This window comes from Micromonospora sp. NPDC047644 (assembly GCF_040704315.1).
In the GTDB taxonomy this organism is placed as follows: domain Bacteria; phylum Actinomycetota; class Actinomycetes; order Mycobacteriales; family Micromonosporaceae; genus Micromonospora.
On sequence record NZ_JBEYSY010000003.1, the window covers coordinates 160,934 to 218,187 of the forward strand.

General features: G+C 69.3%; 51 protein-coding genes and 1 tRNA gene (1 of these 52 cut by a window edge). 24 read left to right on the forward strand and 28 right to left on the reverse strand.

The window, feature by feature from the left end; all coding sequences use genetic code 11:
- Positions 1-884: 884 nt before the first annotated feature.
- The 6 genes from AB0877_RS06805 to AB0877_RS06830 form a co-directional block, all read right to left on the reverse strand.
- On the reverse strand, positions 885-2,195 hold the full coding sequence (locus AB0877_RS06805) for a sigma-70 family RNA polymerase sigma factor (protein WP_366607683.1): 1,311 nt from the start codon (positions 2,193-2,195) through the stop codon (positions 885-887).
- A 21-nt stretch (positions 2,196-2,216) separates the two neighbouring features.
- On the reverse strand, positions 2,217-2,618 hold the full coding sequence (locus AB0877_RS06810; RefSeq protein ID WP_210786655.1) for a YciI family protein: 402 nt from the start codon (positions 2,616-2,618) through the stop codon (positions 2,217-2,219).
- 93 nt (positions 2,619-2,711) lie between these two features.
- Entirely contained in the window at positions 2,712-4,847 is a 2,136-nt protein-coding gene (locus AB0877_RS06815; protein ID WP_366607345.1) for an alpha-galactosidase, read from the reverse strand.
- On the reverse strand, positions 4,844-5,758 hold the full coding sequence (locus tag AB0877_RS06820) for a carbohydrate ABC transporter permease (RefSeq protein WP_366607347.1): 915 nt from the start codon (positions 5,756-5,758) through the stop codon (positions 4,844-4,846). Before AB0877_RS06820 ends, AB0877_RS06815 begins: the two co-directional genes overlap by 4 nt.
- Positions 5,755-6,711: a sugar ABC transporter permease gene (locus AB0877_RS06825; protein ID WP_366607349.1), complete on the reverse strand. Its 957-nt coding sequence runs from the start codon at positions 6,709-6,711 to the stop codon at positions 5,755-5,757. Before AB0877_RS06825 ends, AB0877_RS06820 begins: the two co-directional genes overlap by 4 nt.
- A gap of 21 nt (positions 6,712-6,732) precedes the next feature.
- Positions 6,733-8,061: an ABC transporter substrate-binding protein gene (locus tag AB0877_RS06830; RefSeq protein ID WP_366607351.1), complete on the reverse strand. Its 1,329-nt coding sequence runs from the start codon at positions 8,059-8,061 to the stop codon at positions 6,733-6,735.
- A gap of 282 nt (positions 8,062-8,343) precedes the next feature.
- Here AB0877_RS06830 and AB0877_RS06835 point away from each other — a divergent pair, with 282 nt between their 5' ends.
- The 3 genes from AB0877_RS06835 to AB0877_RS06845 all read left to right on the forward strand — a co-directional run bounded on the left by AB0877_RS06835 (position 8,344) and on the right by AB0877_RS06845 (position 12,312).
- The gene (locus AB0877_RS06835) at positions 8,344-10,362 is read left to right on the forward strand and encodes a beta-galactosidase (RefSeq protein ID WP_366607353.1); all 2,019 of its coding nucleotides are present in this window, start codon (positions 8,344-8,346) and stop codon (positions 10,360-10,362) included.
- Between the two features lies 1 nt (position 10,363).
- Positions 10,364-11,140: a DeoR/GlpR family DNA-binding transcription regulator gene (locus AB0877_RS06840; RefSeq protein ID WP_366607355.1), complete on the forward strand. Its 777-nt coding sequence runs from the start codon at positions 10,364-10,366 to the stop codon at positions 11,138-11,140.
- A 221-nt stretch (positions 11,141-11,361) separates the two neighbouring features.
- Complete coding sequence (locus AB0877_RS06845) at positions 11,362-12,312, forward strand: sporulation protein (protein WP_366607357.1); 951 nt, start codon at positions 11,362-11,364, stop codon at positions 12,310-12,312.
- A gap of 67 nt (positions 12,313-12,379) precedes the next feature.
- On the opposite strand, the gene AB0877_RS06850 is transcribed toward AB0877_RS06845, so the two are convergent.
- Entirely contained in the window at positions 12,380-12,757 is a 378-nt protein-coding gene (locus AB0877_RS06850; RefSeq protein ID WP_357231521.1) for a hypothetical protein, read from the reverse strand.
- A 177-nt stretch (positions 12,758-12,934) separates the two neighbouring features.
- Positions 12,935-14,977: a glycerophosphodiester phosphodiesterase family protein gene (locus tag AB0877_RS06855; RefSeq protein ID WP_366607359.1), complete on the reverse strand. Its 2,043-nt coding sequence runs from the start codon at positions 14,975-14,977 to the stop codon at positions 12,935-12,937.
- A gap of 191 nt (positions 14,978-15,168) precedes the next feature.
- On the opposite strand from AB0877_RS06855, the gene AB0877_RS06860 reads away from it, so the two are divergent.
- Positions 15,169-15,588 carry a hypothetical protein gene (locus tag AB0877_RS06860; RefSeq protein WP_366607361.1) on the forward strand — a complete coding sequence of 140 codons (420 nt, stop codon included), beginning with the start codon at positions 15,169-15,171 and terminating at the stop codon, positions 15,586-15,588.
- Positions 15,589-15,643: 55 nt separating this feature from the next.
- On the opposite strand, the gene AB0877_RS06865 is transcribed toward AB0877_RS06860, so the two are convergent.
- Positions 15,644-17,938, reverse strand: a complete 2,295-nt coding sequence (locus AB0877_RS06865; RefSeq protein ID WP_366607363.1) for an ATP-binding domain-containing protein — start codon at positions 17,936-17,938, stop codon at positions 15,644-15,646.
- Between the two features lie 213 nt (positions 17,939-18,151).
- Positions 18,152-19,279, reverse strand: a complete 1,128-nt coding sequence (locus tag AB0877_RS06870) for a hypothetical protein (RefSeq protein WP_366607365.1) — start codon at positions 19,277-19,279, stop codon at positions 18,152-18,154.
- A gap of 95 nt (positions 19,280-19,374) precedes the next feature.
- Here AB0877_RS06870 and AB0877_RS06875 point away from each other — a divergent pair, with 95 nt between their 5' ends.
- Both AB0877_RS06875 and AB0877_RS06880 read left to right on the forward strand, forming a co-directional pair.
- The gene (locus AB0877_RS06875) at positions 19,375-20,031 is read left to right on the forward strand and encodes a response regulator transcription factor (RefSeq protein WP_366607366.1); all 657 of its coding nucleotides are present in this window, start codon (positions 19,375-19,377) and stop codon (positions 20,029-20,031) included.
- A gap of 74 nt (positions 20,032-20,105) precedes the next feature.
- Complete coding sequence (locus AB0877_RS06880; protein ID WP_366607685.1) at positions 20,106-21,530, forward strand: ATP-binding protein; 1,425 nt, start codon at positions 20,106-20,108, stop codon at positions 21,528-21,530.
- 336 nt (positions 21,531-21,866) lie between these two features.
- On the opposite strand, the gene AB0877_RS06885 is transcribed toward AB0877_RS06880, so the two are convergent.
- Both AB0877_RS06885 and AB0877_RS06890 read right to left on the reverse strand, forming a co-directional pair.
- On the reverse strand, positions 21,867-23,495 hold the full coding sequence (locus tag AB0877_RS06885) for a tetratricopeptide repeat protein (protein WP_366607368.1): 1,629 nt from the start codon (positions 23,493-23,495) through the stop codon (positions 21,867-21,869).
- Between the two features lie 57 nt (positions 23,496-23,552).
- Positions 23,553-24,014 carry a MarR family transcriptional regulator gene (locus tag AB0877_RS06890; protein WP_366607370.1) on the reverse strand — a complete coding sequence of 154 codons (462 nt, stop codon included), beginning with the start codon at positions 24,012-24,014 and terminating at the stop codon, positions 23,553-23,555.
- A 49-nt stretch (positions 24,015-24,063) separates the two neighbouring features.
- Here AB0877_RS06890 and AB0877_RS06895 point away from each other — a divergent pair, with 49 nt between their 5' ends.
- Together AB0877_RS06895 and AB0877_RS06900 are read left to right on the forward strand one after the other, a co-directional pair.
- Positions 24,064-24,585, forward strand: a complete 522-nt coding sequence (locus AB0877_RS06895) for a VOC family protein (RefSeq protein ID WP_357201482.1) — start codon at positions 24,064-24,066, stop codon at positions 24,583-24,585.
- A 24-nt stretch (positions 24,586-24,609) separates the two neighbouring features.
- A complete protein-coding gene (locus AB0877_RS06900) occupies positions 24,610-25,494 on the forward strand; it encodes a hypothetical protein (RefSeq protein ID WP_366607372.1) in 885 nt (294 codons plus the stop codon).
- Between the two features lie 226 nt (positions 25,495-25,720).
- On the opposite strand, the gene AB0877_RS06905 is transcribed toward AB0877_RS06900, so the two are convergent.
- The gene (locus AB0877_RS06905; RefSeq protein ID WP_030333600.1) at positions 25,721-25,900 is read right to left on the reverse strand and encodes a DUF4236 domain-containing protein; all 180 of its coding nucleotides are present in this window, start codon (positions 25,898-25,900) and stop codon (positions 25,721-25,723) included.
- A 248-nt stretch (positions 25,901-26,148) separates the two neighbouring features.
- Between AB0877_RS06905 and AB0877_RS06910 the strand changes: the two genes are divergently transcribed.
- From AB0877_RS06910 to AB0877_RS06940, 7 genes are all read left to right on the forward strand, one after another.
- Entirely contained in the window at positions 26,149-26,226 is a 78-nt protein-coding gene (locus AB0877_RS06910) for a putative leader peptide (RefSeq protein ID WP_349881247.1), read from the forward strand.
- Positions 26,227-26,357: 131 nt separating this feature from the next.
- Complete coding sequence (locus AB0877_RS06915; RefSeq protein ID WP_366607374.1) at positions 26,358-27,389, forward strand: ABC transporter substrate-binding protein; 1,032 nt, start codon at positions 26,358-26,360, stop codon at positions 27,387-27,389.
- Positions 27,386-28,315, forward strand: a complete 930-nt coding sequence (locus AB0877_RS06920; protein WP_366607376.1) for an ABC transporter ATP-binding protein — start codon at positions 27,386-27,388, stop codon at positions 28,313-28,315. Before AB0877_RS06915 ends, AB0877_RS06920 begins: the two co-directional genes overlap by 4 nt.
- Complete coding sequence (locus tag AB0877_RS06925; RefSeq protein WP_366607378.1) at positions 28,308-29,180, forward strand: ABC transporter permease; 873 nt, start codon at positions 28,308-28,310, stop codon at positions 29,178-29,180. The genes AB0877_RS06920 and AB0877_RS06925 overlap by 8 nt, the downstream gene beginning before the upstream one ends.
- Positions 29,181-29,191: 11 nt before the next feature.
- The gene (locus AB0877_RS06930) at positions 29,192-30,526 is read left to right on the forward strand and encodes an LLM class flavin-dependent oxidoreductase (protein WP_366607379.1); all 1,335 of its coding nucleotides are present in this window, start codon (positions 29,192-29,194) and stop codon (positions 30,524-30,526) included.
- Positions 30,523-31,083, forward strand: coding sequence for a flavin reductase family protein (locus AB0877_RS06935; protein WP_366607381.1), 561 nt, complete (start codon positions 30,523-30,525; stop codon positions 31,081-31,083). Before AB0877_RS06930 ends, AB0877_RS06935 begins: the two co-directional genes overlap by 4 nt.
- Positions 31,080-31,694, forward strand: coding sequence for a malonic semialdehyde reductase (locus tag AB0877_RS06940; protein WP_366607383.1), 615 nt, complete (start codon positions 31,080-31,082; stop codon positions 31,692-31,694). The genes AB0877_RS06935 and AB0877_RS06940 overlap by 4 nt, the downstream gene beginning before the upstream one ends.
- A 12-nt stretch (positions 31,695-31,706) precedes the next feature.
- On the opposite strand, the gene AB0877_RS06945 is transcribed toward AB0877_RS06940, so the two are convergent.
- Complete coding sequence (locus AB0877_RS06945) at positions 31,707-32,162, reverse strand: Rrf2 family transcriptional regulator (protein WP_357357457.1); 456 nt, start codon at positions 32,160-32,162, stop codon at positions 31,707-31,709.
- Positions 32,163-32,169: 7 nt separating this feature from the next.
- Positions 32,170-33,162 (reverse strand): AraC family transcriptional regulator, encoded by a 993-nt coding sequence (locus tag AB0877_RS06950; RefSeq protein ID WP_366607384.1) that lies wholly within the window; start codon positions 33,160-33,162, stop codon positions 32,170-32,172.
- A 202-nt stretch (positions 33,163-33,364) separates the two neighbouring features.
- Here AB0877_RS06950 and AB0877_RS06955 point away from each other — a divergent pair, with 202 nt between their 5' ends.
- Entirely contained in the window at positions 33,365-34,141 is a 777-nt protein-coding gene (locus AB0877_RS06955) for a glucose 1-dehydrogenase (protein WP_355495072.1), read from the forward strand.
- Positions 34,142-34,328: 187 nt separating this feature from the next.
- On the opposite strand, the gene AB0877_RS06960 is transcribed toward AB0877_RS06955, so the two are convergent.
- Complete coding sequence (locus AB0877_RS06960; protein ID WP_007457244.1) at positions 34,329-34,760, reverse strand: SsgA family sporulation/cell division regulator; 432 nt, start codon at positions 34,758-34,760, stop codon at positions 34,329-34,331.
- Between the two features lie 273 nt (positions 34,761-35,033).
- Between AB0877_RS06960 and AB0877_RS06965 the strand changes: the two genes are divergently transcribed.
- The gene (locus AB0877_RS06965) at positions 35,034-35,681 is read left to right on the forward strand and encodes a PGPGW domain-containing protein (RefSeq protein WP_366607386.1); all 648 of its coding nucleotides are present in this window, start codon (positions 35,034-35,036) and stop codon (positions 35,679-35,681) included.
- Positions 35,682-35,731: 50 nt separating this feature from the next.
- Positions 35,732-35,803: transfer RNA gene (locus tag AB0877_RS06970), tRNA-Val, on the forward strand.
- 233 nt (positions 35,804-36,036) lie between these two features.
- Here AB0877_RS06970 and AB0877_RS06975 read toward each other — a convergent pair.
- From AB0877_RS06975 to AB0877_RS06995, 5 genes are all read right to left on the reverse strand, one after another.
- Positions 36,037-36,834 carry an aminoglycoside phosphotransferase gene (locus AB0877_RS06975; protein WP_366607387.1) on the reverse strand — a complete coding sequence of 266 codons (798 nt, stop codon included), beginning with the start codon at positions 36,832-36,834 and terminating at the stop codon, positions 36,037-36,039.
- A gap of 127 nt (positions 36,835-36,961) precedes the next feature.
- Positions 36,962-37,615 carry a GNAT family N-acetyltransferase gene (locus AB0877_RS06980; protein ID WP_366607389.1) on the reverse strand — a complete coding sequence of 218 codons (654 nt, stop codon included), beginning with the start codon at positions 37,613-37,615 and terminating at the stop codon, positions 36,962-36,964.
- Positions 37,616-37,722: 107 nt separating this feature from the next.
- The gene (locus tag AB0877_RS06985) at positions 37,723-38,400 is read right to left on the reverse strand and encodes a GPP34 family phosphoprotein (protein ID WP_366607391.1); all 678 of its coding nucleotides are present in this window, start codon (positions 38,398-38,400) and stop codon (positions 37,723-37,725) included.
- An 11-nt stretch (positions 38,401-38,411) separates the two neighbouring features.
- Entirely contained in the window at positions 38,412-39,422 is a 1,011-nt protein-coding gene (locus AB0877_RS06990; protein WP_366607392.1) for an acetamidase/formamidase family protein, read from the reverse strand.
- A complete protein-coding gene (locus AB0877_RS06995) occupies positions 39,419-40,822 on the reverse strand; it encodes an APC family permease (protein WP_366607393.1) in 1,404 nt (467 codons plus the stop codon). The genes AB0877_RS06990 and AB0877_RS06995 overlap by 4 nt, the downstream gene beginning before the upstream one ends.
- Positions 40,823-41,390: 568 nt before the next feature.
- Between AB0877_RS06995 and AB0877_RS07000 the strand changes: the two genes are divergently transcribed.
- The gene (locus tag AB0877_RS07000; RefSeq protein WP_366607395.1) at positions 41,391-41,981 is read left to right on the forward strand and encodes a hypothetical protein; all 591 of its coding nucleotides are present in this window, start codon (positions 41,391-41,393) and stop codon (positions 41,979-41,981) included.
- Here the strand turns inward: AB0877_RS07000 and AB0877_RS07005 are convergent.
- Positions 41,971-42,240, reverse strand: a complete 270-nt coding sequence (locus tag AB0877_RS07005; RefSeq protein WP_355424820.1) for a hypothetical protein — start codon at positions 42,238-42,240, stop codon at positions 41,971-41,973. The two genes, AB0877_RS07000 and AB0877_RS07005, sit on opposite strands and share 11 nt — an antisense overlap.
- Before the next feature lie 213 nt (positions 42,241-42,453).
- On the opposite strand from AB0877_RS07005, the gene AB0877_RS07010 reads away from it, so the two are divergent.
- Positions 42,454-43,041: an HD domain-containing protein gene (locus tag AB0877_RS07010; RefSeq protein WP_366607397.1), complete on the forward strand. Its 588-nt coding sequence runs from the start codon at positions 42,454-42,456 to the stop codon at positions 43,039-43,041.
- Entirely contained in the window at positions 43,038-44,018 is a 981-nt protein-coding gene (locus AB0877_RS07015; RefSeq protein WP_366607399.1) for an aminoglycoside phosphotransferase, read from the forward strand. Before AB0877_RS07010 ends, AB0877_RS07015 begins: the two co-directional genes overlap by 4 nt.
- 208 nt (positions 44,019-44,226) lie before the next feature.
- Here AB0877_RS07015 and AB0877_RS07020 read toward each other — a convergent pair whose 3' ends face one another.
- Together AB0877_RS07020 and AB0877_RS07025 are read right to left on the reverse strand one after the other, a co-directional pair.
- Positions 44,227-44,892 carry a 2'-5' RNA ligase family protein gene (locus AB0877_RS07020; RefSeq protein WP_366607400.1) on the reverse strand — a complete coding sequence of 222 codons (666 nt, stop codon included), beginning with the start codon at positions 44,890-44,892 and terminating at the stop codon, positions 44,227-44,229.
- Positions 44,889-46,244, reverse strand: coding sequence for a helix-turn-helix transcriptional regulator (locus AB0877_RS07025; protein ID WP_366607402.1), 1,356 nt, complete (start codon positions 46,242-46,244; stop codon positions 44,889-44,891). Before AB0877_RS07025 ends, AB0877_RS07020 begins: the two co-directional genes overlap by 4 nt.
- A gap of 568 nt (positions 46,245-46,812) precedes the next feature.
- On the opposite strand from AB0877_RS07025, the gene AB0877_RS07030 reads away from it, so the two are divergent.
- The gene (locus AB0877_RS07030; RefSeq protein ID WP_366607404.1) at positions 46,813-47,526 is read left to right on the forward strand and encodes an Eco29kI family restriction endonuclease; all 714 of its coding nucleotides are present in this window, start codon (positions 46,813-46,815) and stop codon (positions 47,524-47,526) included.
- A gap of 255 nt (positions 47,527-47,781) precedes the next feature.
- Here the strand turns inward: AB0877_RS07030 and AB0877_RS07035 are convergent, their stop codons facing one another.
- The 4 genes from AB0877_RS07035 to AB0877_RS07050 are packed head-to-tail and all read right to left on the reverse strand — an operon-like array spanning position 47,782 to position 54,702.
- On the reverse strand, positions 47,782-48,714 hold the full coding sequence (locus AB0877_RS07035) for a restriction endonuclease (RefSeq protein ID WP_366607405.1): 933 nt from the start codon (positions 48,712-48,714) through the stop codon (positions 47,782-47,784).
- A 35-nt stretch (positions 48,715-48,749) separates the two neighbouring features.
- Complete coding sequence (locus AB0877_RS07040; protein WP_366607407.1) at positions 48,750-50,495, reverse strand: hypothetical protein; 1,746 nt, start codon at positions 50,493-50,495, stop codon at positions 48,750-48,752.
- A gap of 14 nt (positions 50,496-50,509) precedes the next feature.
- Entirely contained in the window at positions 50,510-53,578 is a 3,069-nt protein-coding gene (locus tag AB0877_RS07045; RefSeq protein WP_366607409.1) for a DEAD/DEAH box helicase family protein, read from the reverse strand.
- On the reverse strand, positions 53,575-54,702 hold the full coding sequence (locus tag AB0877_RS07050; protein WP_366607411.1) for a sigma-70 family RNA polymerase sigma factor: 1,128 nt from the start codon (positions 54,700-54,702) through the stop codon (positions 53,575-53,577). Before AB0877_RS07050 ends, AB0877_RS07045 begins: the two co-directional genes overlap by 4 nt.
- Before the next feature lie 468 nt (positions 54,703-55,170).
- Between AB0877_RS07050 and AB0877_RS07055 the strand changes: the two genes are divergently transcribed.
- The gene (locus AB0877_RS07055; protein ID WP_366607413.1) at positions 55,171-56,340 is read left to right on the forward strand and encodes a GIY-YIG nuclease family protein; all 1,170 of its coding nucleotides are present in this window, start codon (positions 55,171-55,173) and stop codon (positions 56,338-56,340) included.
- 25 nt (positions 56,341-56,365) lie between these two features.
- Positions 56,366-57,254 carry the 5' portion of an HNH endonuclease gene (locus tag AB0877_RS07060; protein ID WP_366607414.1) on the forward strand. It continues 239 nt past the right edge of the window, so the window shows 889 of its 1,128 coding nt (coding positions 1-889); it begins with the start codon at positions 56,366-56,368; its stop codon lies off the right edge, out of view.

Below are 57,254 nucleotides of genomic sequence, written 5' to 3' on the forward strand. Positions count from 1 at the left end.
CCTGCGCGGCCCCGCCGTCCCGGCCTGCGCGGCCCCGCCGTCCCGGCCTGCGCGGCCCCGCCGTCCCGGCCTGCGCGGCCCCGCCGTCCCGGCCTGCGCGGCCCCGCCGTCCCGGCCTCCGCCGCCCCGGAGGCCGACCCCGGCCTTCGCCGCCCCACCACCCGGTGTCCGCCGCCCCGGAAGCCGGCCCCGGCCTGCGCGGCCCCGCCGCCCCCGACGCTCCGGTCCGCTCCGGTCCGCGTCGGCCCGCGCCGCTCCGGCCGTGGATGATTCATTTACGGCATCAGCTCTAGAGGCGGTCCGGCACACGTCCGCCTGCTGATGCGCGTCGAGTGACGGGCGCTGGCCCGCCCTGTGGTTCCGACCGTCGCCCCCGTCGCACTCCGCCGCTCCGGCCTCCGCCGCTCCGGCCTCCGCCGCTCCGGCCTCCGCCGCTCCGGCCTCCGCCGCTCCGGCCTCTGCCGCTCCGGCCTCTGCCGCTCCGGCCTCTGCCGCTCCGGCCTCTGCCGCTCCGGCCTCTGCCGCTCCGGCCTCCGCCGCTCCGGCCTCCGCCGCTCCGGCCCGCGCCACGCCGGCGCTCTGCCGCTACGGCCGTGGATGATTCGTTTACGGCATCAGCTCCAAAGGTGGTCCGGCACGCGGACGCCTGCTGATGCGCGTCGAGTGAGGGGGTGCCGGCCCGCCCGGTGGTCCCGAGCGTGACGGCGACGGCGACGGCGGTGGTGGTGGTGGTGGTGCGAAGGCGCCGGCACGGAAGATCTTGGACACTTTCCGTTTCGCGATGACGGAAACTGTCCAAGATTGCCAGCCTTGGCGGGTGAGGCTGCTGCCGTACCTCAGATGGGGCGCTTTCGGAGCGGGGCCCCGGGGTCGCGACACGTCGCCTACTGCGATCGTTCGACGGGCAGAACCGCTGAGGCAGACAGGTCGTTCACGGCTGTGAGCGTTGGAGGCGGGCCGTCCCCGGGCTGGGCGGCCAGTCGGGCTGCTCGCATGGTCAGGTAGAGCTGCTCGGGGCGGCTGCTCGTGCGGGCGGCGGCGATCCGATAGCCGGCGATCGCCCGGGCCTGGTCACCGGCCATCTCGTGCAGGTGGGCTCGGGCGGCGGCCAGCCGGTGGTGTCCGGCCAACTGCGGGTCGTCTGTCAGCCCGTCGAGGGCAGCCAGGCCGGCGGCCGGTCCGTGCACCATGGCCGTCGCGACGGCCCGGTTGAGGGCCACCACCGGGCTGGCGGCCAAGCGTTCCAGCACTTCGTACAGCGCCAGGATCTGCGGCCAGTCGGTCTGCTCGGCGCTCGGCGCCTCGTCGTGCAGGGCGGCGATGGCGGCCTGCACCTGGTACGGACCGACCGGCCCGCGCGGTAGGGCCCGGGTGACCAGTGCGACGCCTTCGGCGATCGCCGCCGAGTCCCATCGGCTGCGGTCCTGATCGGCCAGTGAGATCAGCTCGCCGGACGGCCCGGTCCGCGCCGGACCGCGGGCCTCGGTGAGCAGCATCAACGCCAGTAGCCCGGCTGATTCGCTGTCGTTGGGCAGCAGCGTGTGCAGCGCGCGGGTCAGCCGGGTCGCCTCCACCGCGAGGTCGACGCGACGCAGGTCCGGCCCGGTGGTGCTGGTGTGGCCCTCGGTGAAGACCAGGTAGAGCACCTGCCGTACGGCGACCAACCGGTCCGCCCGCTCCGCCGGCTCGGGCATCCGGAACGGCAGCCCGGATGCCCGGATGCGCTGCTTGGCCCGGCTGATCCGCTGCGCCATCGTCGCCTCGGGCACCAGGAACGCGCGGGCGATCTCGGCGGTGCTCAACCCACCGACGGCGCGCAGGGTCAGTGCCACCGCCGACGTCGGCGCGAGCGCCGGGTGACAGCAGAGGAAGAGCAGCACCAGCGTGTCGTCCCGCTCGGCGGTCAACTCCTCGTCCGGGGCTGGCGCGTACCGCTGGTCGTCCGGATCCCGGCGGGCGACCAGGTCCTCCCGGCGGCGTCTGGCCTGCTCACCGCGGACCAGCTCGATCATTCGCCGGTAGCCGACCTGGATCAGCCAGCCACGGGGGTTCGCCGGCAGTCCCTCGGTCGGCCACTGGGTGGCGGCGGCCAGCAGCGCCTCCTGGACCGCGTCCTCAGCGGTGGCGAAGTCACCGAAGCGGCGGCTGAGCACGCCGAGGACCTGCGGCGCCAACTCGCGCAGCAGGTCCTCGATGCGGAGATCGCTGTTCAGTCCTCACAGCTCCTGTGCCGGGGCGGACATCACCGGGTGCACCTCGATCGGCATGTTCAGCGGACGGCCACCGGGGCCGGGTGCCGTGGAGATGTGCGCGGCCAACTCCACGGCCCGCTGCGGGCTCTCGCAGTCGACGATCCAGAAGCCGGCCAGGAACTCCTTCGTCTCGGCGAACGGCCCCTCGGTGACCACCGGTGCCCCGCCCTCGCCGGCGCGGACGATCCGGGCCTGCTGCGGGCCGCCGAGCCCCTGCCCGTCGACCCACTCACCGGCGGCGGTGAGCTTGGCGTTGACCTCGCCCATGAACGCGATGTGCGCCCGGACCTCGTCCTGGGTCCAGGTGTCGATGCTCGGGAAGTCGGTCCCGGCGGCGCTGAACTGCATCAGCAGCATGTACTTCATCTTGGCTCCTCACGCCTGGGCACCGTCGTCGGTGCTCTCACCCTGAGGTAGAAGCCGGCCCCGCCGTTCTCGACACCCCGAGCAAAAGAATTTCTAGCCGACGGCGTCGACCTCCAGCACCAGGCTCTGCTCCGGGTGCAGGGCGGGCAGTTGCACACCCACCCGGGCCAGCGCCGCCCCGCTGAGGGTGAGACCACCCGCCAGCCAGGTGGGCGGGGACAGTTCGATGCTCGCCGGGCCCGGTACGCCCGACACCTGTCGCACCCGGTACCGCCGGCCGGGGTCGAGGCCGGGCAGCCGCACCGCGCCGGGGACCTGCGTCACCGATGTGGTCAGCCGGGCCACCGCGTACACCGCTCGGGTGTTGTCGTGGGCGACCACGCCGTGCGCCCAGACGGCCGGGTCCGGGTGGTCGACCCGGACCACCCGACCAGCGTGCAGCAGCGGACGCAGCCGTTTGTGCAGCGCCACCCAGGCGGCCAGTTCGGTCTGCTCGGCTGCGCTGATCGAGGCGATGTCCCACTCGATGCCGTGGTGGCCGAAGAGCGCGGTCGCCGCCCGGAAACCCAGGTCGTGTACGCGGTGGGTGGTGTGTGAGCGTTCCGGGCCGATGTGGGTGCCGATCAGCTCCGGTGGCAGCAGCAGCCCCGTCCAGCGTTGGATGCTGAGCCGCTCCAGGGCGTCGTTGCAGTCGCTGGCCCAGACCCGGTCGGTACGCGCCAGGATGGCGAGGTCCACCCGGGCCCCGCCGGACGAGCAGCTCTCGATCTCGACGCCGGGGTGCCGATCGCGTAACTCGTCGAAGAGCCGGTAGACCGCGAGGGTCTGCCCGTGCACCCCGGGGTGGCCGTGGTGCCCGGCCTCGGTGAGGTCCCGGTTCTGGTCCCACTTGAGGTACCGGATGCCGGGGTGGTCGGTGAGCAGCGTGTCGAGACGTTCCAGCACGTAGGCGTACGCCTCGGGGCGGCCCAGGTCGAGCACCTGCTGGTGACGCCAGGCCGGCGGCAGCCGCCCCGGCGCGGCGAGCACCCAGTCGGGGTGCGCGCGGAACAGGTCCGAGTCGGGGTTGACCATCTCCGGCTCGACCCAGAGGCCGAACTGGAGACCCTGGCCGGTGACGTGCTCGATCAGCGGGTGCAGGCCGTCGGGCCAGACGCCCTCGTCCACGTACCAGTCGCCGAGCCCGGCGGTGTCGTCGCGCCGGCCGCGGAACCAACCGTCGTCGAGCACGAACCGCTCCACGCCGATCTGCGCGGCCCGGTCGGCGAGCGCCCGCAGCCGGTCCAGGTCGTGGTCGAAGTAGACCGCCTCCCACACGTTGAGGGTCACCGGGCGGGGGGAGCGCGGGTGCCCGGGGCGGGCCCGGAGGTGGGTGTGCAGCACGTCGCTGAGCCCGTCCAGCCCGGCGTCGGACCAGACGGCGTAGAGCAGGGGAGACTCGTAGGACTCGCCAGGGCCGAGCCGGACCTCGCCGGGAGCCAGCAGCTCTCCACCACCCACCGTGGACTCACCGGTGGGCCGGCGTTCGGCGAACGTGACGTGGTCGCCGCTCCAGGCGGTGTGCACCGCCCAGACCTCCCCGTGGCCGAAGCCGAACCCGGCGGTCCCGGCCACCAGCAGCAGAGTGGCGTCGTGCCCGGTGCGGCCGCGCCGGCCCTCGCGAACCCAGGTGCCGTGCTGCCACGGGTGCCGCTGCGGGGACCGTTCCCGACACCATCGGCCGGTCAGGTCGAGCAGCTCGGTGGCGACCGCCGGCACCGGCAGCGCCGATGTCAGCTCCCGCAGCTCGTACGCGCTGTCGCCGTCGTTGCGCAGCCGGTGCCGAACGGTCAGCAGACCGTACGGGTCGAGCGTGATCTCGATGGTCAGGGTCAGCCCGGCGGCTGGGTCCGACGCCCGCACGGTCAGCAGCGCCCCGCCCGACCCGGTGTCGTGCCCGTCCAACCCGTCCAGCCGGAACGCGGTGGACCAGTCTCGTCCGTCGCGGTGCCCGGCCAGACCTGGTCGGCCGCTCCAGCCGGCGCTCGCCTCCGGCAGCAGGGACAGAACTGTCGGCTCGTCGAAGCTGCTCGGCACCACCGGCGGCACCGACGCGTCGCTGAGCTGGCGCAGGCCGTCGTCGTCGAGGGCGCCGACGTCGCCGCCCCAGTGCACGACCCGGGGCAGCCCCGGGCCGCGCGCGTCGAGCACCAGGCTGGTCCGCGCGCGGCGCAGGTGCAGGATCGTCATCCTTTGGATGCTCCCAAGGTCAGGCCCCGAACGAAGTGCCGCTGGAGCATAAAGAAGATCACCAGGGTGGGGATCGCGACGAGCACGCTGCCCGCAGAGACCAGGTTGTTGTCGGTGAAGAACTCACCGCGCAGGTTGTTGAGCGAGCTGGTCACCGGGAACTTGTCGCCGGTGCGCATGAGGACGGTGGCCCAGAAGAACTCGTTGTAGATCCAGGTCACCTCCAGCGTCGCCAGCGCGGCCAGGGCCGGCCGGCACAGCGGCATGGTGACCTGCCAGTACTGTCGCCAGATGCTCGCCCCGTCGACCATCGCCGCCTCGTACAGGTCACGGGGCAGCGCCTTCATGTAGTTGCTGAGCACGAAGACACAGAAACCGCACTGGAAGGCCACGTTGATCAGGATCAGGCCCCAGTAGCTGTCGTACAGCAGCTCCGAGTCGCTCATGAACTCCGGCAGCGGCACCTCGGTGAACAGCCGGAACAGCGGGATGAGCAGCGCCTGCTGGGGCAGCAGGTTGGCCGCGGTGAAGACCCCGAGCAGGACGAGGTTGAGCTTCCAACTGAACCGGGCGATGACGAACGCCACGCAGGACGCGAGGAAGAGGGTCAGCAGCACCGCCGGCACGGTGATGTAGATCGAGTTGAGGAAGTGCTGCCCGAACTCCGCCGTCCGCCAGGCGGTGACGTAGTTGTCGAACGTCCAGCCGCCGAAGGAGACGTAGCCGTTCGCGGCGGTGTAGTCGTAGGAGCGCAGCGAGGTCAGCACCGCCCAGGCGATCGGGAAGAGCCAGGCCAGCGAGACGACGATGAGGAAGCCGTGCAGCAGGATCCGTAACGGGGTCAGCTTGCGGCGGAGCGGCGGCGTGTCGGCCCCGCCCTCGGTACGCCGGGTGGCGGTCGCGGTGCTCATTGCCGGTTCTCCCTCATCACGGTCGCCAGGTAGATGGTGATGAAGACCAGCGAGACGACCAGCATGATCGTTGCCAGTGCCGAGCCGAAACCGATCCGGCTCGCCTCACCCACCACGTTCTGGGTGACCAGAGCGGAGATCAGCTCCAACCCGTTGCGGCCCTTGTTGACCACCCAGACCAGGTCGAACGCGCGCAGCGACTCGATCACGGTCACCACCAGCACGATGATGTTGATGGGCCGCATGACCGGGAACACGACGCGGAAGAACGTCCTGCGCTCCGAGGCGCCGTCGACCGCCGCGGCCTCGCGCAACGACGGGTCGACCCCCTTCAGTCCGGCCAGGTAGAGCAGCATGATGTACCCGACGTGCCGCCACCCGGAGGCGACCATCACCGCCCAGATGTTGACGTTCGAGTCGCCGTACCAGTCGATGCTGCTGCCGAAGACGGCGTTGATCAGCCCCTGGTCGCGGGAGTAGAGCAGCTGCCAGACGAAGCCGATCAGCGCCAGCGAGAGCACCACCGGCAGGTAGAGCGCGGTCTGGTAGAAGCGGCTGCCGCGCAGTTCCTTGTCCAACAACACGGCGAGGAACATGCCGAACGGGGTGGCGACCACGAACAGCGACGCGAGCCAGAGCAGGTTGTGCTGGATCGCCGGCACGAACGGCGGGTAGATGTTCACCACGTCGCTGTAGTTGCGGGCGCCGACGAACTCGATCTCGTTGAGGGGGCCGATGCCGTCCCAGTTGGTGCCGGAGAGCAGCACGGTGGCCGCCGCCGGCAACCAGACGAGCCCGGTGACGAGCAGCAGCGGGACGAGCACCATCAGCGTGATGACCACGCGGTCGGTGCGGGACATGAGCCGTAGCCGCCGACGACGACCACCCGTGGAGGTGGTCGCGGCCGGCGGCGGCACGGCGCGATCCGCTTGGATCAGGGGCAGGTCGGACACGATGTCCTCCCCCTTCCGCCGTCAGTCGGTGAAGATCGACTTCTTCTGGTTCTCGATGGACGAGGTCAGGCCGTCGATGTCCTTGGGGTTCTTGATGAACTGCTGGATCGCCGGGATCATCACGGTGGAGGCGAAGTCCGGCCGGGTGTCGCGGTCGAGGAACTGGGCGATCTCGGTGGCCGACCCGACCAGTTCGGCCGCCTTCTTCTGCAGCGCGGTGTAGCCGCTGACCTCCGCGCCGCTGTTGGCGACGAGCACGGCCGGGTCGTTCTTGAGGTTGATGTCCGCGGCCGCCTTGCCGCCGAGGTACTCCAGCAGCTTGCGCGCGTTGTCCTCGCTCTTGGGCTTGCGGGCCATCATGTAGCCGTCGATCGGCGCGTCGAGGGCCTTCGCGCCGATGGCCGGGTCGATCTCGGGGAAGGTGAAGAAGTCGAGGTCGTCCTGCTCGTCATTGCTGAACTGCTGGCCGACGAAGAGGCCGAGCAGGTACATGCCGCTCTTCTTCTGCTGCAAGGACTGCGCGGCCTCCTGCCAGGTGCGACCGAGGCTGTCCGGCTGGTGCAGGGGGAGCAGGCCGGCCCAGGTGTCGAAGACCTTCTTGACCTTGTCGGAGGTCCAGGCCTCCTTACCGGCCATCAGGTCGACGTGGAACTGGTAGCCGTTGACGCGGAGGTTGAGGATGTCGAAGGTGCCCATCGCCGGCCAGCCGTCCTTGTCGGCGAAGGCGATCGGGATGAGCCCGTCCTTCTTCATCTGCGCGCCGAGGTCGGTGAACTCGGTGATGGTCTTCGGCACCTGGTAGCCGTACTGCTGCCAGACCGACTTGCGGTAGAAGACCGCCCACGGGTAGTACGTCGCCGGGACGAAGTACTGCTTGCCGTCGTCGCCGGTCGATGCCTTCTTGAAGGCGTCGGAGAAGCCGGAGAGCTTGCTCCACACGTCGCTGACGTCGCTGGCCAGGCCCTTCTGTGCGAAGAAGCGCATCCGGTAGCCGGCGAACCAGGTGAACACGTCGTCCGGCTTGCCCTGTAGGTAATTGTTGATGTTCTCCTGGAACGTGTTGTGGTCGACCGTATTGATCGCGACCTGCACGCCGGACGAGGTCTTGAATCCGTCGGTGACCTTGACCAGGACGTCCTTCGGCTTCGGGTCGGACTGGTTCGAGCCGAGCGACACGTCCTTGCTGGACCCGCCGGAGCCGGAGTCGTCGCCACAGCCGGCGAGCAGGCCGGTGCCGAGCAGCGCGCCCGTGCCGGCCGCTCCGGCCAGCAAGGATCGTCGGTTGATGCCGGCGACTGAGGGCGGTACGAGCCGAGCCAGGTACTCGGCTTGGGATTGGGGACGGGACATCTGTGCCTCCTGCGGATGAGAAGGAGCTACGCCCAAGGGCCTCAGGGTGGTGAAGGCAGGTCCAGCGTCGTGATCACACATTGAGATCCACCGAGAATCCACATTGGCGAACACGAACGGCCATTGGGGCCTCAAGCTACCCTGCGGTCGGGCCCTGTCAAGAGGGCTGTTCGCCTCCGCTAACCCAGTCGTGATCCGGCTGTTACCTGGTAAACGTTGGAAAGAACCTCGATGTTGGAACCTGTTGACTTCGACGGGCCGGCGGGTGCACCCTCGGCTGTCATGCGGCGATGGCAGGGTGACGGCATCTATTTCGGCGGCGACTACAACCCCGAGCAGTGGCCCGAGGAAACCTGGTCCGAGGACGTCGACCTGATGCGCCAGGCCGGGGTCAACCTGGTCTCCGTCGGCATCTTCTCCTGGGCGTTGCTGGAGCCCACCCCGGGGCGGTTCGAGTTCGGCTGGCTGGACCGGGTGCTGGATCTGCTGCACGACGGTGGCGTCCAGGTCGACCTGGCCACCGCCACGGCCAGCCCGCCGCCGTGGTTGGCCCGCGCGCACCCGCAGACGCTGCCCCGCCGGGCCGGCGGCGCGATCCTCTGGCCGGGCGGACGACAGGCGTACTGCCCCAGCTCCCCGGTGTTCCGCGAGCGGTCGCTGGAGTTGGTACGCGCGGTGGCCGGCCGGTACGCCGAGCACCCCGCCGTGGTCATGTGGCACGTCTCCAACGAACTGGGCTGCCACAACGTGCACTGCTACTGCGACGTCAGCGCCGAGGCGTTCCGCGGCTGGTTGCGCGAGCGCTACGGTGACCTGGACCGGCTCAACGACGCCTGGGGCACGGCGTTCTGGAGCCAGCGCTACGGCGACTGGGCCGAGATCAACCCGCCTCGCGACGCGCCGACCTTCGCCAATCCGACGCAGCAGCTGGACTTCCTGCGGTTCTCCTCCGACGAGCAGCGCGCCCAGCTGCGCGCCGAGCGGGAGGTGTTGCAGACGCTGGTCCGGCAGCCGATCACCACCAACTTCATGATCGGCCTGGGCGTCAAATACATGGACTACCACTCCTGGGCGTCCGACGTGGACCTCGTCTCCAACGACCACTACCTGACCGCCGCCGACCCGCAGGCGCACCTCGGGTTGGCGCTCGCCGCCGATCACACCCGGGGCGTCGCCGGCGGCGACCCGTGGCTGCTGATGGAGCACTCCACCAGCGCGGTCAACTGGCAGCCCCGCAACGTCGCCAAGCTGCCCGGGCAGATGCGCCGCAACAGCCTCGCGCACGTCGCCCGCGGCGCCGACGGGGTGCTCTTCTTCCAGTGGCGTGCCTCCCGGGCCGGGGCGGAGAAGTTCCACTCCGCGCTGGTCCCGCACGCCGGGCCGGACACCAAGGTGTTCCGCGAGGTCTGCCAGCTCGGCGCGGACCTCAGGGCCCTCGCGGAGGTACGCGGCAGCCGGGTGGACGCCGACGTGGCGATCCTGTTCGACTGGGAGGCGTGGTGGGGTGTCGAGCTGGATTCGCACCCCAGCGCCGACGTCACCTACGCCGACCGGCTGAACGCCCTCTACGGCTCGCTCTGGCGTGCCGGTGTGACGGCCGACATCGTCCACCCGTCGACCGACCTCAACGGCTACCGACTGGTCCTGGTGCCGACCCTCTACCTGGTCCGGGACGCCGACGTCGCCGCGCTGCACCGCTATGTCGAGGCCGGTGGCACGGCGGCGGTCACCTACTTCAGCGGCATCGTCGACGCCGACGACCACATCCGGCTGGGCGGCTACCCGGGCGCGTTCCGGGAGTTGCTCGGCGTCCGGACCGAGGAGTTCTTCCCGCTGCGCGAGGGCGAGCAGGTCCACTTGGACGACGGCAGCACCGCCGACGTGTGGACCGAGTGGGTGCACCCGGACGCCGCCGAGGTGCTCGCCTCGTACACCGATGGGCCCCTGCCGGGCGTGCCGGCGCTGACCCGGCACCGGGTGGGCGACGGCGCAGCCTGGTATGTCGGCACCCGGCTGGACGAGCCGGCCACCGACCGGTTGGTGGCCCGGCTGCTCGCGGAGGCCGACGTCCGCCCGGCGGCGCCGGCACCCTCGGGCGTCGAGGTGGTCCGCCGCCGCGACGCCGACCGGACCTGGCTGTTCGCGATCAACCACACCGACACCGAGGTACGCCTACCGGCGCACGGCGTCGAGTTGTTGACCGGAGGATACTGCGTCGGTGAGCTGGCACTGCCGGCCGGTGAGGTGGCGGTCGTCCGTGAGGACCGGCCCGATGCCGTCGCTGTGAAGGAGGTTCCCTGAGTTGCTCGCCCAGCAGCGGCAGACCGCGATCCTCGATCTGATCCGCCAACGTGGCGGGGTACGGGTGAGTCAGCTGGTCAGTCGGTTCGGCGTCTCGGACATGACGATCCGGCGCGACCTGGAGGTGTTGGCCGACCGGGGCCTGGTGGACAAGGTGCACGGCGGCGCGACCCTCGCCGGGCCCGGTTCGGCCGAGGAACCCGGCTTCGCCGCGAAGTCGATCCGCCAGCAGGCAGAGAAGCGGGCCATCGCCGAGCGGGCGGCGACGATGGTGGAGCCGGGGATGGCCATCGCGCTCTCCGCGGGCACCACCACCGCCGCGCTGGCCACTCTCCTCTCCGACGTACGCGGGTTGACAGTGGTGACGAACTCGATCCCGGTGGCCGACGCGCTCTACCAGAACCCGCGCGCCGACCAGACCGTCGTGTTGACCGGTGGCATCCGCACCCCGTCGGATGCGCTGACCGGGCCGGTGGCCGAGGCGGCGATCAGCGCGCTCAACGTCGACCTGCTCTTTCTCGGTGTGCACGGCCTCAGCCCACGGACCGGCTTCACCACACCCAACCTGCTGGAGGCCGGCGTCAACAGGTGCCTCATCGGCGCGGCCCGCCGGCTCGTGGTGCTCGCCGACCACACCAAGTGGGAGACGATCGGTATCGCCACCATCGCCCCACTGGAAGCCGCCGACGTGCTGATCACCGACCGTGGACTGCCCGCGGAGGCCCGCCCCACGATCGGTGAGCAGGTAGGCGAGTTGGTGATCGTCGAACCAGGCTGACGACCGCCTGATTCGTTTGCGACATCAGCTCCAAAGGCTCAGCACCTGACGTCCGCCCTCCGCCGACGCTGATCGGCAGGCGGACATCGATCAAGCGCCGCCGGCGGGACGCGCCCGTCGCGTGGCGCTTCACAGCCACCTCACAGGGGTGCCGGATAGGGTGCCGTTCGAGTCAACGTCCGACTCCAACCTGGAGCGGTCGGCGTCGCACAGGAGTTCCGATGGTCTTCAAGAAGATGTTGAGCGCGTTCGGCGTGGGCGGTCCCAGCGTGGACACCGTGCTGACCAACCCCAACACCCGGCCCGGCCTGACCCTCGACGGGCAGGTCAACCTCGTCGGCGGCGACGCTGAGGCAGCCATCGAGCAGGTGGTGATCGGCCTGGTCACCCGGGTCGAGGTCGAGGGACACGACACCGAGTACGCGGGCACCATGGAGTTCCACCGCATGGCGGTCAGCGGTGCGCTCCAGCTCGCCCCGAAGCAGCAGCTCTCGATCCCCTTCCAGATGCCGGTGCCGTGGGAGACCCCGATCACCGACGTGTACGGCCAGCGCCTGCACGGCATGACGATGGGTCTGCGCACCGAGCTGGCGATCGCCCGCGCCGTGGACAAGAGCGACCTGGACCAGGTGGCGGTGCACCCGCTGCCGGTGCACGAGCGGATCCTGGAGGCGTTCCAGCGGCTCGGCTTCCGGTTCAAGCACGCCGACCTGGAGCGGGGCCACATCCGGGGCGTGCAGCAGACGCTGCCGTTCTACCAGGAGATCGAGTTCTACGCCTCCCCGCAGTACGCGAGCACCATCAACGAGGTCGAGCTGACCTTCGTGACCAACCAGCGCGGCGTGGAGATCATCCTGGAGTGCGACAAGCGCGGTGGGTTCCTCAGCGCCGGGCACGACGTGTTCGGCCGCTACCAGGTGGCGCACACCGACGCTGACCGGGTGGACTGGGCGCAGGTCGTCGACGGTTGGCTGCGCGAGACCACCTCCCGCTACGGCAGCCTGCGCTCCCAGTACGGCCCGAGCCACGGCCACGGCCACGGCCGGGGCGGCATGGGCATGGGCGGCATGGTGGCCGGTGCGGCGCTCGGCGTCGCCGGCGGCATGATCGCCGGTGAGATGATCGAGGACGCGTTCGAGGGCGACTTCGGCGACTTCGGCGGCGACGAGTAACGAATCCACACACGACGACAGTGGCCTCCGGGAGAGTCTCCCGGAGGCCACTGTGCGCTACGGCCGGTCAGTGCCGGGCCTTGCGCTCCTCGCTGCTGCGGTGATTGCTGCCGGCCTTGGCCAGGCCTCGGCTACCGAGGTAGCCAAGCGTCAGCAGGGTGATCAGGAACCAGGCGTTGTCGGCCCGGAAGATGTCCACCCCGGCGGAGTTCTGCCCGACGACCTGCGACGCGCCCAGTACGGCGGCCACCGCGATCAGGTAGATCCAGAACTCGGTGGTCTTGAACGCCTGCTTGGTCTCCGTACCGGGTGCCTGCATGTCGTTCCGGTGCCCGTCCCGCATGACCGGCATCTGCTGGGTCTGCATGTCCCGCATCTGAGCGGGGTTCTGCGGGTCGTTCATGGGCCGGTTCATCGGCCGGGTGGAAGCAGCCTGCGTGCTCATCTGGTCCTCCTCAGGATGCGATGAGTCGTACCTGCATCTCCTCGCCCCGCTACCGCGTTTCGGCCACGGCACGGTTCGCTTTCGTGGCGGGGACAACCCCCGACTACCCGAGGCCCCCGAGCAGGTAACACCGATCGCCGGCCGGAAAAATCCGGCCGGCGATCGGAGGTCGGCAGGTCAGCGCAGGCCGTTGCGCATCGCCACGCTCACCAGAAGGCCCGGGTCGTCGGTGATGATGCCGTCGACGCCGAGGTCGATGACCCGCTGCATCACAGTGGCGTCATCGACGGTGTAGGGAATCACCTTCAGCTTGTCGCGCGTCTGAAGGGTCCGGACGTCCGGTCCGTGGAAGTATGCCGGGTTCTCCCGCAGGTACCAGTCGGCCGAGGCGACAGTGCCCTGCTTCGGGTCGTGCACCTGCCAGTTGGCGGAGACCGTGCCGGCGCCCGCGGCCCGGGTCAGCTTGCCGAGGTCCTGGTACTTCCACCAGTCCAGTCCACCGGTCCAGGGGCTCTTCACCGACGGGTTGCCGTAGACCGCCTCCAGCGAGCACTCGTCGGCGAGGGTCGCGCACTCGGCCGGGCCGTACTGCCAGACCAGGCCGACGGTGCCGATCCGCCGGTCGAGCTGCCGGGCGTACGTGATGGTGCGCCAGTCGAACGACTGGATGGTGGCCCGGCTGGTGAAGCCGGCCCGCTGGATCGCGTCGACGAGCTTGCGGGTGAAGCTGCGGTACGGCTCGGTGTCGTTCACCACCGGGCTGATCTTCGTCTCGATGTTCATGCCGACGTCGGTGCGGCCACTCGCCTTCATCAGGGCGAAGACCTCGTCCAGGGTCGGGATCCGGGCACCGGGCGCGGGCACCTGGGCGGGCAGTTCGGGCAGCGTCTTCGTGCCGCAGTCCACGGTCTTGAGCTGCGCCAGGGTCAACTCGTGCACCGGTTTGCCCACGTACGGGAACTTCGGGTCACCGCGGCGCACCGGCTTGGTGTCGACGCAGTGCGACCCGTTGACGGTGCGGTCGTGCAGCACCACGAGCTTGCCGTCGGCCGTCACGTTGGTGTCCAGCTCCAGCGTGGAGATCGCCCGGTTGGACAGCGCGTTCGCGAACGCCGGCAGGGTGTTCTCCGGCCGGGTGGCCCGACCGCCCCGGTGCGCCTGGATGTCGAACGGCGCGGCGTACGCCTTCGGCAGCCGGTAACCGCGCTGCGCCAGTACGCCCCGCAACCGGTCCGGGTAGTCGGTGATCATGCCGTCCACGCCGTCGTCGATCAGCTTGCTCATGGTCGGCACGTCGTCGACCGTCCACGGGATCACCTTGATCCCGTACCGGTGCGCCTGGGCGACCATCTCCTTCGTGACGTACGGCTTGTAGCCGGGGTCGGTGACGGTGCCGTTCTGCGGCATCCCGTGCACCGGCGAGAAGGCGCTGGCGCCGAAGCTGCGGATCGCCGTGATCGGATCGCCGCCGAAGTCGTCGATGTCCAGCCCACCCAGCCACGGCGACGCGCCCGGCTGACCGGTCTGGAGGAAGTCGTAGTTGGTCAGGGCGACCAGCGGCAGCTTCGGCTCGACCTGGCGCATGCGCATCAGCGCGCCCCAGTCGAAGCTCTGGATGGTGACCTGCTTGAGTAGCCCGGCGGCGCGGATCTCGCCCGCGGTGACCCGGACGAACTGTTCGCGCGGGGCGGTCTCGGTGGGCGCGCCGGCCTCGACCTTGGTCTCGACGTTGAGCTTCACGTCCTTGGCCTGGTAGCGGTTGACCAGGGCGAAGACCTCACGCAGCAGCGGCATCCGGGCACCGGGGACGGCGACCTGACCGGGCTTGTCCGGAAGTGTCTTCGACCCGCAGTCGAGCGAACGCACCTGGGCCAGGCTGAGCGTGTTGATGTACTTCCCGACGTACGGGAACTCCGGGTCGCCGGGCGTCACCGCAGCGGTGTCGACGCACTTGGTGCCGGCGACCTTCCGGTCGTGGGTGACGACGGCCTGACCGTCCTCGGTGATCTGCACGTCCAGTTCGAGGGTGCTCACCCCGAGCTGGAGGGCGTTGCCGAAGGAGGCGAGGGTGTTCTCCACCCGCAGCCCGAGGCCGCCCCGGTGGGCCTGCACGTCGAATGTCCGGTCCGGTCGTGGCTTCGCCTGAGCGGGCACCGCGAGCCCGGTCGTCACCGACGCGGCCACCAGCGCCGCGACGGCGGTACGGCGTACTCTGCGCACGCTGTCATCCCCTCCTGCCGGCGGGCATCTCCCACCGGTCGCGGGACAGCATGGACATCTCGGGCTGCGGGCAGGCGGCCAGCGGGCGGCGTGCCGGTGAACCGCCGTGGACGACCTCCCGGTCACGCCGGGTTTGGTCGGCCGATGGTCGGGCACGCAGTCGGTTCCACAGCTTCTGCGAGGTGATGGACGTGCGTGAGGACGACATGCGGCAGGACGCCGCCCGCGAGGCCGAGGATCGGATCGCCGGCGGTGTGTACGGCAAGGGTGCCCTCGACGAGGTGACGCTGCCCCGCACCGATGTGGAGAGTCAGATCCAGCGCGACGACCCGTTCGACCCGGCGAAGGAACGGATCGACCCACAGGTGCTGCGCGACGGTGGCCCCGTCGGCGGGCAGGGCGCGGTGACCACCACCGGTGGCACCGCCGGGCCGGCGAGCGTACGCCGGGTGGCCCGGCAGCCGGAGCGACACCCGGGCACTGTCGCACCGACCACCACCGGTGATGCCACGACCGGCGGCCTGAGCACCCCGATGGGCGGCGGCACCAGCGACCAGTCCACGTCGGCGACCGCCCCGGCAAAGTCCATCAGGGACAAATCCACCGACTAACCCCACCCACCGCCCCGACCGAGTGAGAGCTCGGTCGGGGCGGGTCGCCTCGTGGTCAGCTCGCGGGGCGCAGGACGCCCAGGCGTTGGGTGGCGCGGGTCAGGGCCACGTAGAGGTCGCTGCGTCCTCGAGGGGACTCGGCCACCATCCGGTCCGGGTCGACCACCAGCACCGAGTCGAACTCCAGCCCCTTGGCCTGGGCGACCGTCAACACCACCACCCGGCTCTCCAGCTCCGGATGCTCGCCGACGGCAGCCTCGGGCAGGGCGGCGAGCACCGCCGCGCCCAGCTCACCCACCAGGCCGGCCGGCACGAGCACCCCGAGCCGCCCCTCGCTCAACCCGGCCGCCTCCCGGGTGGCCTCGGCGACCAGCTCCGCCGCCAACCGGCCATCGGGGACCGCCCGGTCCCACGGCGGTACGCCGCTCTCCCGCACCGAGCGCGGCGGCCGCAGTGCCGGGTCGATCTCGGCCAGCACGTCGGCGGCGACCGCCATGATCTCGGCGGGAGTGCGGTAGCTGACCGTCAGCTCGGTGAGCCGCCACCGCTGCTCCACGTACGGGGCGAGGGCGTCCGCCCACGACGGGGTGCCGCTCAGCGCGCCGGTCTGCGCCACATCGCCGACGATCGTCATCGACCGGCTCGGGCAGCGGCGCATCAGCAGCCGCCAGGCCATCGGGGAGAGCTCCTGCGCCTCGTCCACGATCACGTGGCCGAACGCCCAGGTGCGGTCGGCGGCGGCCCGCTGCGCGGTGGTCAGCCGGTCGGCCTCCTCCTGCCGCTCCAACAGTCGATCCGCGTCGATCAGGTCGGTCACGCCGAGGATCTCACCGCCCTCGGCCTCGTCCTCGACGTCGATCGAGCGGGAGCCCCGGGCGATCTCCAGCACGCCCTCGGCGTACTCCCGTTCCATCATCCGGATGCGGTCCCGCCGGGCGGCTGCGGCGCGTTCGTCCTCGCCGAGCAGTTCGGCGGCCTCGTCCAGCAGCGGGACGTCGGCCGGCGTCCAGCCACCGCGCTCGCGGCGCAGCAGCGCCCGCTCGTCCTCGTCGAGCATCGGCGCGGCGGTGGCGATCCGGTCCGGGTCGGCGTACAGGTCGGCCAGCAGCCGCTGCGGGGTGAGCACCGGCCACAGCCGGTCCAGGGCGGCCTGGATCTCGGTCTCCTCGCGCAGCTCGCGCCGGATCTCGGCGCGGTCCGCCTCGTCGAGGAGGTTGTCCCCGCCGAGCGGGTCGGCGCCGATCCGCTCGGCCACCTGGTCGGCGAGCGCGTGCACGATCTCCACGTCGAACAGCGCGCGGGCCAGATTGTGCGGTCGGTCGGCGCGGCGGACCCGGTCCCGGGCCGCGCGCACGATCTCCGGGTCGAGGGTCAGCGTCTCCCGCTCGACCTCGATCTCCAGCGGCTCGTCCGGCACCCACTGCCGATCCCGTACGGCCAGCGCCAACACCTCGGCCAGCACCGCCCGGCCCTTGAGCGCCGCGGTCTCGGCCGGCTCGGTCCGTTGGGCGCTCACCCCGGGAAAAAGATCACCCTGGGTACGCAGCAGCACGCCGGTCTCGGCCAGCGTCGGCAGCACCTGGGAGATGTAGCGCAGGAAGGTCGCGTTCGGGCCGACCAGCAGGACGCCACGGCTGGAGAGTTCCCGCCGGTGCGTGTAGAGCAGGTACGCCGCCCGGTGCAGCGCGACAGCGGTCTTGCCGGTGCCGGGGCCGCCCTGGACCACCATCACGCCCGGAAGTTCCGCTCGGATGACCTCGTCCTGCTCGGCCTGGATGGTCTCGACGATGTCGCGCATCCGGCCGGTACGGCCCGCGTTGAGCGCGGCGAGCAGCGACGCTTCCCCGGTCAGCTCCTCGTGGGCGCCGGGGGAGGCGGTGTCGATGTCGAGCACCTCGTCGTTGAGCCCGGTCACCTTGCGCTGCCGGGTACGCAGGTGCCGGCGACGGCGTACGCCCTGCGGGTTCGCGGCCGTGGCGAGGTAGAACGGGCGGGCGGCGGGTGCCCGCCAGTCCATCAGCAGCGGATCGTAGTCACCACTGGTGTCGAAGATGCCGATCCGACCGATGTAGCGGCGGGAGTCGTCGTCGCCGTCGAGACGGCCGAAGCAGAGCCCGTTCTCCACGGCGGAGAACTGTTCGACCTGATCGGCGTACATCGCTACCGAGCTGTCGCGCTGCGAGCGGTCCTGGAGGGTGCCGCCGGTGTTGTGCAGTTCGGCGGTGAGCCGGTGGGCGGCCTGCTCGCGCAGTTGATCCAGCCGGTTGTAGAGCATCGAGACGTACTCCTGCTCGCGACCGATCTCGTCGTCGAGCGGCAATTCGCCGGAACCGCCGGAGTGCCTTGACAAGCCGTCTCCCTAAAGATTAGAATCCTTTGCAGGAACGGCTTTTAAGCCGTTCTTTTTTGTGCCTTCGAACTGTTGAAGATAGCGCGTTGCGCCGGTTCTCACCAAGCCGGGCGGTCCGGCGCGCCGGGTGACGTCGCCGCGCCTGACCCCGGGCCGGCCACAGCGAAGCGCCGGGCCGACCGTCAGGTCGACCCGGCGCGAACACCGCGGAGATCAGCCGCGCGCGGCCTCGTAGAGCCGCTCCGGCGTCACCGCTCCGGCGAGCACCCGGCCGTCGTCGGTGAGCAGCACGCTGAACAGCTTGCTGGTGAGGAGCCGACCGCTGCCCCAGTCACCACTGACCGCCGGCAGCCCGCCGAGCAGCTTCGACATGTCCAGGTCCGGTCCGGTCCCGGCCGGGGCAGCTGGCTGCTTCGGGGCGGGCTTCCGATTGGCGTCGGCCCCGTCGAGGCGGCCGACCAGCACTGTCGTCCAGCCGTCGCCGAACGCGCGGACCTGCGGGTCATCCGCCGGCTCGACGTGACCGGGCTTGCCCGTCGGGCGCTCGGCCTTCTCCTCGTCGACGGTCACGCCGGGCGGCGGGTTGAAACGGAACTGGTCGGCGTCGGGGCGGCGGTAGTCGACCTGGGTGAAGGCCACCTCGAACGCCGGCCGGTCGCTGCCCTTCGCCAGCACCTCGAAGCGCAGCGGCACGTGCTGCTTGGCGTCGATGGCGATCCGCAGCTGGTGCACCAGGGAGGCCTGGTCGCGCGGCTGGAGCACCAGCTCGTACGCGTCCTGTCCGGCGACGGTCGCCGACCGGCCCACGCTGACCTCGGTGCTCGGGTCGATCGCGTTCAACGCCAGGTCGGCGGCCTGCTGCGGGGTGGCCGGCAGGCTCGCTGCCGGTTCCGGGGCCGGCTTCCAGGCTCCGGCGTCGCCGCCCAGCGTGCGGTGGGTGGCGGTGTTGCTGCGGCTCTGCCACGTCCACAGGTCCTGGCCGTTGCGAATGATGTCCTGCTCGCCCAGCGTGTCCATCAGCGCGACCCGCTGCTTGTCCGGCCCGGAATACCAGACGCGCAGGGTGTGGGTGCCGGTCAGCAGGGTGGTCAACTCGTTGCCGGGGACCAGTCCGACGAGGGACGGCAGGCCGAGGTCGGCGCGTTGCACGACGGTCCCGGACAACCCCTCCAGCCGGGATGTCTGCAGGTCGACGAGGAGCTGAGCGGCGGTTCGGGGCGGCAGGCTCGGCTCGGCCTCGGCGGCGAACGTGCCGATCGCCGCGCCACCGCCGATGACGGCGACGGCTGCGGTGGCCGGAACCAGCCAGCGAAGGACGGGACGGCTTCTCAGGACGGACATGGTGGCACCTCCTGCGGCCATCTTGCCTCGTCCGTGCTGTGAACGCGCTGAGGACACCGAACCGCCCCGATTGACCCGGGTGGCACCCTTGAGCTGTGCGGGTGCTGGTGGTGGAGGACGAGGCCCGGTTGGCGGCTGCCCTGCAACGGGGTCTCCAGGCGGAGGGGTTCGCGGTGGACGTGGCGACGACCGGCCCCGCGGGCCTGGACGCGGCCCGGCACGGCGGGTACGACGCCATGATCCTCGACGTGATGCTGCCCGGCCTCTCCGGGTACGAGCTGGTCCGGCGGCTGCGCGCGGAACAGCACTGGCTGCCGGTGTTGATGCTCTCCGCCAAGGACGGCGAGTACGACCAGGCCGACGGCCTCGACTGTGGCGCCGACGACTACCTGACCAAACCCTTCTCGTACGTGGTGCTGCTGGCCCGGCTCCGGGCCCTGCTGCGTCGGGGCGCGCCGGAGCGCCCGACCGTCCTCGCCGTCGGTGACCTGCGGTTGGATCCGGCCCGCCGACGGGTGACCCGGGCGGACACCGAGGTGACGTTGACCGCGCGGGAGTTCGCACTGCTGGACTACCTGATGCGCCGGCCGGGCCAGGTCGTCTCCAAGGTCGAGTTGTTGGACCACGTCTGGGACGCCAGCCTGGAGACCGCGCCGAACGCCGTCGAGGTGTACGTCGGCTACCTGCGCCGCAAGCTCGGCCGGGACCGGCTGGAGACGGTCCGGGGCGCCGGCTACCGGCTGGCGACGTGAGCGCCGACGGCCCGGCCACCACCCGTCGGGCCAGGCCCGGTTGGATACCGGTCCTCGGGCTGCGCGGGCGACTCATGGCGATCGGTGTCTTCGGTCTCACCATCGGGCTGGCCGTGGGCGGGGTGGTGTTGCTCGGCGCGCTCGGCTTCGTACTCCAGCGCACCGTCGACACCGAGGCGTTCCGCACCGCCGACGCGGTCGCCCTGCTCGCCGCCGAGGACGCGCTGCCCGACCCGCTGCCGGTGGCCGGCGGGCAGGTCCGCGTGCAGGTCGTCGACGAGCAGGGACGAATCCGGGCGGCCTCGATCGACGCCGACCGGCTGGTGCCGATGGTCCGCCCGGAGCGGCTGGACCGCGGCGGTCGGCAGCGGCTGGAGGTGCCGGCCGAGCGGGTCGGGCTCGTCGGCCCGGTCCGGGTGGTCGCCGTACCCGCCGGCACCGCCGCCGACCCGCTCACCGTGCTGGTCGCCCGCTCGATGGCCGACGTGCGGCACAGCACCCACGTGGTCCGGGCCATCCTGCTGGTGGCGTTCCCGCTGCTGGTGGCCGTGCTGGCCGGGGTGGCGTGGCGGGTGGTGGGGGCCACCCTGCGGCCGGTCGAGGCGCTACGTCGAGGTGCCGAGGAGATCACCGGGAGGGCCGGCGCCGGCCGGCTGCCGGTGCCGGCGTCGGCCGACGAGATCCACCGTCTGGCGGTCACCCTCAACGGGATGCTGGGTCGGCTGGAGTCCGCCCGCGTCCGGCAGCGGGCCTTCGTCTCCGACGCCGCGCACGAGCTGCGCAGCCCGTTGACCAACATCCGGACGGAGCTGGAGGTGGCCCAGCGTCTCGCCGACCGGACGGACTGGACGGCGGTGACGGCCAACCTGCTGGCCGACACCGAGCGGTTGAGCCGACTGGTCGACGATCTTCTGCTGCTGGCCCGCCTGGACGAGACTCCGCCGGCGCGGGGGACCGGCCCGGTGGAACTGGGCGCGTTGCTGACCGAGGTTGCCGCCCGCTACCCGTCGCCGCCGGTGCGGGTGACACTGCCGACGGGCCCGCTCTGGACGATCGGCACCGTCGAGGAGTTGCGTCGCGTGCTGGCCAACCTGGTCGACAACGCGGTACGACACGCGCACGGCAGCGTCGTGCTCGCGGCCGAGGCGGTGCCGCTGGGCGAGGCGGTGTCGCTGGCCGGCGCGATGTCGGCGACCGGAGCGATGGTGGCGACCGGCGCGGGGCTCCGGCCCGGCGTCGGGGCGTACCACCTGGTGACGGTGACCGACGACGGCCCGGGGATCGCGGTGGTGGACCGGGAGCGGGTCTTCGACCGGTTCACGCGGCTGGATGACGGGCGGGCCCGCGACGACGGGGGCGCCGGCCTGGGGCTGGCCATCGTCCGGGAGCTGGTCCGACGGGCGGGCGGCGGCATCACCCTGACCGACGCGCCGGAGCAGCCGGGCCTGCGGGTGTGCCTGCTCCTGCCAGCGTTGCCGCCCGAGGACGGCCACAGGTAGACAATCTGTGACGACGGCCTCCGCCCACCGCCCGCCGATCCCCCCTTTGCTCTGCACCCGCGGGTGCGACAGCTACGCAACGTGATGGCTGTCGACGCGTGTCAAAACGGTGGCCGCGACGTTTCAGCTGGTCATCCGAGGTGGTGCAGATAGGTAAGCAGAGCAAAGGCTGGGTCGGCGTGGTGTGGGGTACGTCTGCCGTGACGGGTTGTCAGGACGGGCGCCGCGACGGTCAATGCCACGCTCAGTGAAGTCGGCGAGGTGAGGCGGGGCCACGAGGCGGGGCCACGAGGCGGGGCCACGAGGCGGGACACGAGGCGGGGCTGTGCTGGCGGGTCAGCGGCGGCGGGTGCAGACCTGCTTGGAACGGGCCACGACGTCGGTGGACCAGGCGACCGCGACGGTGAAGCAGAAGTCGTTCGTGCGGTTGAGCGCGTAGATGACGAAGCTGGTGGTGCCGGCGGGCAGCGTCGCGAAGATGTTGTGGGCCTGGCCGGTGCGGCCGCCCGCGATGACCACCGGGCCCTCGCCGCCCGCCGGGTAGGTCCAGTTCAGCGCGATGCTGTCCCGGGCGTCGCGCAGGGTCACCGCACTGGGTGGGGTGCCGGGTGGGGCCGCGGCGGCAGCCGACGTGGGTGCCGTGCCGCCCGGGGCGGGGGCGGTGCTGGCCGGCGCGCCGGCGGTGGGGGAGGCGCTGGCCGGCGGCGGGGTCGGTTCGTCGTCGCCGTCGACCCGGGCCACGCCGGCGATCACCGCTGCCGCGCCGAGGAGCACCACGACCACACCGGCCACCAGCACCGGTACCAGCCGATTGCGCTGCTCCGGCGGCGCGCGGTGCACGGGCACCGGCAACAGCCGCGACGGCGTGTACGGCTCGACCTGCGCGTACGGGTCGGGCCGCGCGTACGGGTCGGACGGCTGGTGCTGCTCGAGCGGTGGGTTCGGGTCGTGCGACCCGTACGGGTCGGCGGTGCGGTGCAGGCGGTACACGCCGGGCTGCTCCTCCGCGCCGCCGGCCAACCCGACCACCGACGGGGGGACCGGAGGGTCGGCGGGGTGGGGCGAGGGGTCGTCCGCCGGTTCGGGCGACCATCTGCTGCCCGTCGACCCGACCGCCTCGTCGGAGGGCAGCCGGGGGTTCGGCACCGCCCCGGCGTGGTGGGGAGCGGCTGCCTGCGGGTGGTAGCCGGATTCGGCCGGCCCGTCGTCGTGCGGTGGGACGCGGGCGGCCGGCACGACCGGAGTGTCCCGAGCTGTGGGCGGGTTGTCGGCGCAGGCGTGGTCGGGGTTGGCCGCCGCCCGGGCCAGGGCCGCCACCTGGGTGGCCAGCGGGTCGTCGGCGGGCAGGTGCTGCCGGCACAGCTCGCGGGCGAGCGCCAGGTTGTCGTGTGCCTCGGCGAACTGCCCGCAGTCGCGCTGCATGGCTCCGAGCCGCGCCAGCATCTTGATGCCGCTGGGGTGCCCGTCGCCGTACACCTCGCGGTGCAGCTCCCAGGCGTCCTGGAGGCGGTCGCGGGCAACAGTGCACTGGCCGCGCGCGTATTCGACGGTGGCCAGGTCGGCGTGCGCGGCGAGCACCCGCAGTGACTCCGGGCCGTCCTGCGCGGTCAGCTCGATGATGACTTCCTGGTAGAGCCGCGCCGCCCGGGAGTGGCTGCCGACCCGGTGCAGCACCGCGGCCAGAGTCGCCGCCGCGGCCACCGTGCGCGGGTCGGCGCGGCCGTGCAGGCGCGTGGTGGCCGCGTACGCGAACGCGGCCCACCCTCGGGCCGAGTGCGGCTCGCCGAGGGCGATCAGCACCCGCGCCTGAAGGCTGGCCGCCTCGGCCAGCTCGGGCGTGGCGTTGGCCGGGCGGGGGTCGGCGTCGGTGAGCGCGTCGGACAGCAGTTGCTGCGCGCCGGCAAGATCGCCGGAGGACACGAGGTGGTGCGCCTGATCAGTCAGTTCACCGAAGCCGGAAGACACGCCCCATCGTGCTCATTCGACGACGGTAAGTACAAGACCCGCGCCGGTGTCGATTGGTCAGGATCCGGTCAGGTGCTCGGCCAGGGTCTCGCTGATCCGGCGTAGCTGATCGACCTGAGCGGGGCTCAACGCGTCGAACAGGTGTCGGCGTACCCCCTCGACGTGGCCGGGTGCGGCGGCCGCGAGGGTGGCGAAGCCCTCATGGGTGAGCAGCGCGATCTGCCCGCGCCGGTCGGTGGGGCAGTCCTCGCGGCGCACCCAGCCGGCGGCCTCCAGGCGGGCCACGGCGTGCGAGAGCCGACTGCGGGATGACCCCGCGGCCTGCGCCAACTGGCTCATCCGCAGCTGACGACCGGGGGCCTCGGAGAGCTGGACCAGGATCTCGTAGTACGCGTGTGGCATGCCCGCGTCACGTTGCAGCTCACGGTCGAGAGTGTCCATCAGCGCCCGGGAGGCGGCGAGGTACGCGCGCCAGGTGCGCTGCTCGTCAGGGTCCAACCAGCGGGTCATGACCGCCATCATACCCCCGATAGTTGAGAGCTCAACTAAATCGCGCTAGTCTCGGGTCATGGGTATCCACCGGCTCAACCACGCGGTCCTCTACGTCAGTGACCTCGCCCGCAGCGTCGCGTTCTACAGCGATGTGCTGGGCTTCCGCCCGGTGGCGATGACCCCGGACGGCTTCCGGGGCGCCACCTTCCTCCAGGCCCCCGACTCCACCAACGACCACGACCTCGGCCTCTTCGAGATCGGCGCGGGCGCCGGTCGGTCCACCGCCGGCCGGTCCACCGTCGGCCTCTACCACCTCGCCTGGGAGGTGGACACGCTCGACGAGCTGGCCGCCACCGCCGAGCGGCTCGCCGCGGCCGGCGCACTGGCCGGCACCTCCGACCACGGCACGACGAAGAGCCTCTACGGCAAGGACCCGGACGGCCTGGAGTTCGAGGTGGTCTGGCTGATCCCGGCCGACCTGCTCGACGACACCGCTCTGGCCGCCCGCAAGCAGATCGGTCGGCTCGACCTGAACGCCGAGCGGCAGCGTTACGGCGGGCAGACCCGCGGTGGGGTGGGGATCTCCGTCCCGGTCTGACCGTTCGTACGGTAGAACGGACCGATGCCGACCGACCGGACCACTGATTTCCTCCGCGAGCTGCTGGTCCGCCAGTTGACGACCTGGCTGCCCGCGGCCCTGCACCGCTCCCGGCGGGCCACCGTCGCGCTCGCCGGGGTCGACGCGGCAGCCGCCGAGGCCGCGCTCCGGTTGGTCGGCGGGCACGGCGACCAGGTGCGCGGCCGGCAGGTGACGGTGCTGGTGCTGGCCGACGGCGCGCCGGAGCTGCCGACCCGGCTCGGCCCGATCGAGGCGGACCTACCCGCCGAGGTCACCGTGCACCTGCTGCCCGGCGACGCCTACCGGCTGCCGGTCGCGGTGAAGGCCGCCGGGGCGGCCGGCGCGCCGCTGTTCTCCTTCGTGGACCTGCCCGGCGCGGTGACGCCGAAGGTGCTCACCGCGACGGCCAACGGCCGGACCGGTGAGCTGCTGCTGCACACCGGCGACAGTGCTCGGGACGTGCTCGTCTCCGCCGGCTTTCCCCTGGTCGCCGAGGTGGTGCCAGTGCTGCCCGGGGGCGAGACTGCCGGTGTTGTCGCGTTCGGCAGCCGCTCCGATCGGAGTCTGGAGGCGGTACGCGACGCGCTCTGGGCGGTCGGCGCGCAGTTCGCCGTACGCTTGCGCGACCCACTCGACCCGACCGGCACGACCGTCGACGTGGTGAACGACCCCGACCTGGAACCGCTGGCCCACGAGTTGCTGGCCGAGCTGCGGGCGGGCGGGCCACGGCAGGTCACCGAGCTGCGCCGGCACACCCTCGTCGCGACCGTCTACCGCGCGGCCGACGCCAACCGCGCCCTCACCAGCCTGCTCGACGCGGGCGTCCTGAGCCGCGACCGCGAAACGGGCCGCCTGGCCGGCGACGAAACCATCAAAGCAACCCCCTAACCACCCCACCCCGCCTCGCCCCGCCCCGGCCACGCCCCGCGATCTTGCACTTTCTGCGGTTACACAAGGGGCATCCCTCACGAATCAACAACCGAAACTGCAAGATCGCGGGGGACGGGCGGGGCGCGCGGGGGCGCGCGGGGACGCGGGGGGCGTGGGGGTGGGTGGGGAGACGCCGAGCGGGGTGCCGGTGAATCACCGGCACCCCGCTCGACTCCCGGGATGATTACGACCGGGACTTGTCCTGCTTCCAGGAGAGCGGACCCGGCAGGTCGACCCGGTGCGCACGGGCCTTGGAGTTCCAGGACCAGCGACCGATCTTGATGCTCCACGAGGAGAAGCCGTTCTCGGTGAAGTTCAGGATGATCGGACCGTACTTCTTGCGCTTGCGAAACATGAGGCCCATCGGAGGTCTCCCCTCGTCACCGTTCCCTGCCGTGTCGAGATCGAACATTCCCGAACCGGCAACTTTTGAAACCCTCTCGCCGTCCGTCCTGGACGGTCGCCCGGCAGGCATCGCAATCTCTATCCAACAGATAGGTGTTGCGGCACGGTAAACGCTGGTCGGGGTGGTTCGTAACATCGGCAGCGATAGAAGTCTCATCTTCTGGAAGGCCGTTGACCGCTCGTTCCGATCCCCGGCAGCATGGGGTCATGTCGCAGCGGGATGAGCTTCTCCTCACCGCTCGTGTGCACGTCGACCTGGTCCGGCACGCGAGCGCGCTCTGTTGAGCTGACCGGTCCATCCGGCTCGGCTCCAGCGCCGCACTCCCACCGCCCGCCCGCTCAACGCGGAGCAGCGTGCCCGCACGCCCTCATCCGGGCGTCCCCGCTCCCATCGTGGACAGATCAGGAGACTCCTCATGTCCCCACCCCGTCGTGCCATTCTGCGTACCCTCACCGCCGTCGCCGCGCTGGTCGCGCTCACCGCCACCGCCGGCTGCGGCGGTGACGCGGCAGCCGACGGTGGCCAGGCCAGCGAGCTGCGCTACCAGGGCTCGGTCGGCCAGGTCACCCTCCCCGAACTCGCCGCCGACCTCGGCTACCTCGGCGACGTCAAGCTCAACTGGATCGGCAACGTCACCGGCGGTCCGCAGGACATCCAGGCCACGGCCACCGGGCAGAGCGACTTCGGCGGCGCGTTCAACGGCGCCATCGTCAAGCTCGCCGCCGCCAACGCCCCGATCACCGCCGTGGTCAGCTACTACGGCTCGGACGCGCAGACCTTCCAGGGCTACTACGTGCTCGACGACAGCCCCGTCCGCGGCCCCCGTGACCTGATCGGCAGGAAGGTCGGCATGAACACCCTCGGCGCGCACGCCGAGGCCGTGCTCAAGACCTGGCTCGCCCGCGGCGGGCTCACCCCCGCCGAGATCAAGCAGGTCGAGCTGGTCGCCCTCCCACCTGTCAACACCGAGCAGTCGCTGCGGCAGCGGCAGATCGACGTCGCCGTGCTCGGCGGGGTGATCCGGGACAAGGCGGTCGCCGGTGGCGGCATCCGCACCATCTTCACCGACTACGAGCTGCTCGGCGCCTTCAGCGGTGGCACCTACGTCTTCCGCGACGACTTCATCAGGCGCAACCCGGAGACCGTCAAGGCGTTCGTCACCGGGGTCGGCAAGGCCATCGAGTGGGCCCGCACCCAACCCCGGGAGACGGTGGTCGCCCGGATGCGGGACATCATCGGCAAACGCGGCCGCAACGAGGACCCGTCGCTGGTCGCGTACTGGAAGAGCAGTGGCGTCGCCGGCCGTGGCGGTGTCATCGACCAGCAGGAGTTCGGCACCTGGATCGACTGGCTCGCCGCCGAGGGCGAGCTGAAGGGCGACCGTCCGAAGCCTGGCGACATCTACACCAACCGGTTCAACCCCTTCGTGGACGGGGGGAACGGGTGAGCACCGACAAGATCCTCTTTGATCGGGTGAGCAAGACCTTCCCGGTCCGCGCCAGCCGGCGTGGTGGCGCCGGCGCGGTCACCGCGCTGGACGAGGTCACCCTCGGGGTACGCCCCGGCGAGTTCCTGGTCGTCGTCGGCCCCAGCGGTTGCGGCAAGTCCACGTTGCTCGACCTGCTCGGCGGGCTGACCGAGCCGACCGCGGGGCGGGTGCTCGTCGACGGTCGGCCCGTCACCGGTCCCGGCCTGGACCGGGGCATCGTCTTCCAGCAGTACGCGCTGCTGCCCTGGCGTACCGCCGCCGGCAACGTCGCGTTCGGCCTGGAGGCCAAGGGGGTGCCCCGCGCCGACCGCGCCGCCCTGATCGAGCACCACCTCGACCTGGTGGGCCTGCGCGGCTTCGCCGACCGCTACCCGCACGAGCTGTCCGGCGGGATGAAGCAGCGGGTGGCCATCGCCCGCAGTCTCGCGTACGACCCGGACGTGCTGCTGATGGACGAGCCGTTCGCCGCCCTGGACGCGCAGACCCGCGACTCGTTGCAGGACGAGCTGGTGCGCATCTGGGCCCGCACCGGCAAGACCATCGTGTTCATCACCCACGGCATCGACGAGGCCGTCTACCTGGGTCAGCGGGTGGCGGTGCTGACGTCCCGGCCCGGACGGCTCAAACAGGTCATCGACATCGACCTCGGCGACCGGGACGCGGTCGAGGACGTGCGCTCCACCGACGCGTTCCGCCACCACCGCCACCAGATCTGGACCCTGCTGCGTGACGAGGTGCGGGCCGCACAGGCGGCCGAGGGCGCCACCGGCAGCCGCACCGCCCACACCGGAGCAGGTGGTGCTCGTACTCCCGTCGTCGCCGGAGCCGACGCGCGGCGCGCGGCGCCGGCGGTGGCCCACACCGAGGAGGCCCGCGTTGGTTGACATCGCCGAACGTCCCACCCGGCTGGCGGCCCCGACGGCCGTGCCGGACGCGGTGGCCCCCGCCGGACCCGGTGCCGGTGGCCTTGCCGGTCGGCTGCTCGGCGTCGGCGGAAAGGCGCTGCACCGCAGCGTCGCGATTCTCGCGCTGGCCGCGATCTGGGAGGGCGCGCCCCGGCTCGGGCTGGTGGACCGGGTGTTCCTGCCGCCGCTGTCGGAGGTGCTGGTGGCCTGGTGGGAGTTGCTGCGCAGCGGCCAGCTCGCCGAGCATGTGGGGGCGAGCCTCACCCGGTCGTTGACCGGGCTCGGCCTGGCGGTGCTCACCGCCATCCCGCTCGGGCTGCTGATCGGCTGGTACCGGCCGCTCGCCGAGTTGCTCAGCCCGCTGCTGGAGGTGTTCCGCAACACCGCCGCGCTGGCCCTGCTGCCGGTCTTCGTGCTCATCCTCGGCCTGGGGGAGACCTCCAAGATCGCGCTCGTGCTCTACGCGTGCTCCTGGCCGATCCTGCTGAACACCATCGCCGGGGTGAAGGGCGTCGACCCGCTGCTGATCCGGTCGGCCCGCTCGATGGGGCTCAACCACCTGCGGCTGTTCCAGAAGGTGATCCTGCCGGCCGCGGTGCCGACCATCTTCACCGGCGTCCGGCTGGCCGGGGCGTACTCGATCCTGGTGCTGGTCGCGGCCGAGATGGTCGGCGCGAAGGCCGGGCTCGGTTATCTCATCAACTACGCGCAGTACAACTTCGCGATCGCCGACATGTACTCCGGGATCATCACGATCTCCGCCATCGGCCTGGTCGTCAACCAACTCCTCGTCGCCCTCGAACGTCGCTTCTCCACCTGGCGCGTCGACGTCTCTGCCGGATAGGACGGACCCCAATGACCCGCACCCTGCACCTCAACGCGTTCCTGATGGGCGTCGGCCACCACGAGGCCGCCTGGCGGCACCCCCGCACCGACCCGCGTCGGGTCACCGACGTACGCCACTTCCAGGAGCTGGCCCGGATCGCCGAACGCGGCACCCTCGACTCGCTCTTCCTCGCCGACGGTCTCTCGGTCGGGCCGAACCCGCGGCACAACATCCAGGCCGTCTTCGAACCGCTGACCCTGCTGGCGTCGCTCGCCGCGGTGACCGAACACATCGGTCTCATCGCGACGGTCTCCACCACCTACAACGAGCCGTTCCACACCGCCCGCAAGTTCGCCTCGCTGGACCACCTCAGCGGCGGTCGCGCCGGCTGGAACATCGTCACCTCCGCCCAGGAGCGGGAGGCGGTCAACTTCAACCGGGACAGTCACCCCGAACACGCTGACCGTTACCGGCGGGCCGCCGAGTTCGTCGACGTGGCGATCAAGCTCTGGGACAGCTGGGAGGACGACGCGCTGGTCTTCGACACCGGCGCGGGGGTGTTCGCCGACACCGACCGGGTGCACGAGGTGGCGCACCGCGGGCCGGAGTTCCAGGTCCGTGGCCCGCTGAACATCCCCCGGGGGCCGCAGGGTCGGCCGCTGCTGGTGCAGGCCGGCTCGTCGCCGGACGGCATCGCCTTCGCCGCCCGCTACGCCGAGGCGGTCTTCACCGCGCAGCAGACCCTCGCCGACGGGCAGAGCTTCTACGCCGAGCTGCGCCGGCAGGTCACCGCCGCCGGTCGGGACCCGGACCTGGTGAAGGTCCTGCCCGGCATCGCGCCGGTGCTCGGCGGCACCGAGGCCGAGGCGCTGGCGCTCGCCGCCGAGCTGGAGGAGCTGATCGTTCCCGACTACGCCCTCGCCCAGCTCTCCGGGATGCTCGGCATCGACCTGACCGGCCTGCCGCTGGACGGGCCGCTGCCGGAGCTGCCGGCCGCCGGCACCGTGCAGGCCCACCAGAGCCGCTACCACCTCGTCACCGAGCTGGCCCGCCGGGAACAGCTCACCATCCGCCAGCTGATCGGCCGGCTCGGCGGCGGTCGGGGCCACCGGGTCGTCGCCGGTACGCCGGAGCAGATCGCCGACCAGATCGAGCTGTGGTTCACCCAGGGCGCCGCCGACGGGTTCAACATCATGCCGCCGTACCTGCCCGGCGGGCTCGCCGACTTCGTCGACCACGTGGTGCCGGTGCTGCGCTCCCGTGGACTGTTCCGCACCGAGTACACCGGTCGGACGCTGCGCGAGCACTACGGCCTGCCCCGACCGGCCAGCGCGTACGCCGCGTCGGCCCTGGTGCCGGCATGACCACCGTGGAGCGGCCGGCGACGGACGTCGCCGAGCTGCGACCGGTGAGCCCGGACCTGTTCCGTGCTCTGCTACGGCGGCAGGCCACGAGCGTCACGGTGGTCACCGCGGTCGCCCGCGGCACCGACCCCGCCTGCCTCGGTGGGATCGGCGCGCCCATCCGGGCGGGCTTCACCGCGACCTCGTTCACCTCGGTGTCGTTGGACCCACCGCTGGTCTCGTTCTGCCTCGGGGTGGCGTCGTCGAGCTGGCCGGTGCTCGCCCGCGCCGAGCACGTCGCCGTGCACCTGCTCGGGGCCGGGCAGCGGGAGGCCGCCACTGTCTTCGCGACCAGCGGCATCGACCGGTTCGCCGCGTACCCGGACTGGACGTCCGGGCCGTTCGGGGTACCGCTGCTCGACGGGGTGCTGGCCCGACTGCTCTGCCGGGTGGTGCACCGGGTCCCGGCCGGCGACCACACGCTGGTGATCGCCGAGCCGCTGGCGCTCGGCGACGGCGGTGACGGCCCGCCACTGGTCCACCACCGGGGCGGCTACACCACCGCCGCGCCGGCGTGAGCGCAGCCACCGCGGCCGACCTGCTCGCGTTGGACCGGGCCGCCCAGGACCTGCTGTTCCGGGCGGCCCGCACGGCCAACACCTTCACCGACGAGCCGGTCACCGACGCCCAGGTCGCGGCGATCCACGACCTGATCCGGTACGGGCCGACGGCGTACAACGGTCAACCACTGCGGGTGCTGCTGCTGCGCTCGCCGGAATCCCGGGCGCGGCTGCTGCCGTACGTCTCGTCGAGCAACCGGGCGAAGACGGCCAACGCGCCGCTGGTGGCGGTGCTCGCCGCCGACGTCGACTTCCACGAGCGGCTGCCCGAGCTGTACCCGCACCGGCCGCAGGCCCGCGACTGGCTAAGTGACCGTCCCGCTCGCGCCGGGCAGGCCCGGTTCAGCGCGACCCTCCAGATCGGTTACCTGCTGGTGGGCGTACGCGCCGCCGGACTGGCCGCCGGCCCGATGGCCGGGTTCGACGCGGCAGGGGTGAACCGCGAGTTCTTTCCCGACGGCCGGCACGAGGCGCTGCTGCTGCTCAACCTGGGCCACCCGGGCCCGGACGCCTGGGGGGAGCGGCGGCTGCCGCGGCTCAGCACCGAGGAGGTGGTGTGGACGCTGTGAGCCGGCCGAAGCTCAGCGGGGCTCCCACGCGTCGGGCAGCGCGGTGAGCTTGCGGACGTGCGCGGGCAGTCGACCGCTGACGATCTCGGCGAGGCTCACCTCGTCGACGACCCGCCGCACGGCGGCGCGGACCGCCACCCACAGGCCCGGCAGGTTCTCCGCCGAGCCCTCGTACCGGGTCTCCTCGGGGCGCAGCCCGCGTACCCCGGCCAGGGGGCCTTCGACGGCGCGCAGCACCGCGCCGACGGTCACCTCGCGGGGTGGGCGGGCGAGGGTGTAGCCGCCCTCGGCGCCGCGTTGGGCGCGGACGATGCCGGCCCGGCGCAGATCCGCCAGGACCGCCTCCAGGAACTTGCGGGGCATGTCCTGCTCCGCGGCGATGACCTGGGTGGACAGCAGCGAGGGGTACGCGGTGGCGAGGCTCAACGCCGCCCGTACCGCGTAGTCGCCGCGCGCGGAGATCTGCACCCTGCCATCATGCCCGGCCGGTGCCGCCCGGCCCTCCGGCGGGCGGCCCGGGTCTCGTGGCGTACCCGCCGTTGGCGGGTTCGCCGAGGGTGCCGGGGCGGAACCAGCCGCTGTTGACGCCCGTCGACTCGGTCGGCGGTCGAGGCCGGACCACCCGGCCGGCCACCGGTTGATCCCGGGCGGCCCGGAACGCGCCGGGGCTGACGCCGACCTCGCGGGTGAAGAAGCGGCCGAAGTTCGTGGGTTCGGAGAAACCGAGCCGCCGGCCGATCTGGGCGATCGGCTGATCCGTCGCGGCCAGTAACCGGCCGGCCTGCAACGCGACCCGTTCGTCGATGACCTGCTTGGCGCTGCGACCGGTGACGGCCAGGCAGGCCCGGGTCAGGGTCCGCACCGAGCAGCCCAGCTCGGCCGCGTAATCCTCCACCCGCCGGGTCTGCGGGTAGCCGTGCTCCACCTTGAGGCGGAACCTGCGGAACGTCTCGTCCTCGGGCCGCGACGGCGACCGGTCGTCGCGGGCCACGGCCAGCCGCAGCAGCAGCACGGCCAGTTGGTGCCGGAGCAGCGCGCGGGCGGTGGGGCTGTCGGGGTGCCGCCGACAGTCCACCGCCAACTGGCTCACCTCGCTGATCACCGCGTCCTCGTCCTCACCTGCCAACTGCCGCCAGGTCGCGGTCGTGGCCAGGTCGACGTCGAAGCCGCGCAGCGCCTCGGCATCCCAGGCGACCACTGTGGCGTCGAACTGCGGGCCGGCGCAGCGCAGCACCTGGCCGGGGCGGACCCGCAGCAGCGTGCCGGGCCGGCACGGCAGCAGGTGAAAGTCGAGTTCCGCGTCGCCGTGCCCACGCGTGGTGAGAATCAGAAGGTCCCGCTCGACGATCACCGGCCGACGCCAGCCCGGAGCACCGGCAAGATCGGCCAGCGCGAACGTGGCTATCTCGTCGGTGACGGGAGACGCCGTTCCGATCGATGGCGCGGGGGAGGGATCGGTGGAGACCATCGCCTGCGACGGTAGCCCGAACCGCAGGTCACCGCATCCCGATCGACGTTCGCAGCGGAATCCGCGGCAAGCTGCGGGCTTGTCCCGGTCCCGGCGACCGGGCTACGTTACCCGGCGGTAGCGCCGTCGGTCCGCGGTCCACCCGGTATCCGCCGGTCACCCGCCCGCCCGGCGGCACCCGCCGACTCGCGATGGGATGGGCATGACGCAGCTGTTCTCGGTCGAAGGTAAGACGGTCCTGGTCACCGGCGGCTCGCGGGGGATCGGGCTGATGATCGCCCAGGGCTTCGTCCGGGCCGGCGCACACGTGATCATCTCGTCCCGCAAGGCTGACGTCTGCGAAGCGGTGGCCACCACCCTGTCCGCCGAGGGCCGCTGCGAGGCCATCCCCGCCGACCTCGGCGACGACGCCGGCGCCGAGACGTTGGCCGCCGCCGTGCGCGAGCGCTTCGGCCGCCTCGACGTGCTGGTCAACAACGCCGGAGCGACCTGGGGCGCACCACTGGAGGACTACCCCGGGGCCGCGTTCGACAAGCTCTGGGCGGTCAACGTCAAGGCCGTCTTCCGGCTCACCACCGCGCTGCTGCCGGCGCTGCGCGCCGCCGCCAGCGCCGACGACCCGGCCCGAGTGATCAACATCGGGTCGATCGACGGCATCCGGGTGCCGATGATGGAGGTGTATGCGTACTCGGCCACCAAGGCGGCCGTGCACATGCTCACCCGCAGCCTCGCCCACCAACTCGCCGGGGAGCAGATCACCGTCAACGCGATCGCGCCCGGCCCGTTCGAGAGCAAGATGATGGCGTTCGCGCTCGACGACCCGGCGAGCCGGGCCGCCATCGAGCAGCAGGTCCCGCTCGGCCGCATCGGGCGCCCCGAGGACATGGCCGGCACGGCCATCTACCTCTCGTCGCGCGCCGGCGCGTACCTGACCGGAGCGGTCATCCCCGTCGACGGCGGCATCACCACGCACGGCTGAGCACCGCCCGCCCGGGGCGGGCTGCCCCCGTACCCCCCCAGGGCGTGATTCGGAAGTGCTGGCCGGCCGACGCCTGGACTCCGGCTCGGCTCGACCGACACTTCCGAATCCCGGGTGTGTGCCGGGGCCGCGCGGACTCGGCAGATCCGCGCGGCCCCGGTGTGGCCGGTGTTGCCCGTTCGGGCGGTCAGCGACCGGCGAGCAGCCGGTTCACCGCCGTGTCGACGTCCAGGTGCTCGGCCTCACGGCCGCGCGGGACGACGACGTAGGTCCGTCGAAGGAAACGCACCAGGACGCTGCGCGGCACCTCGAAGAGGGCGTTGCCGTCCGGTGACGAGAGGGCCAGCGCGACGAAGTCGCCGCGCGGTGTGGCCCAGGGCCAGACCCGAACGTCCCCGATGCCGGCCGGCTCGTCCAGGCCGGTGACCAGAAGTTCGCGAGCGAACGACCAACTCACCGCCTCGCCCCCTGCCGATTCGGCATGGAACAGGACATGGACCGCATACGGGTCAGCAGGGTCGTAACGCAGACTGGCACGCACCGGCAAGGCGGTGGCGTCAGGTGCGACGAGCCTTAGCGACGTCTCGACCTCTACGGTCGTCGGTCGGATGACACTCATGGACGTTCTCCCCCCGGCACCGCTGCGGAACGCGCGTGTCCCGCTTTTCCCATACTCAGGTGCTACCTCTGGCTACGCTCCGCCATACGCTGACTTCACCCAGTGGTGGGAAGGGGGACGGAAAGGCCGCGTGAATGTGAGCATTCATGTAGGATTTCCGGTTCTGCCCAGTGCGTGATCCCGCCCGGTATCGGGTGGCTCAGTCGTCGACTTACTCCGGTAACGTCCAGTCGGGCGTTGCAGTGACGGGCCCGAGCGACACTGGGGGGTGAAATGGTGACGAAGCAATCCTCAGTGGATCCCGCGGCGGCACCCGGCCCGCCGAAAGTCGCGGTCCGAGCAGCCGAAAAGCGGGGGTACGGAGTGCCGATGGAGCAGCCCGAACGGGCCGGTCGGCCGGCGTCCGACGCCGGACGGTCCGGTGGCGACGGCGCCGGTCGTGGTCGTGGTGGCGACGCGGCCACCGGTGGCGACGCTGCCGCCGATGGTGGTGGCGGAATCGCCGTGCAGGATCCTCCGCGCCGGCCCCGCTGGCGTGAACGGATCTCGCTGACCCTCGACCTCATCCGTGCCAACCCCACCGGGCGGATCGCACTCAAGATCTTCGTCGCGATAGCCGGGGCGCTGGTGGTGACCATCGGCATCGCCCTCATTCCGCTCCCCGGGCCGGGTTGGCTGCTGGTGATCGCCGGCCTGGGCATCTGGGCCGTCGAATACCACTGGGCGCGGCGGCTGCTCGGCTTCACCCGCCGCCACGTCCACGGCTGGACACGATGGGTAACGAAGCAGTCGCTGCCAGTGCGAATCGCGCTCGGCTCCGTCGGCCTGGTCTTCGTGGCCACTGTCGTCTGGTTGTCCCTCAAGTACAGCCTCGGCATCGACGTGGTCGCCGAGGCGATGCAGTACCTGGCGACGCACTGACCCCGGATTTCCGGTCCGGTTCCACGATCGGGTAGAGTCAGTGGCGCTGAGGGCGATTAGCTCAGTGGGAGAGCGCTTCGTTCACACCGAAGAGGTCGCTGGTTCGATACCAGCATCGCCCACTCTCAGTTTTCGCAGGTCAGAAGCCCGTTGCCGGATCAGTCGGTAACGGGCTTCGCCGCATGTGCTGCTTACATTGGGAGCAGATTGGGAGCAGCGTGGCTGGCTCTGGGGCCGGACTGGCATAACCCGCCTGCTGCGTGGCCTGATGTGCGACCCCGGGTGGGGACTGCTGGCTGGTTGAGGATTTGGTCCTACCGCTCCCGGTGCCCACCTCACGAGGACATGCCCCAGGCTATGGCTCGCGGGCTGACTGGTGGCCGTCCGTCCGGTGATCCGCCCACTCGCCGGTCCACATCGCCAGGTCGTGTACCCAACGCTCGGTGCTCTGCCGGGACTTGGCAGCCCACTTCATCGCGTTCCTTGTCGCGAAGTCGTCGAGGACCTGATAGTCAGCCGTTGTCCATGCGAGAAGCTGCGCCAACCACTCTTCCGCCTGTTCAGCGCTGTGGCCGCTGCCGATCAGCCATGGGACGAGCAACGCGAGTTCGACCCATGGGGCGGCCTTGGTTACCCACGCCCAGTCGACGATGCGTAGGCCGATCGGTGTCACGATCAGGTTCGTCGGGTTGAGATCGGAGTGGATAAGTGTCTCGCCGTCCATGGCGGGGTGCGTGAACCCGAGGCGGGCTGCTGGGGTGAACCACGTCTCGTCGGGTGCCGGCGACTCTTGGAGTGCTGTCAGGGTGGCTAGGAGCAGGTCGAGGTCGCTGCTGCCGGGTGAAAAGTCGGGGTGGGGACCAGGAAGGTGCTCGGTCCCCGCCACCAGCCAGCCATCGGTTTCGAACTGCCACAGGACTGTGGGCGGGTGCCGGTCGATGGCCCGGGTTACCGCCAGTTCGTAGCGCAGTGCCCGAACACGTAGCTCGCCGGAGGCCGCCTTGACGAAGATCTGTCCGGCTGGTCCGGTCACAGTCGAGGCGATCTCAGCGTGGTCGCCACTGGAAGCGTGGGTAACGTCGAAGGTTCCGCCGACCCGTTCGGCGATCCCTGCCGTGACACTTTCCGGCAGAGCGGTCCAATCCCTACGCATCGGTTCTCTTCTCTGCTACATGTCCGGCTGAGGAGGGATAGGCGGACAGTAGGACTCAGCCTCACCTAAGGAAAGATGTCGGCCCGGTAGCCGATCAGATGTGTCGTCCTCGCGAGTGGCGGTTGGGTCATGGTTGCAGGCTTGGATGACTGGTGTGGCCCTCGGTCGGGGGGATCCTGGTTGGTTGGATGTCGCCGTGCAGAGGGTTGCGTCGCATCGAACGGATGAGCGGGCCGTCGGGCAATTGAATCGCTGATTCTGGGATGTAGCCGTGCCGGCCATGCAGGCTCTGAGTATCGGGGGTGGTGCTTGTCCAGGACAGTAGGTTCACGTGGTCGAGTCGGCTGCGATGGTGGCTGAGCAGGGCCGTGCCGTGTCCGGACCGCCTGGCGGTGGGCGACACGGCGAGGATCGCGAGGTGGTAGTGGGGCTCGCTGGGCCGGTCTTTGGCGAGTAGCCGATCGAGGAGGTCGAAGCGTTCGCTGTGGATGCCTGCGGTGTCGCCGAGGCGGGTGGGGTAATTCGCTGGTGGCGGGATGGGGCGGTATCGGTGGAAGCCGACGGTGACGGCGGTGGCGTCGCTGGTGAGGTGGACGTCGCCGTAGAACAGGGCGTGCTCGACCCAGATGCCGAGGACGTCGGTGAGGATTCGGCGTCGTGGGCCCGGGTCGGGGATCAGCCAGGTTGCGAGAGGGCTGGGATCGAGGGCGTCGGCAATGAGTGCGGCGACGTGGTCTTTGTCTGCCGAGCGGGCGGCGCGGATGCGCGGGACAGTGTCCATGGTGGCGGTCCCTTCGAAGGCTCTCGGTCGGGTCAGGAGTTTGCGGCTGTTGGTGGCACGGCTGTGGGCGAGGAACAGCTGGTAGTCGTTGACCAGTGGGTTAGTGCTTAGCGGTAGGCGGCGGTGGCGAGGTCACCGATAGCGGCGTCGACGGCGGCCGTGATGTCGCGTACCGGTTGGTAGTGCTGCCCGGCGATGGCTTTCAGGTGAGCGGTTAGGGTGGCGGTGTCGTCGTCGAGGTAGAGGTGGTGGGTGAGGCCGAGGTCGGCGACGAGGCCGGCGAGGGCGGCGGTGTGGTTGTTGGGTTGTTCGTGGCCGGCGGCGAGGTAGCGCAGGCGGGAGCGGGCGACGACGGCCCATTTGGTGTCGGTGGGTAGGTAAGTGTCGGTGCGTATGAGGCCGCCGAGGCGCCGTCGGGTGTGGTGGCGCAGGATTCCGCCGGCGACGAGTCCGGCGCGGGTGCGGTCGTAGAGGTCGTCGGAGAACCCGCGCAGCCATCCGCGCAGGGGTGGGTGGGTGTGGCGGATGGTGTTGGTCGCGGCGTCGGCGATCAGGTCCCCGACGGGCCGGTCAATGTGTGGGTGGATTCGTTGTTGGGTGGCCGGGCGGGTGTCGTCGTTCGGGTCGAGGGTCACCCGCCCGGCCAGGTACAGGTCGATCAGGACCGCGCCCGCGAGCCCGAGGGCGAGGGTTTGCCGGTGCACGTGGGGGTGTCCGGTGTCGTCGTCGTGGCCGAGGAGGAACAGGTCATCGCGCAGCGGCAGGCGCGGGATCGACGCGGTCATCGACGCGGCTCCTACTGCAACCCGGCGGTGAGCCGCCGCAGCCGCCCGTGTGCCCCGCCATACGCCCGTCTGGCGGCGGGGAGAAGGGTCTTGTCGACGGCGGCGAGGACGGTGTAGTTGGGGTCGCACACGTTGCCGATCGGCGCCCTGCCTGCCTGCGACACGAGCTGGTAGGCGTCCAGGGTTTCCAGGCCGGTCAGGGCGCTGGCCCAGCCGACGAGGTCGTGCTGGGCGATGCGGTAGGCGTCTTCCAGGGGCCTCGCGCACCCGATGGTCAGGATGTCCTGGTCGGTTTCCAACCGCGGCCAGCGTGTGGTGACGCCTTTGATGACGTCGATGGCGAGGGTGGTGGTCGTGGCGATCTCTACGCCGACGCCGCAGGCCTCGCCCTCGCCCTGGCGGGCGTGCCCGTCGCCGAGGGCCAGCATCGCCCCGTGGACGTTCACGCCGAGGTAGAGGGTGGTGCCTGCGCGCAGGTGCGGGGTGTCGAGGTTCCCGCCGTGGGTGTCGGGCACGAGGGTGGAGCGGGCCTCGAACCCGCCGGGGGCGACACCGATCGTGCCGATCATCGGTTCCAGCGGCAGGTCCACGGTGTGGTCGCTGCGCGTTGCCTGAAACCGGATGGTCCCGGCCCGCCGGTCGATGCCGTACACCCAAACCCGCTCTTCAAGCGGCGGCTGCAGGGTGGCGGTGTGAGTGGTGGACGTCAGTGCCCCGAAGTGCGGGAACGTCGAGGACACACCCCAGTCCCGCGCCGGGGTGATGGCGGCGAGGTGGACGGCGAGGGTGTCGCCGGGCTCGGCGTCCTCGACGAAGAACGGCCCGGACACCGGATTGAGGTACGGCAGGCACACCTGCGACGGCAGGTCCGCCGGCCCCCGAACGAGACCACCGAAGCAGTCCTCCGTCACGACGGCGAACACGTCACCGCCGCGCACATGCGCCACCGGCATCCGACCGCCGAAGGTGTACGCCAGCTCGTCCCGAGCCGGCCGGTAGGTGAACGTATCCATGCCGGTCACACCCGCTCCACGGGACGTGCCTGCGGCTGCGCGGGCGCCAACCCCGACAGGGCAGGTCGGCGGCCGGACAAGTACAGGCCAGCCAGGACGATGACGCCGAGGGCGAGCCACGCCAGGCCGAGGCGCTGAGCGGCAATGTTGGCGTTGACCACCACCCACACCAAGATGGCGAAGCCGATCGCGGGCATGACCAGGTGCGCCCACCAGTTCCCGCTGCGCGCCCGGATGAGGTGATGCACCACGACCGAGACGTGCAGGACCAGGAACGCGACCATCGCCCCGAAGTTGATCAGCGACGACAGCAGCGTGATCCCATCCGAACGGGTCGCCATGTACAGACCCAGCGCCAGGGACACCGCCCCGGTGAGCAGCGTCGCGTTGATCGGCACGTTGCGCCGGATCGACACCTTCGCCAAAAACGCCGGCAACTGCCGGTCCCGAGCCATCGCGTACAGCAGCCGAGAGGTGGCGACTTGCGCGACCATCGAGTTCGGTAATCCCCACGCGATGGCTGTCGCGACTGCGCACAGCGTCGCCAGCGACCCCCCACCAGCCGAAGCTGCGGCGTCGTAGAACGCGGTCCCGTTCGGATCACCCTCGGCGAGAAGCACACCCGGGTCGGGGACGAGCATCGCCGCGAGCCATGTCTGCGCTACGAATAGCACCCCCGCCAAGACGAGAACCGCGGCCATCGCGCGGCCGATCTGCCGGGAGCCGCCCTTGGTTTCCTCGGCCAACATCGAGATGCCGTCGAAACCGAGGAAGGACAGCACGGCGATCGACACCGCACCGGCCACCACCGACCAGGTGAAGGTGTCGGAGTTGTAGAACGCCGCCCAGCTGAACCGGCCCCTACCCGAGGCAAGGGCCCAGCCGGCGACGGCCAGGAACACCGCCAGCACGATCAGCTCGCCGATAAGCATCACCCGGGTGACCACCGCGGTCATGCGGATGCCGACCGAGTTGACGATCGTGTTGACCGCGACGAACCCGAGGAGCCACAGCCACACCGGCACCGCCGGGACTGTCGCGTGCATCGCCACCGACGCCACCAGATACAACAGCCCTGGCACGAGGACGTAATCGAGGAGGATCACCCAGCCGGCCAGGAAACCGACCGGCGGGCTGATGCCCCGGCCCGCGTAGTTGTAGACGCTGCCCGACATCGGGAACGCCCGCACCATCTGCGCGTAGGAGAACGCCGTGAACACCAGCGCCACCACACCGACCGCGTACGACAGAGCGACCATCCCGCCGGAGCCGGCGTACACACTGCCGAAGATCGCCATCGGCGCGATCGGCACCATGTACACCAACCCATACGCGACCAAATCCCGGAACCTCAACTGACGAGACAACTCCTGGCGGTATCCATAGCGGGCCAAATTCTGCTCGTACACAACGTCCTCCGCGGGTTTCAATAATCAGTGAACGGAATATTGCGTCTGCCAAATACGCCGACCGAGTGAAGCAGGCCATCGATGCACCTACTGGTGGACAGGCCCGTCGGCGGAGAGTTGCCGGCCGATGGACGCCAGTGGTTGCGGCGCGATGACCGGATGCGCCACCAGCGGTGGGATCAGGACGGGCATGAGCCTCTTGGCAGCAGGCACGGCGAACCTTCCCTCGGTGAGTTGGCATCGCTGGCTGGTGACTAAGCGCAGCGGCGGCGATGACGCCGGCATAGAGCGACCTAAGACGAAATTGATCAATGTCGGCCAGTCCTGCCAAGCGGTTCTGACAATCCGCTGACAATTCCGGCATCGCCAACATCCGCCGTAGATAGATGTCAGCAGAATGTCGGAGATGAACGGCAGCCCTTATCGACACGGCCGCCGACGACTTCTGATGTTTGAGTCAGCGCCCGCGTCGATGTCGCGGGCGATGAGGGACCGCAGCCGCGATGCGGCGTGACGGTCTGCCGTGTCCACGACCCCTTGGAGGGCATGCACCATGACCAGTCCATCCATGCCGGAGGCCAGAAGGGTTGGCCGTCGGGCCGCCGAGATCCTCGACAAGATGCAGGCGCACCCGGCCTACGGCCGGCTGCAGAGCTCGTCGATGAAGTACTCCACCTGCTGGGCTACATTCACCGGCTACCCGGCAATCAGCCGTTGGTCGCTAGAACGTGATGCCGCTCCGCTGCTAGACGAAGCGCTGCGCGTGCTGGCGCTCAAAGCTGCCGTGTTCGAACTTTCCGACGGCGACGAGCGCACCGCTGAACTGCTGGTGCCGGCGCCGGTGGACGAGATGATCCACGCCGTGCTAGCCCAGTTCACGCTGATGACGCGCCTGCAGCGCGACCTGGGCGTCACCTTCCCCCATGCCACCGAGTTGGAGGAGTTCACCTACACCCGCGGCGGCATCACCGACGCCTACTACGCCGCCGCTGGGTGGGGAGAGCAACCACTGCGGTACTGGCTGGACGCGGCCGAGGTGAATCGACGTCTCGGCCTGCTCAACGAGCGCTACCAGGCCGCCGGCCTCGGCCGGGATGGACGCAGCCACGACTTCGACTTCGACCGGAACGAGCCGCTCGCCACCGGGGTCAGCGGTTAGCCAACTCCACCGACAGCACCCGCCGCAGGGCCGTTACCGCTTCCTTCGCTCCGAACCGTTCGGCGGCCAGCCGCTCGGCGCGGGCAACAGCGGCGAAGATCCCTTCGGCGGGTGCCTGCCGCAAGACGGCTACGAGCCAACCATCCAGATCGACCACGTCGGCGGGCAACTCCAGCGCCGCCGCTGTCGGCGCCGGTCGGGGCGCGTGATCGGGGACCAGTTCCCCGTCCGAGGCGTACCGGCCGGCGGGAAGGCCCACCCGGAACGGATGAACGCAAACAGCGACACCGTCCGCAGTTGCCCGCCACCCCAGGTCAGGTCGGTACGCGAATTCGGGTCCCGGCCGGTCGATCACATCGAACTGGCCCGGCCCGAGCTGCTGAGCCGGACACACCACGCAGGTCTGTTCACACCATTGCGGAAGGGGCCCCGGCATGCCGTCGATCCTACGGCAATCAGGAGGTACCAGGGTATGACGGTCTTATCGCCTCCCCGCCCTGCCGCGATCGAACGCGCCCTTTGCGACACTCGAACGTGGTGCGCGGGACACACCATCGACGACCGACCAGCCCTGGTCCACGCGCTGCGCGTCGCAGTGACCATCGGGCAACACGTCCCCGCCCCAGCACAGGACGTCATCATCGCCGCACTCCTACACGACGCACCGGAATTCGCCCCCGCAGAAGCGCCCGTCTACCAGACCCTCACCGCCAACTACGGGAGCGAGGTCGCCCGGATCATCGCCGCCCTTCAGGCCGAACACCGCGCCCTTGATGAACCCGACCCGCCCATCCGCGTCGACGACCAACCGGTGCTAGTTGCCTCCACCGCCGACAAAATCGTCGCGCTGACCTCGCTGCTACGCCGGGCCCAAAGCACGGGCAACGCACCGGCCTTTTTTGACCGGCGCCCGGTGCTGTGCGGGCTACTGCCGCACTTCCGGGCCTTCCAACGCGCCGCACATCCTCGGCTGCCCGCCAGCATGTCGGCGCATCTCGACGCAGCCCTCACGCCGCTCGAGCGCGCCACTGCTGCTGCACAGCGAGCGGGTTCGCGGTGAGTAGCGACGAACTCGACGAGAAGCTCCGCACGCAGCTACGAGGTGACCTGCTCGCCGCATCACGACGGGTACCGACACGGCGACACGTCATCCAGACCTGGGAGCTGTCCTCAGTCGAGCGCTGGGTCTTCCCCGATGGCGGCAGCCTGATCTGCAAGATCGCCACCGGACCGTTCACGGGCGAAGCGACCGTCCTTCGTGCGCTCAACGACCAGCAAGCCCCAGTTCCGCTGCTTAACGGCTACACAATGCGCCCTAATGGTCTGGGCATGCTGATGGAGGACCTTGGCGAGCCGAGCCGGACCGCGACGCTCGCGGAGGCTGCCGGCACGGCTCAGTGGGCTCACGCCATTGCCGGCATCCACAACCTCCGGACCTTCGATGAAGAGGGCTTGGCGCGGCTACCAGGGCAAGGTCTGGACGCGTTAGACGAGCTCCGTCGGCAAGGGCGCTTCGCCCACGATGCGGAAGGGATTGAAGCGGTGCTGCAGCGACTCGCCTTCACCGCCCGACACCGAGCCGACGGTGCCGAGCGACCACCGTTCGGGCTGTGCCACGGCGAATTCCACCGCACTTCGCTGCACGTCAGCCCCACGGACTGCCGCCTCGTTGACTGGGCCAAGGCGTTCACCGGACCGGGCCTACTCGACCTGGCCACCTGGTTCGGCACCCGCAGACCAACCGAACCCCGACTCCTCAGCAAACTCATTCACGCCTACGTCGCCGCAGGCGGCCACCCCGATGCCGAAGCCGACCGGGGCGGGCTTTCCGCTGCCCGATGGGCGCTGGGCTGGCACCGGGTGTGGGCGGCCTGGTGGCTGCTCACTACCGCCGCCGCTGGCCACCACCCTGCCTCCGCCGATCGGCGCCATACCCAAGTCGTCCTCCGGCAACTCCAGGGCGCACTGGATCTGCTCGGGACACCCTCGCGTATCAGCGCCAGCCGCCCATCACCTACTGCAGGAAGATTCTCGTGAAGCGCCTGGTCGTCGGCACCGACGGCTCGCCCTGCTACTTCCGCACCTCTGTCGGAGGCGACGGGCGCAAGCCGTTGGTGCAGTTCACCGAAGGGTGCAACCTGCACGCGCCCATTGCTTCGTCTCCTCGAATGCCGCCGGGTCCGACCTGTCCCGGGTCGACTTTATCGCCCCGTCCTGCCACGGCTTCTCGCCCGCGTCGAACGCCTCACGCACCAAGGGGCGTAGTCGCCACCGTTGTCCACCGGTAGTTGCGGTGTTCTCGACGTAGCGCAATCAACGATGCTTGTCGGATGGTCACCCGGGCGGGTTGTTGGTGGCGGAGGTGGTTAAGGCGGGTGCGGATTGGTCCGGTCGGTGCCTGGCCGCCGCTGTAGGCGATCGTCACATGTGGCCGGAATCCATCTGAGGCCTCCGGCACGGTCTGCCATACCGAGCCGATGGCACCTCGGATGGTGGCGCGGAGGTGTTCTACGCGGTCCCAGGGACGGACGAGCAAGCCGATTCCTTCGGCGTCGGGATCGACCGGCCCAAGCAACAACTCCAGCGGCGGCAGGCCGGCGCAACGTCGCCGGGTTTCGGCGACGACTGCTTCAAGGTCCCTGATGGTGACCTCGTCGGTGAAGCCGAGACCTTGCATGGTCAGGTGGAGCCCGTCGAGCGGCACCGAGTCCAGTCCGGGCAGAGCGAGTTGGCGCTGCACGTCGGTGACGAGGTGATGGAGTTCAGGTTGATGTTCGAAGGTGAGGTGCCACGTGTAGAACTGGCGGTCGGCCCGCCAGCCCGGGCGCCAGTACCAGTGGTTGGTGAGCTCGGGCAGGTCTTGGTAGGCGGCCCAGCGCTGGTGCAGGCTGGCCAGTTCCCGGCTGCTCATGGCAGCGATGGTAGAGCGGCCTGTCCGGTGGCAGCGACCTGTGCGCGTTCGGCGACCAGGTCGGCTACATGCCGTAGCTGCGGGTGGCGAGCGAAGGGGTGGGCGACCGCGAGGAACTGACGGGCGCGTTGGTTGACCGATTCGAAACGCTGGTCCGCGGTGAGGGTGAGCGCCTCCACAGCCAGGGCGCCTGCTTCCTCGGGGTCAGGGTTGTCGGCGTGCAGGTGCGCGGTGGCCAAGTCGAGGCGGCATAGCGCACGCGGGCCAGCCAACCCTGCGGTGTCGAACGCCGTGATCGCGGTGGTCAGATGGTTGGCGACACCTGCGGTGCGGCCGAGCGCCAGGTAGGCGGTCGCCGCGTTGGCCGCAGTCCTGGCCGGGCAGTACGGGCCGAGGGCGAGACTAGCGCTGACCGACGAGCAGGCCGGGTAGTCGGACAGCATGGTGAAAGCGTGGTCGACGGCACGATCGACGCCGTAACGGTCGCCGAGGCGGGCAAGGGCCCGCGCCTGACCGTTGATAGTGAGGCGGATGCGGTGCCCGCTGGTGCCGCCACGGCGCAGGCCGTCCTGGGCGTAGGCCAGCGCGTCATGGTAGTCACCGGCGTAGAAGGCGATCAGGCTTTGCGTGGCCCGTGCCCAGGCTTGCGCGTCGGACTGCTCGGCAGCCTCGGCGAGGTCGAACGCTTCGGCAGCGTAGGCGTGCGCCGCACCGAATGCGCCGAGGTCAAGGGCAAGTGCGCCGAGAAGTCCGGACAAGTGAGCGGCGACGGCGTAGAGCCGGGCGCGCTGCGGTGGGTGCTGCTGGCCTGCCATGAGCTGATCGACATATGAGCGCAGCCGTCGCATACGCACTATAAGGATTACCGGAGTGAGGCGCTCGTTGTCGGCGATTGCCTGCCGGACCTCGTTTTCTAGATAGGCAAGACGAATGTTGTCATCGATGGAAGACTTCAGCGCCAGCCGGCGGGCATCGATGCCGTCCTCGCGTTCCCACAGAACAGCACCGCCGTTCGCTCCAAAGGCGTCGTGGCCAGCATCGGTCGGCGTTGCCGGCCCCGACGTGCTCCTAGCCTCCTGAATCGCCGATGAGCGTTGTCGTTGACGGTTCAGCTCGGTGATGCGGTCGTACTCACTGACGAGCGTGCCACCGGCCTGCAGCACACTGTCGCAGCGCGCCCAGAAGGCACGGTCCGGGTGCTGGTGACCGGTCTCCGTGTTTGCCACAGTGCTGCGGCCGTACTGCACGAGCCGCGCCAAGTCGTGCTGGGTGTGACCGCCAGCCCTACGCAACTGCGCGAGCCGACGGCCGAGCTCGCGGCGGGCGGCTTTGGCCTCGTCGCTGTCAACCATCGCTAACCCCCGGTCTCGTATAGACGTGCAGTCACGTCGCGTGCAGACGATATCTGCCGCTGGAGGCAATCGTCCGGGCCGGCCGAGCTGCGCCGACCACCTGGCCAAGCAACAGTGCGGCCGATGGCCGCCGCGAGATCGGACAGCCGCGTCAGATGCCCATTGTCGATCGCGGCATCAGAGCGTGGCAGGACCACAGTGTCGAAGTTTTGTCGGAGTTTGGTTGTCGGCATCCGCCGACACTCTCGGCGCGCGGCGCTGGGTCGGCATCAAAATTTCCCAGTCAACTCGCCGGCGCTTGTTTATGCATCGTGGTCGCGTGGATCTTCGACGTAGGCCAGAAACGGACCGATCGAACCGCCGTGACCGCGTCCAGCCTGACGTGGTGGGCGACCGTTGCGCCGGCTTCGCTGAGTGCGCCGAGTCGAGCCGGCCCTGGTCCCTGAGGGGCTCACGCTGCTTGTCGGTGACATGGCGTTCTGTGGCGAACTCCGCCGCCACTCAGTTCAAAACGCCGGTACGCTGTCTTGCCCGAGGCCAGGTTGCGGGACTCGTCTAGCCTGGTCGAGTGGTCGACCTACGCCCGGAAGAGCTTCTTGACGATAATGGCTTCTATAACCCCCTGGATGAAAAGAACCTCGCCAGGGGCGTAGCTGAAGCTTTAACTAGCCAGCCGGTTCACCCGCTACGCCGTCTCCCCTCTTTCGAGGGGTCGGGAATCTACGCACTGTACTACGTGGGGAATTTTCCTCTATATCAACCATTTGTGCAATTTTGTAAGCGCGGCGGGTGCGAGGAACAGCTTGACCTGGGCCCGCATGCTGTGCCGATCTATGTAGGTAAGTCTTCGGTTAGCTCGAGTAGGCGCGGGAAGCTCCGGGATGGGGGCAATAAGGTTCTATATAAGAGAATCGGCACACATCGCGGCTCCGTAAAGGCGGTCAGCGGGTTGGATCTTGACGATTTTCGCGTGCGGTACATGCCTGTCCGTGATGTCTGGGTGCCTTTGGGCGAGGCTGGCTTGCTCCAGCGATTCACGCCACTTTGGAACGTAGTACTTGAGGGCTTTGGTAACAATTCTCCGGGAGGCGGACGGAAGGATCAGAAGCGGTCAACCTGGGACACCCTGCACCCAGGGCGACCCGCCGCCATGAAATTGCCCGGGAATGAGGAGTCCCTCTTGAGCATCGAAGGGCGAGTTGCTCGCGCGATCGCGGCAATCGTTGAAAGCACGGCGCTGCCCGAGGATACGCTCGCGGTTGACAGTGAGGCCGAGGAGTAGGCGATCCACGATACGCGATAATCCGCGAAGAATGGGAAGATAAGCCATACGAACTGGACGATCGTTCACTATCCTCGTTGGGTCTCGGTGTTCCGAGATCCAGGCTGCAGGCGATTCGGCATCGGGTAGGACTTGGACGCTTTCCGGTCGCAAAACGGTTCGCCTTGCTTCTCGCGAGACGCGCCAACGTCAGCCTTCAACTGCAATCCTCAACCGCTGACCGGGAAGGTGCCCCCTTCCGTCGGTCCACCGGTTTCAAGCATATCTCGCTGGACACCAGCAGCTGCCGGTGTCGTTGAGGTGACGACGCTTTGCGCGAAGTATTTCCGGCAAGTAGACGCGGCCGTCTAGGACGTGGAAGAGATCGTCGCCGTCGACGGTTATAAAGGGCGTTCCGCCTGAGTGGGTTGCGTGGAGGAAGCCTTCGGTAAAGCCGTTGACGGCGATAAAAATGCCTAGGGTGTTGCGACCTTTGCGGCAAATCTTGGCGGCGAACACGTCCGCCTCGGCCCGGTCGACGGGATGTTTCCACCACTTGGCCTCGACGAGGTAGTCATCGGTATCGAAGTGAAGCGATCCGTCGATCTGCTCGCCGGCTACCGTATAGCCGAGCCTCGGCTCCATGTCGTGTAGTTCGAACAGGCGATTTAGGATGTATTCGAAACGGCGGCCCCTCCTATGAGGGTCAGTTGCTTCGTGCAGGTCAAGGAAGTTCCCCTTGATGGAAGACATCGCACGGGTATGTAGTCTCTTGGCCTCGGCGGCTTGGGCCTCTGCTTCGCGGGTCGCCCGGAGGCGCTCCCTCTGATGGAGGTCGCGTCGGTACTGACTCGTCAGGCCGGCGAGGACGCTTACCGCGCTGCGGGCGAACGCGATTCGTTCAGCGGCGTCAGTCTGCCGGGCGAGGTTTGGGAAGGTTGTCATCTCGGCGATCTCGGTCATCATCGTGAGAGTCGTCTCGTCGTAGGCGCTTGCGCTCTGAAGTAGGTCGACCAAGGTTGCGGCGACGACGCGTTTCGTCTGGGTGAAGTCAAGGCGTGCGAGCAGCTCGGGGTGGTCGTGAAGGTGGCGGCGGAGATATGTCTCGAACGGCTGCTTATTCCAGTGAATCACAGCGAGTGCCTCCGCCAGCGCCTCGTACGCCTGCGGAGCGATGCGCTTGCTCGTGGTGGTTGTTGTGGTGGTCATCTCCGGCTGGCGCCCTCTCTGTCACGGCCGAAAGGCTAGATGTGGGTGGCGAGGTAGCCGTCGTGGCCGAACAGCGTCGCTCGGTCGAGGTAGTGATTGAAGCGGTCGCAGACCGGCTCGCCGAGGTGAAGGCAGGCGTGGCAGGCGCCGCCGTGGCGGCGACACGCCGGGTCGAGGGCGCATCGGGTCTCGGCGGCCATGAAGGCATTGAGGAAGTGGTGGAGGTTGTTCTCGTAGACGGCTTGCACGCCTCCGAGGACGAAGTCTCCACGCGTCGCGGCGTAGATGAAGAAGGTGGCGTGGCTGGGTACGAGGTATTCGCCGAGGCTTTCGCGGTCGACGCCGGCGAAGACGGATAGCTGACGGATGACGCGGTGGGCGTAGGAGTGCACGAGCTCGAGTAGGTCGCGGCCGGCGGGGGTCGCGTCGGGTTCGTCGGTGAAGCGGTCGGGCGCGACCACCTGGCCGGCGACGATGGCCCGGGCGTCACTCGCGTTGACAGGGTGGGGTAGGGCGTGGCTGCGGCGGTTGAGCCAGGTGAGGACGCGCTGCGGGTCGAGGCGGAACATGAGGGCTTCGGATTCTTGGGGGTCGGCGTAGACGCGGGTGCCGCGGCGGCCTGGGAACAGGTTGAGGCGTCCCTTGCCAGGTTCGAGGCCGCCTCGCGTGAAGCCGTAGACGGCCCGAAGGACTGGAAATTTGTCGACGAGGTCGATGGCTTCGAGGCCGGCCCTGTTTATGGCGGTCGGATAGTCTTGTTGGTAGGTGACGCGGGCGTGGTCTGGTGTTTCGGGTCGAGTCAGGTCAGTGATTCGAATACGTGACTCAATCGTGGCCAGGGCGATTTCCACCGCCTCGCGTTCAGTGGCCTCGATCCGGCTGGCTGGCGCGCTCGCGAGGCGGCCGATTTCCTCCTCGGGAGCGAGTTCGCCGGCGGAGCTGGCGATGGCGGCCATGGCCTCCGCGCTGGAGCGTGAATAGCCCTGACTCATGAAGTTGTCAATGGCCGATGACCTGGTTGGCTTGTCGGATCCCGGTTTGAGTGAGACGAACCCGCCGATGGCCCAGGCAAGGGCGCGACGGGGGCCGCCGGCTTCGGTGATCTCGGCCATTCGTTTGCGGTTCCGTGGGTTGATCAAGGTGAAGGTCTGGGGGGTGTATACGGTGGATGCTCGGTGAATGTTGTAGACGAGCATCGTCGGGTTGCTGCGAGTGTTGTTCCATGATCGACCGCATGGGCATTTCCGGAAGCCCATTCCTTGGCGGGTTGGCCTGTCGCAGATGGGGCAGACGAACCGGATGCGGGAAGCTTCCATACTTTTCTGGTATGGCATGCGGCACAAATTATGGATCGGGCAGCGTGGGATGGTAGGCGCTTCGAGCATCCCGCATTCGTGGTAGCCGACGAAGTGCAGCTGATCCCAGCTGTCCTTGGCTCCGCAGACCGGACATTTGGGGTGTCGGCGATCTTCCACGACGCGGCAGGCACGGCAAATGTAGACGTTGGGGAAACGCTCGACGCGTACGCCACGGTCGGGGTTGACCTCGACGACCTCGATTGGGTGGCCGGCGTGTAAGCCGCGAGCGATGCCCGCGTCGTCCCCGCGGAAAGACCAACCGTTGATTTGTTCGATCAGTCTGCGGCGGATGACGGTGTCGTCGACGTCGACGCGGATGGGGTCTTTCCACTCGACGGTGCGGTAGATGCCGCCTCGCAGGTCACCGGTCTGCTGTGGAAGGAAGCCGTAGAGGACTTGTGAACCGCTGCGGTTGTCTTTCATCACGGGTCCTTGGCCTAGTCGTCACTGATCGGGATGCGGGCTTCTACGTCGCGCAGCGACAGCATGGGTTTGCGGTCCGGGCCAAACAGATCGGTGGGCCAGCGCGCACCGGTTCCGTACTCCTGAAGACGCACGAAGTAGCCCTCGAGCAGGTCAACCTCGAGGTCCTCCCGCAGGAGGTGCTCGGTGTTTCGTACGCCAAGAGTGGCCGCCACAGCGTCGACCTCGGCCGCCGGCGACAGCCCGGTGAGGTTCACGTAGTCGCGAAGAAGGTCAACGGTGGTGAGGCGCTGCCGCGGAGACTTCGGTTCATGCACGAACAGGCGTCGGGCCTCAACCGCGGCGGGTGTGGTGAGTTCGAGTACTCGACGGCTGGAGCGGGTGACCGGGATGGGTTCGACGAACCTGTCGCCTTGTTCGACGAAGGCTCGGAAATGGCTGTAGACGGTGGAGTCGCGCTCCCGTCCCACCTTGTGAATCACGTATACGAGACCGGGATAGGTACGACCCACTCGAGCGGTGGCTTGGATGAACTCCGCAGTGGTGAGAGGTACGCCGAGTACGGTCATGACGTTGAGGCGATCAACGTCGACGCCGTGGGAGAGCATCGATGAGGCGGTGACGACGTGGATGCGCTCGGCGAACTCATCCTCGGGGCTGAGGAGGTCGTCGAGCACGTCGCGAACGTCGGCGAAGTTCGTTTGGCCGGTCAGCGACTCCACCCGGAGCGGGTCGATGGGTACCTGGGTGCCCATCGAACGTCGGGCGGCTTCGACGTCACGAACAGTGTTGCCGTAGATCACGTCGGTGCCGTAAAGGTTGAGCAGTTCGTCGGCGACGGCGGGATCGATGCCGATCTCGGCGCACGTGGCGTCTCGGGCGCTGATCAGCCTTCGGACGCTGTCCTGCAGGATCGTCGTGGTGCGGTCGGATACCCATTCCAGGGTGACGCCGCGGGGCCACACAGCGACGAAACGGCGCAGGAGTTGGTCGGTCTCGCGGCTCCAGAAGCTCTGTCCCACCTGAGGTCCGGGTTGTGGAAACACTCGGCCCGGGCGGGAGTACAGCACGTCCACCTGCCGTTCGTAGCCCTCAAGGGTCGCCGACGACGCGATGATCTTCGGCGACCTTCCGGTGAGTTCGCGCTGAAGGCCGTCGAGGATGGCCTCGTAGTGTGAGTCGACCGCTCCGAGTGAATCCCGGAGTAGGTGAAGCTCGTCTTGCAGCCGAAAGCTAGGGGCGAACCGGGCTCGTTGCTCTTCGCTGATCGGGGTGGTGACAGCGTCGCAGTCGGGGACGAGGCAGCCGCCCTTGCGGGAGCCACGTTTGGCGTAGGTGAAGCCGTGCCCGTCGCGGGTGCACCAAGCCGTTGGTCCGTGAACGAAGCCGCGCATGCTCGCTTGCATGCCGACGACCGACGCTTTGTCGAGGGTGCCAATGACGACGGTGGGTAGGAACCGGTAGATCTCGGCGTCGACGACATAGATGGGCAGCGGTTCACCCTTGGTGCGACACGAGGGGTTCGCGCAGAAGTGTTCCAGGCGCCACACGCGTCGGTTGAATCGCACCTCAACGGTTTGCTCGGCGCAGAAGGAGCACCTGCTGAGCACCTTGTACCGCTGGGGCATGGCGTCGTCTTCAACGTCGATCGAGTTGTATTCAGTGGGCTGCTTCGGGATGTCGTTGGGCGTGGACGACGCGCCAATGAAGTATCCCAACGAGATCGGGTGCCCCTTGATGCCATGGTCCTGCCGCACGACTTCCGCGGCGCCGAGCGCGTCGGCGAACCGCTGTGTCTGCTGCAGAGAGAGCATCCGAAGAGGGAACCGGCTCCAGGCGGTGATGCCGGAACGTTTGCCGCGAAGCCGGTCGAAGAACGCGGCGAGGATGAGCAGGCCGAGATACGTCTCGGTCTTGCCGCCCCCTGTGGCGAACCAGACGATCTCCACCATGTCCCACTGGCTAGGGTCGTCGGTGAGGCTGGGTAGGACCGAAAGGATGAAGCCGATCTGGAATGGCCGCCAGCCGTGGTAGCGGCCACGGACCGATCTGGACATCGCCTCGTTCATGAGCTGGAACGCTCGCCTCAGGACGTCGTTCTCCCCGAGGATCGCCACGCCGCGGCGCACCCGTTCGACCTCGGCGCGGTGATGGCCGGCGGCCTCGCGGGCTTCAGCGAGCATCTCCGCGCTCCAACCGTCGGTGCTCGCGCGGCGGGTAAGCGTGTCATCGGACCAGTGCTCTCTTCCCCACTCCTCGTAGGCGAGTGTCAGCGCGGTGAGCTGCGGGATCGGGTCCGTGGCAAGTATGTCGAAGCCAAGGTCGAGTTGGTCGGGCGCGGTGCCGCCGAACGTGTACTCGGGGCGTTTCCGTTCGACGACGATGGTGTCGGCGGTGGTGAGGGCATCACCGTCGGAGCGGGACTCGACGCCGCAGTTGATGCCGATCGCGGTGAGGCTCCGGTCGTAGCGGAAGCTGTCCGGCAGGCTCTCCAGGGTGTAGGGCACCGTCGGCACGTCGAAGATCGTCATCTGCGTCTGGAACAGGTACCGCTCTCCGCGAGGCAGCCCCTTGCTCTCCTCTGTCGTGTTCACGAACTCCACGGTGAGTTCGGGGGTGGCGTCTCGCCACGACTCGTCATTGACCCGGATCTCCGCGGACGCAGCGATACCCACTGCGCGTAGGCGAGCGTTGATCTCATCCGCGCCGAAGATCATCTCTGGAAGGCCTAGAGTCATAGTGATCGGAACGTCAACCTCGATCACCTCGGTCTTTGCCCACTTGTTCGAGGACTTCTTACCTTCGCCGTTGGCGATCTGGTACCAGCCGCAGGCGGTGACCCGGACGGTGAATGCCCAGGGACCAGGTGCGGCAGGCCGCAGCCGGATGCCGATAGCGCAGGGATCCATTCGTCGTTCGCGGCCGGGACGGGCGATGGCGGCGTTCTCCGGCGCGAGCCGTCCCAGCCAGAAGACCCCCGCCGGGTCAACGTCAAGCGTCTCCGTGTGGTCGCCGCGGCCCTCCGCGGTGACCCGCTCGTCGAGCCACCGCACGAAACGAGTGTGGGCTTCGTGTTCTCTCATGCCGCTCTCCCCAACACCAGTTCCGCCAACGCGCGAACATCTCGATCCTCGCGAAGGACCTTAAAGATCTTGGCTTCGAGCTGGCGCACTCGTTCTCGACTGATGCCATGGTCGGTCCCGATGGACTCGAGGGTCGCCTCGTCCTGATCCCCGAAGCCGAACCGGGCCTCCACAATGCGCAGCGACCGAGGATCGAGAACCTCGGTCAACCGTTGGCGCAGCCCCACCGCGATGTCCGACGTGACGACAGCCTCCTCGGGGCCAGGCTCGGTAGCCACCAGCACAAAATCGCCGAGAGTCGCGTCGCCATCACCGGCCGCCACGGAGGCGTCGAGATGAACGACGGGGGAAGACCAATCCAGGAGCGCCTGCACTCGTGCCGGGTCTTCCTGTACGCCATCGGCGATCTCCGAGAGCCGAGCAGGGCGGCCATTTCGCACCTCGAAGGAGCGCGCGTAGGTCTCGACCTTGCGCACCTGCTCCCACACGTGGACAGGGAGCCTGACGAGAGTTCCGGTGTCGGCGACCGCCCGCTCCACCGACTGCCGAATCCACCACGACGCGTACGTGGAGAACTTGAAACCCTTCTCGGGGTCGAACTTCTCAGCGGCTCGATGAAGACCCTTCACACCTTCCTGCACCAGATCGTCGAAGTCCAGGTCGCCCGACCGGTGGGTGTACCTGCGCACCATGCTGATAACAAGGCGAACGTTCGCGAGGATGAGAGCGTCGCGGGCCTGTCGGCCGTCCTCGATCAGAGCCCGCGCCAGCGGGTCCGGATCGACCCCCAGGCTGGCCGCAGTCTCAGCGGCCTTGAGCCCGAGTTGAACGCGCCTGCCGAGGTTAACCTCGTCCTCCGCCCGAAGAATGGCGTGGGTCCGCATCGACGCTGGCAAGGTGGCGGCATCGCCTCCAGCCGACCGCCCGCTGTCAGGCGCGATGCCAACCGGCGCGTCGACCTCGACCCCGAGGTCGCGCAGGGCCAAGACGACCTCCGCCAACCCGTCACCCAGGCCGCGTACCGTGACGACGCGCACCACGTCAGACCATTCCAGCTTCCCCGCCCGCTCCGCGTCGTCGGCCAATACGGCCACGCAGCGCGCGAAGTCATCACCCTCGCTCACCCGAACGTCTCCTCCATCTCACGCTTCCACCCCCGGTAACCCACGGCCTGAAGCCAATTGGGTTGATAAGGCCCTCGCGGGCCCCATCCCGCTTTCGCCTGCCCTGAAGAACATGGAGGACTTCCACTCGTCCCGCAAGGGATCGGCGGGAGTCCATTTCGAGTGTGTCAATGTCACTCGTTATGGTTCGCCGTAAAAGCGCGTTACGCCCGAAGCGTTGACGGCCGCCTCTCCCTCAGATAAGTTCCTGTCGTAGCCCAGGTATAGGCATGGTCCGCTTCGCAAGGCGTATGCCCTGCTCCGACGGCAGTCGTGGCCGAAGGGCCCCGGCCACTCGGTGCCTTCTGTTCGCATGCACGGGCCTTCACAGGCTGATCTGCTGACTCTCAAAATCATCCGTTCGGATGATCTGGCCTTGCCCGGAAAACGTGAGGTCTGCTCGCACGCGGGCAGCCGGGTTTCCCGACCATGTTGGAAAGCGAACGTGCCGCAGATGCCATCGGTGGTCTGTCCACAGAACCGACCGCAGGAGCGGTCGGCCTGAATGAGACGGCGGCAATGATGCGCGCGTGGCCGGGTCCTGACCCGCGACGGCGATTACCCCCCCGGAAGCTGTCTTGTCACGGCTCGACCGGTTACAGCTCGCTGCCTCAACGCCAACTAGTACTGACGGTGCTGGCGGACAAAGCGAAGGTCTCTCTGACTGGTTGGCACGCCGGCCGGGACATGTCAGACTGCGAAACCCGGATCAGAGAACTCTCGGAGGCGACGTTGTCAGAAGAGTGGGCGGCTGAATTTCGCCTCAGCATCACTCGCGCGCTCGCCGATCAGTTAGAGACCACCCTGCGGCCTCTCAAACCCGCCCCCTTGACAGCTGTCGCGCTCTCCGCAGTCCTGGGGCGCCCCGGCGTGTACGCACTGTTCTTCAAGGGGGAACGCGTCTATGTCGGGAAGGCCGCCAGGTCACTGCAGGACCGGCTGACCCAACACCTGCGCAAGTTGTCCGGCAGAACAGGGCTGGACTCCGCAGCCGTTGAGTTCGTCTGTGTCTACGTTGACGAGGATCTGGACGCGGCGGCACCGGAAAAGCTGCTCATCAAGAAGTATCGGAAACACGACAGCATCCCCTGGAACACCAACGGGTTCGGCAACAAGGACCCGGGGCGCAATCGCGACACGAGCGTGGTCAAGGCGGCGCACTTCGACGCCACCTATCCGATCGACCTCGAGTACCAGTGCCAGCTGCGGCGGGGCGAGCAGCCGGTCGCGGTCGTGCTAGAGGCCGCGAAGGCCCAGCTCCCGTACCTTCTCCGCTTCGAAAGTAGCGCTTCCGCCAGGAATACCTTCCGGGACCTGTCGATGGTCGTCCCCGCAGGGCCGTTGACCGCCAAGGACCTTGCCCAGCATCTGGTCGCCGCCCTACCCGCGGGATGGCAAATGACCGCCCTGCCTGGCTACCTCATCCTCTATCAAGAGCGTCGACGGTATGACAGCGCTCTCGGCTGGTGGCGACAGGAGTCGGACGGCAATGCGCCCTTCACCCCGGGCCCCCGCCAGTTCGCTGCGGGCACCGTGGACGCGGAGGCAGCGGACTCGGGAACTGGCGATACCGCATCACTCTTCGAGCTCGACGCGTAACGGCAATTAGTAGAGACATCTTGAAATGCCCAACTTCATCGATTACGTCGACATTGGTCCCGCCGCCGCGCGGACGCAGTGGCAGGCCATCCTGGCGCGTACCCGGGTCACAGCGGGCCGGCAGGTCAACTTCCTTCCCGTCGAGGCGCTGACGTGTCTCGCCGCGAGTTTCCTGGTCAATCACAGGAAGTACGGTGGCTCCACAGCCCACTTGGCTGAGGAGCCTGTCCCCACGCTCGGGCGCCTGTTCCAGCGTCCGAACAGCAGCGTCTTGGCCAAGATGGCGAACCTTGACGGCAGTCGACGCAATGGTGCCAAACACGAGATCGAGGTGGCCGCTCATCTCCTCGGGGTACCCGGGCGCCTCGGGGTCACCTATCGGGTCATACTCGCCGCCGCGCGAGACGTTGGCATCGACTCAAAGAACCTACCGGACTTCCTCAGCCTCGCCGACGACGACGTTGACCTGCGACTCAGCGGTCAGGACGAACTAGAGACAGCAGAGGTTGAAAGCGCGGTACAACCTACCTCGATTGACTGGCTGAAGTCGCGCGCCGATCTCGACGAACAGACGACGGAGCGCCTCCTCGTCGCCGCCGTACGTGTTGGTCAGCACCGATTCGCCAACGAAGTGCTACGCAACCATGACCATCGCTGTGTCTTCTGCGGCCTGTCGCTGAAGATGGCAGGCGACAGAGCCGCTCGAATGCTGGTCGCCAGCCACATCAAGCCATGGCGAGTGAGTACCCCTGCCGAGCGCCTGGACGCACGTAACGGCCTCACCGCCTGCCCCACGCATGACGTCGCGTTCGACACCGGGCTCATGACTGTCAACGGCGGCCTGCGTATCCATCTGAATCCGTCACTCGCGCACGCCGTGCATGTGGACGCGGCGACTCGAGCCGCATTTGGCC

Coding starts and splice junctions, on each gene's coding strand:
- AB0877_RS06810 (WP_210786655.1), bottom strand. CDS start 2,618: ATGAAGTACATGCTGCTGATGCAGTTCAGCGCCGCCGGGACCGACTTC.
- AB0877_RS06815 (WP_366607345.1), bottom strand. CDS start 4,847: ATGACGATCCTGCACCTGCGCCGCGCGCGGACCAGCCTGGTGCTCGAC.
- AB0877_RS06820 (WP_366607347.1), bottom strand. CDS start 5,758: ATGAGCACCGCGACCGCCACCCGGCGTACCGAGGGCGGGGCCGACACG.
- AB0877_RS06830 (WP_366607351.1), bottom strand. CDS start 8,061: ATGTCCCGTCCCCAATCCCAAGCCGAGTACCTGGCTCGGCTCGTACCG.
- AB0877_RS06835 (WP_366607353.1), top strand. CDS start 8,344: ATGCGGCGATGGCAGGGTGACGGCATCTATTTCGGCGGCGACTACAAC.
- AB0877_RS06845 (WP_366607357.1), top strand. CDS start 11,362: ATGGTCTTCAAGAAGATGTTGAGCGCGTTCGGCGTGGGCGGTCCCAGC.
- AB0877_RS06850 (WP_357231521.1), bottom strand. CDS start 12,757: ATGAGCACGCAGGCTGCTTCCACCCGGCCGATGAACCGGCCCATGAAC.
- AB0877_RS06870 (WP_366607365.1), bottom strand. CDS start 19,279: ATGTCCGTCCTGAGAAGCCGTCCCGTCCTTCGCTGGCTGGTTCCGGCC.
- AB0877_RS06880 (WP_366607685.1), top strand. CDS start 20,106: ATGGCGATCGGTGTCTTCGGTCTCACCATCGGGCTGGCCGTGGGCGGG.
- AB0877_RS06890 (WP_366607370.1), bottom strand. CDS start 24,014: ATGGCGGTCATGACCCGCTGGTTGGACCCTGACGAGCAGCGCACCTGG.
- AB0877_RS06895 (WP_357201482.1), top strand. CDS start 24,064: ATGGGTATCCACCGGCTCAACCACGCGGTCCTCTACGTCAGTGACCTC.
- AB0877_RS06900 (WP_366607372.1), top strand. CDS start 24,610: ATGCCGACCGACCGGACCACTGATTTCCTCCGCGAGCTGCTGGTCCGC.
- AB0877_RS06905 (WP_030333600.1), bottom strand. CDS start 25,900: ATGGGCCTCATGTTTCGCAAGCGCAAGAAGTACGGTCCGATCATCCTG.
- AB0877_RS06910 (WP_349881247.1), top strand. CDS start 26,149: ATGTCGCAGCGGGATGAGCTTCTCCTCACCGCTCGTGTGCACGTCGAC.
- AB0877_RS06915 (WP_366607374.1), top strand. CDS start 26,358: ATGTCCCCACCCCGTCGTGCCATTCTGCGTACCCTCACCGCCGTCGCC.
- AB0877_RS06930 (WP_366607379.1), top strand. CDS start 29,192: ATGACCCGCACCCTGCACCTCAACGCGTTCCTGATGGGCGTCGGCCAC.
- AB0877_RS06935 (WP_366607381.1), top strand. CDS start 30,523: ATGACCACCGTGGAGCGGCCGGCGACGGACGTCGCCGAGCTGCGACCG.
- AB0877_RS06950 (WP_366607384.1), bottom strand. CDS start 33,162: ATGGTCTCCACCGATCCCTCCCCCGCGCCATCGATCGGAACGGCGTCT.
- AB0877_RS06955 (WP_355495072.1), top strand. CDS start 33,365: ATGACGCAGCTGTTCTCGGTCGAAGGTAAGACGGTCCTGGTCACCGGC.
- AB0877_RS06960 (WP_007457244.1), bottom strand. CDS start 34,760: ATGAGTGTCATCCGACCGACGACCGTAGAGGTCGAGACGTCGCTAAGG.
- AB0877_RS06965 (WP_366607386.1), top strand. CDS start 35,034: ATGGTGACGAAGCAATCCTCAGTGGATCCCGCGGCGGCACCCGGCCCG.
- AB0877_RS06975 (WP_366607387.1), bottom strand. CDS start 36,834: ATGCGTAGGGATTGGACCGCTCTGCCGGAAAGTGTCACGGCAGGGATC.
- AB0877_RS06980 (WP_366607389.1), bottom strand. CDS start 37,615: ATGGACACTGTCCCGCGCATCCGCGCCGCCCGCTCGGCAGACAAAGAC.
- AB0877_RS06985 (WP_366607391.1), bottom strand. CDS start 38,400: ATGACCGCGTCGATCCCGCGCCTGCCGCTGCGCGATGACCTGTTCCTC.
- AB0877_RS07000 (WP_366607395.1), top strand. CDS start 41,391: ATGCCGGAGGCCAGAAGGGTTGGCCGTCGGGCCGCCGAGATCCTCGAC.
- AB0877_RS07010 (WP_366607397.1), top strand. CDS start 42,454: ATGACGGTCTTATCGCCTCCCCGCCCTGCCGCGATCGAACGCGCCCTT.
- AB0877_RS07020 (WP_366607400.1), bottom strand. CDS start 44,892: ATGAGCAGCCGGGAACTGGCCAGCCTGCACCAGCGCTGGGCCGCCTAC.
- AB0877_RS07025 (WP_366607402.1), bottom strand. CDS start 46,244: ATGGTTGACAGCGACGAGGCCAAAGCCGCCCGCCGCGAGCTCGGCCGT.
- AB0877_RS07035 (WP_366607405.1), bottom strand. CDS start 48,714: ATGACCACCACAACAACCACCACGAGCAAGCGCATCGCTCCGCAGGCG.
- AB0877_RS07040 (WP_366607407.1), bottom strand. CDS start 50,495: ATGAAAGACAACCGCAGCGGTTCACAAGTCCTCTACGGCTTCCTTCCA.
- AB0877_RS07045 (WP_366607409.1), bottom strand. CDS start 53,578: ATGAGAGAACACGAAGCCCACACTCGTTTCGTGCGGTGGCTCGACGAG.
- AB0877_RS07055 (WP_366607413.1), top strand. CDS start 55,171: ATGTTGGAAAGCGAACGTGCCGCAGATGCCATCGGTGGTCTGTCCACA.